We start from the raw sequence: 57671 nt of genomic DNA, 5'->3' as shown, positions 1-57671 counted from the left end.
TTTAGCTGCACCAGTAGAAGAAGGGATGATGTTTTGATAAGCACCACGTCCACCTCTCCAGTCTTTCACTGAAGGTCCATCAACTGTTTTTTGAGTTGCAGTAACAGCGTGTACAGTTGTCATTAAACCTTCAACGATACCAAATTTGTCGTTTAATACTTTAGCAACAGGTGCTAAACAATTTGTTGTACATGAAGCGTTAGAAACGATATGTTGATCAGCTTTTAAGTCTTTATGATTAACACCCATAACGAAAGTAGGAGTATCATCTTTAGCAGGTGCTGACATTACTACTTTTTTCGCACCAGCATCAATGTGTTTCTGTGCTAATTCTTGTGTCAAGAAGAAACCTGTAGATTCAATAATAACTTCTGCACCAACTTCATTCCATTTTAAGTTTGCAGGATCTTTTTCTGCTGTAACACGAATTGTTTTTCCGTTAACCACTAAGTTTCCGTTAACAACCTCTACTGTTCCATCGAATTTACCATGTGTTGAATCATATTTCAACATATACGCCATATAATCTGGCTCCACCAAGTCATTGATACCAACAACTTCAACATCTGGACGATTTACCGCAGCTCTGAATGCTAAACGACCAATACGGCCAAATCCGTTAATTCCAATTTTCATATTATTAATTTTTATTGATATAATATTTTATAAGATTATGAATAGGTTCCTTTATAATTGTCCCTATTGATATATTAAATTCTTCCGTTGCCACCTCTTTTAGCAAATTTTCAAAATTAGCGGCTACGGAACCTGTAAAGTGAATGTCATTATCAGGATGTTCCTTGTACAATGGTTTAATGAAAGTTTTAAGAAACAAACGAAATCCATTTTTTACAATCTGAATAATGAATGGATGATTTTTGTTTTCCAATACAAATTCGGAGAATGAATTGAGAAAAATAGTTGGTTGAGGGGAATTATAAACCTTTTCCAAGATTATTTTTCGATCAATAGCATATTTATTTAATAGTTTATCCTGCAGATCCTGCGGAAGTGTATCTGTTAAATAATGTTTTAACAACATTCTTGATGTCCAATTCGTAGATCCTTCATCGGCTAAAATATAACCGAGGCCATAATTATTTGGGATAACTTTTTTTCCCGTATAAAATGCCGCATTTGAACCACTTCCGATAATGCCAATAATGCCTTTTTCATCGCCAAAAGAAGAAATTGCAGAGGCGATAACATCATGTTCCACCTTTACTTTCGCGTTAATAAAGAATTTTTCAAATACAGTTTTGATTTTGTTCTTGCGTTCCGGAGAAGATGAGCCAGCACCAAAAAAATAAATCCGTTTGATCTTTTCAGCATTATTGATCAAATTGGTATTTTTATTTAAAAGTTGTGCAATATATCGCTCGTCTTGCAAATAAGGGTTAATTCCACTTGTACGAAAGCCCGTGATCACACGACCTTTATCGGCTAATCTCCAATCTGCAAATTTTGAACCACTGTAGACCACTGCAATCATCTGAATTCTCTATTTTTTATTTTAAATAGCCAATACTTGAACAAGTTCTAACATATCAGAACTTAATTTGTATTCTTTATTATTAATAGCCTCCTCTAGTGGAGTCGTAACAACTTCATTCCCTCTAACACCAACAGTCATACGATTGTTTCCTTTTAGTAATTCTTTTACGGCAGCAAAACCTAAACGGCTCGCAAGTACCCGATCAAAGCTTGATGGAGAACCACCGCGTTGTAAGTGCCCTAAGATACTAACTTTTGTGTCATAATAATCAAATTTTTCTTTCACTTTTTTGGCTACATTATAGGCACCTCCGTTTTGATCACCTTCTGCGACAATAACAATTGAAGATGATTTTTTTCCACGGCCATCTGCAGCTGATAAGTGAGCAATTAATTCATCTATCGCTGTTTCCTTTTCTGGCAACAAAATTGCTTCTGCACCACCAGCTATGCCAGCATTCAAGGCAATACAGCCAGAGTCTCTTCCCATAACTTCAATGAAAAATAAACGCTCATGGGATGCAGCTGTATCTCTAATTTTATCTATTGCTTCGATAACTGTATTAGTTGCCGTATCATAACCTAATGTGAAATCAGATCCGTATAAATCGTTATCGATTGTACCAGGGATACAAATAACTGGAATATCATATTCTTTTGAGAAAAAGTCTGCACCTGTAAAAGTTCCATCTCCACCTATAGCAACCAAAGCATCAATACCGGCCGCTTTTACATTTTCGTAAGCTTTTGCTCTTCCTTCTTTTGTTTTAAATTCGAGACATCTCGCTGTTTTAAGAATAGTTCCGCCTAATTGGATAATATTACTAACCGAACGTGATGTCATTTCTGTAAAGTTACCGTCCAACATACCTTGATATCCTTGGTATATACCGGTAACACTTAATTTTTCGTATAATGCTGTACGGACAACCGCTCGAATGCAAGCATTCATGCCTGGAGCGTCTCCGCCTGATGTAAAAACTCCGATTCTTTTAATATTCACCACTGTCAAAAATTTTAGGTTGTACGAATATAGTGTATTTTTTACACTATTGAAATTATTTTTTATTTTTTTGTTTCGATAAAAATTAAGGTAAAGTTATTAACTTTATAGCATAAGCTACATATTCAACTCATTGGTTTAAGTAAAGATAATAAATTAGAAAAGTTTTGTATACTACATTTACAGTCGATTGTGTCATTTTCGGTTTTTATGAGGGGGAACTACATGTTCTACTAACGGAGAGAAATGAATATCCTTTTAAGGATTGGTGGGCGTTGCCTGGTTTTTTTGTTAATAATGATGAAGAAATGGAGGATGCTGTTAAGCGGATATTATATGAAAATACAGGTCTTAAGGATGTGTTTTTGGATCAATTGTATGCCTTTGCAGGTTTAAAAAGACATCCTCAGGGAAGGATCTTGACAGTTGCTTACTATGCTTTACTACAATTGGACAAGACAAAAATTAAGTTAAAGCCAGTTACTTCTTATATGCGACAGGCCAAATGGTTCCCTTTAAATAAAGTGCCAGATTTGGCTTTTGATCATAGTACAATTTTAAAACAAAGTGTTGAAAAATTGAGACGTCGTATCGCTAATACACCCATCGCTTTTGAACTGTTGCCAGACAAATTTACGTTGACACAGTTACAAATGGTCTATGAAAGTATTTTGGGAAGAGAATTGGATAAAAGAAATTTTAGAAAAAAAATGATTAACTACGGTTTTCTTAAAGAATTGGACGAAGTTCAAAAAGGAGTAGCTTATCGTGCGGCAAGGCTTTACAAGTTGGATAAACGCAAGTTTTTAAAGCAATTTCAAAACAGTATAACTTTTTAACAGTTATAAGTTTAAAATAAAAAAAGTGCATATCGTATAGTATGCACTTTTTTTATTTTAAAAATTGACGATCTGTTGACAATTAAATTGTGAGTGTTTTTCACTTTTTGTATATTTGACCAAAGTTTACATAAAGTCAAAAGTTTAGAATCAAGTATGTCAACAAACAATGATAATAAGAAAGAGTTCATTATTGCCGCAGCTATTAGAAGATTTGCGCACTATGGCTTTTCTAAAACAACCATGAATGAGATTGCAGAAGATGTTAAAATTACCAAGGCAAACCTTTATTACTATTATCCTGATAAAACAACATTAGTGCATGATGTGATCTTATCTGTCACAGATGATTTCAGGAAGCAAGAACAAGAACTAATTAAGAAGTCTAAATCTTCCGTCATTAATCTTCTTTTAGATTTGTTGGATTTAAAATCAGCATTTATAGAGCGTCATTATATGTTGCATATGAATGAAAACATGGAATGGATAAAAGGTGCGCCATTGCAAACATTGATGCGTCAAATACATGAAAAGGAAGTTATCGAAGTTGCAAAATTATTTCAAAATGGAGTAGATAATAAAGAACTTGCTATAGAGGATGTACATAAAACAAGTGAAATGTACGTTTACCTAATGAAAAGTATCGGATTAGTAGGAATATTATGTGATGTGTTTACCGGAATTCCAACGCAATGTAATGTGGGCGATGTTTTACAGAAGCAAAAAGATGCAACAATGTTAATATACAATGGTTTAAAGTTTAATACGGTTTCGAATTAATTATAAAAATGAAAAAGATAAAAATAGTAGGAGTGCTATTAGCCGCTTTGTTTTCAGTGAATTTCGCGCATGCGCAGGAAATATTAACATTGAACCAAGCTCTTAAGTATGCGCTGGAAAACAAAGCAGAGGCAAAAAAATCAACACTTGATTTAGAGAACGCCCAGTATAAAATTGACGAAGTCCGAGGGGGAGCTCTTCCGCAGATTAGTGGTGCAGGTACATTGACATATAACCCAATGTTACAGAAGGTGGCACTACCTGGAGAAATTATTGGAAAACCCGGTGAAACAGTAATGGTCGCAATGGGGCAAAAGTGGCAATCAAATGCTTCCCTGCAGGTTAATCAGCAGCTATTTAACCAATCATTATTTACGGGTTTAAAAGCCGCAAAAACTACAAAAGAGTTCTATATCATTAATAAAAGCTTGTCTGATGAGCAATTAATTGAAAAGGTCGCAAATGCGTATTATGATGTTTTTCAGACACAGTTACAACTAGAGACCGTTGATAATAATTTAAATAGCACAACTAAAACAAGAGATGTGATCGCGGGTTTGGTACAGGCGGGTTTGGGAAAGAAAATTGATTTGGACCGTACAAGTGTAGCTGTCAATAATTTAAAAGCAAACCGTCAAATTTTGATTAATGCATTGGAATTGAAAGAAAATGCGTTGAAATTTGCTATTGGTATGCCTATGCAACAGGAAGTTAAACTTCCCAATGAGACTTTTGAAATAAACTTATCAACAGCTGATTTAGCAGCGGCAGAATTAGCATCAAGAACTGAAGTTAGATTGCTGGAAAAGCAAAACCAACTATTGGAGTTGAATAGAAATGCTATGAAAGCTGAACTTTACCCTAAACTTTCTTTTTCTGGTAATTTAGGATATTTAGGAATGGGACCAACTTTCCCAATTTTCGCAAAAAATGAAGGAGTTAAATGGTCGGGTTTTTCTGGTTTAGGCTTAAATCTCTCAGTTCCTATTTTTACTGGAGGAACAACAAAAGCCAAAATTAACCAAGCTACTATTCAGTTGAAACAAGCGCAGGTTGATTTGGAAGATACTAAATTGGCTCTGAGTTTATCCAATGAAAATGCCAAATCGCAGATTACAAATAGTCTATTGACAATTAATAGTAATCGCGAAAATGTACAATTAGCGAAAGAAGTTTTGGATAACACGCAGAATAATTATAAAAATGGATTAGCAACGCTCACAGATTTATTAGATGCTGAAAATGCTTATGCAGATGCACAAAACAATTTAAGTACATCATTATTAAATTACAAAGTAGCTGAGGTTCAATTGATTAAGGCTAAAGGGGAATTAAATACATTATTAAATAGCAAATAGTAACCGATATATGAAAAAGATATTTATAACAGGAATCATAGTTATTGCTGCATTAGCAGGTATTATGTATGTGTTGAAAAAAAATAAAAAGGAGAATGAAGCTCAAACAGCTGTAGTAGCGCAAAAAAATGCAGCAGTTGCTGTTCGTATTGCTGAGGCAGGCATTAAGGATGTCAATACAGTATACGTAACAAATGGAACTTTCCTTCCTAAACAAGAAGTTAAACTTTCTTCAGAAGTTGCTGGACGTGTAGCTCGTGTACTTGTAGATGAAGGTGATTATGTAAAAGTAGGACAGACATTAGCCATTATTGTTGGAGATAAGCAAAATGTAAGTGTAAACAATGCGCAGGCGGTTTACGATAATGCGAAAAATGAGGTAGCTCGATTTGAAAGTGCATTTGCAACAGGTGGTGTTACGAAACAGCAATTAGATCAGATGAAATTGCAATTGGAAAATGCAAAAAACAATTTACGCTCATCACAGATCACGGCCTCAGATGTTAACGTAAAAGCTTCATTTGCTGGTATTGTCAATAAGAGAAGTATTGAGCCGGGTTCATATGTAAGCCCAGGAAATGAAATGTTTGAAATCGTCAATGTGTCTTCATTAAAATTGAAGGTAAACGTAGACGAGAAAAATATAGGATTTGTCAAATTAGGTCAAAACATCAAGGTTCAGTCAGCAGTGTTAGCTAATAAAACCTTCCAAGGTAAAGTCACATTTATTGCGCCCAAAGCAGATGGAAGTCTAAATTTCCCTGTTGAATTGGAAATAAGTAATAATGCTGCTAATGATTTAAAGGCAGGAATGTACGGAACAGCTTATTTTGGTGATGATCAGACTGCTCAAGCATTAGTTGTTCCTAGAGATGCTTTTGTCGGTAGTGTAAGCTCGAATCAGGTATTTGTTGTTAAAGACGGAAAAGCGGTATTAACTAAAGTAACTGCTGGTCGTGTGTTTGGAGATCAGGTTGAAATCATTTCAGGTATTGAAAGTGGTGCACAAGTCATTACGACAGGACAGATCAATTTATTGGATAGTACTGCTGTAGAAATCATTAAATAATTAACGTAAGTTTTAAATGAAAATTTCTGAAATATCTATAAAACGACCGAGTATCATCATTGTCATATTTTTATTATTGACATTAGGTGGTATCGGATCTTATTTGAATTTAGGCTACGAATTAGTTCCTAAATTTGATGTGAATGTTATAACTGTACAGACCGTCTATCCCGGAGCTGCTCCTTCGGAAGTAGAAACATCTGTTTCTAAAGTAATAGAAGATGCCGTTTCATCTTTAGAGAACGTAAAGAAGATTGAAACAAAATCTATGGAAAGTGTTTCGGTCGTCATGATTACGTTAAATACAGGTGCCGATGTCAACTTTCTTTTGACTGATGCACAACGTAAAATCAATGCTGTGATCAATGATTTACCGGAAGATGCCGAAACCCCATCGTTAAGTAAATTTTCACTCGATGATGTGGCGATAATGAACCTTTCAGTAACGTCAAGCTTATCTGAAAAAGAATTATACGACTTATTAGATCAAAAGATTCAACCTGTTTTTGCCCGGATATTAGGTGTTGCAAAAGTAGATTTGACCGGTGGTGAAGAACGCGAAATCCAAGTAAGTGCTAATCCAGAAAAATTAGAAGGATATGGCCTTACGATCAGTGATGTGCAAAAAATAATTGCATCTTCTAACTTAGATTTTCCTACAGGTAGCATTAAATCGAGAGACAATCAGACAACAATCCGTCTATCGGGTAAATTTACCTCATTGGACCAAATGCGTAATCTTCCGATCACTACGCCTTCTGGTGTATCAATTCGTTTAAGTGATGTTGCAGATGTTCAGGATGGTATCAAGGATATTGAAAAGATATCTCGTATTGATCAAAAAAACACCATTTTAATGCAGGTTTTCAAGCAGTCAGATGCCAATGCGGTTGCTGTATCGAAACTTGTTAAAAAGACAATCGAGGTTGTAGAAAAAGATTACAAGGAACAAAAAATCAAAATTGATGTCGCGAGTGATTCGACTGAATACACCATTAATGCCGCAAGTAACGTAATGCACGATTTAATGATCGCTGTTGCTTTGGTAGGTTTTATCATGTTGTTTTTCTTGCATAGTTTACGTGATGCCTTTATCGCTGTTGTAGCTATTCCTTTGTCATTGATTGCAACTTTTATCGGGCTTTATGTAATGGGGTATACGCTTAACTTAATGTCCTTATTAGGTCTTTCCCTAGTGGTTGGTATTTTAGTGGATGATGCGATCGTTGTTATTGAGAATATTCACAGGCACATGCAAATGGGTAAAAGCAAGATTCGTGCAGCTTATGATGGTGCTGCAGAAATTGGTTTTACCGTAACTGCCATTACGTTAGTAATTGTTGTTGTATTCTTACCGATTGCTTTATCATCAGGTTTAGTATCTGACATCTTGCGTCAATTTTGTGTAACGGTTATTTTTGCAACATTAATCTCTTTACTTGTTTCATTTACCGTAGTACCTTGGTTGTATTCACGTTTTGGGAAACTGTCACACATTAGCAATGCGACTTTCTTTGGTAGAATTTTAGAAAAATTTGAAGCAGGATTACAGAAATTAACACATTGGATTTCTGGAATTTTAGAATGGGCATTACGTAATCGCTGGAATAAGGTAATTACCTTAGTCGTAACGATTATGATGTTTGCTGCATCCATTAGTTTATTGGTGATGGGTTACATTGGTACAGATTTCTTTCCGGGTAATGATAAAGGAGAATTCTATTTACAGCTAGAACTTAATAAAGATGCTTCGATTGAACAAACCAACTTTATGACTCAAAAAGCTGAATCATTTTTAGCGGCTAAACCAGAGATCGAAAGAGTGATCACAACTGTGGGACAGGCGTCTGATGGTATGATGGCTGGTACTTCAGGAACGAAGTATAAATCTGAAATGCAGATTTATTTGAAAGATGGTCAAAACAAATTGGTGCCAACAAAAGTGTATGCTGCGAAGTTGAAACGAGAGATGGAAGAGCATTTAGTGGGAGCCAAAGTAAAGACGGTTTCAATCGGTATTATGGGGGCAGAGCAGGCTCCATTGAATCTAACTGTAATTGCATCATCGCAAAAAGATGCTTTAGAATTTGCTGATAAGGCTGCCGCATTATTGCGTAATATTTCAGGAGCAACGGAAGTAAAATTGACATCAGAAGATGGTAATCCGGAGATCAATGTACAATTAGATCGTGACAAGATGAATGCTCTGGGATTAAATGTCGCTTCTGTAGGTATGACGATGCAGACAGCATTCTCTGGTAATACTGATACAAAATACCGTGCTGGTGATACAGAATATGATATCAACATTCGTTATGATCAATCTGGGAGAACGAGTATGGATAATGTGAAAAACTTAAAATTCATTAATGCGAAGGGCGAGTCGATTTCCTTAGAACAATTTGCAGATATCGAATATGGATCTGGGCCAACTTTATTGGAGAGACGTGATAAGTCACCATCTGTTTCAGTACAAGCGCAAGTTGTCGGTAAACCTGCTGGTACGATAGCGAGTGAATGGGAAACTGAATTTAAGAAACTTGAACTTAAACCAGGTGTATCGTTCAAGTGGGGCGGAAATATGGAGAATCAACAAGAAGGTTTCGGTACTTTAGGAATTGCATTATTAGCATCCATTATCTTAGTATACTTCGTGATGGTAGCCTTATATGATAGTTTTGCAACGCCATTTATTGTATTATTCTCGATCCCATTATCGTTCATTGGTGCATTTTTGTTATTAGCATTAACGAACCAGACTTTAAATATCTTTACTATTTTAGGTATTATTATGTTGATTGGTTTAGTTGCGAAAAATGCCATTATGTTGGTTGACTTTGCAAATCATAAGAAAGACGCCGGTTTTACTACATATGAATCATTAATTGCGGCAAACCATGCACGTTTACGTCCTATTTTAATGACAACTATTGCAATGGTTATTGGAATGGTTCCGATTGCAATGGCGCAAGGTGACGGTGCCGACATGAACCGTGGTATTGCAATTGTGATTATTGGTGGTTTATTGTCATCGTTGTTTCTTACGCTGATAATAGTACCAGTTGTTTACTCTCTTTTCGATGGCATTCAAAGAAGATTGGGTAATCATGAAAAGGTAGATTACGAAGCAGAAATGGTTGCAGACTATGTTCCAAGTGATGATTATGTAGATGAAATGTCCAGCAAGCACTAAATATTTTTCATAAGTTTATTTAAAAGAAGAAAGCCTTGCAAAACTGCAAGGCTTTCTTCTTTTGTTACTGTTCGTATTTAATTTATGTTAAATTTTGATAAAATTATTTCAAACAATCGATTGCATTTAAAAAAATGCTAATTTTGATTCAATTGTTTAAATTAATAACGTTAATAATAAATTATGTGTGGAATAGTTGGTTACACGGGTCCGCGTCAGGCATTTTCTATCGTGCTTGATGGACTTAAGAGATTAGAATATCGTGGATATGATAGTGCTGGTATAGCATTAGTTCAAGAAAACAAGCTCAATGTTTTTAAAAAAGCAGGTAAAGTAGCAAATTTGGAAACTGCCGTTTCTGGCCATGATGTTAGTTCACATACCGCTATTGGACATACCAGATGGGCTACACACGGTGAGCCTTCCGACAGAAATGCTCATCCACATTATACACCTGATGGTCAAATTGCCATGATTCATAATGGTATTATTGAAAACTATCTAACTATAAAAAATGAATTAATCAGTAAAGGGTATGAGTTTAAAAGCGATACAGATACCGAAGTTTTACTCTATTTTATTTCTGAAATTAAGAAAAATAATGCCTGTAGTTTAGAGGAAGCAGTACGTATTGCTTTAAAACGGGTTGTTGGTGCTTATGTTATTTTATTGATAGAACCGGAACATCCTGAAACTATCATTGCGGCACGTAAAGGAAGTCCATTGGTTATCGGTATTGGTAAAGGAGAGCATTTTCTTGGTTCCGATGCATCTCCAATGTTAGCATATACCAATGAGGTTGTGTATATCAATGATTACGAATTGGCCATTGTTAAACCTGATGAATTAATATTAAAAAATATAGGAAATGAGCGTGTTACACCTTATGTTCAAAAGTTAGATCTGGAATTGGCGGCGATTGAAAAAGGAGGCTATGATCACTTTATGCTCAAAGAAATTATAGAACAGCCGCAAGCTATTTTTGATTCAATGCGTGGACGTTTGGATTTAGATAAACTGACCATTACATTGAGCGGCATTGAGCAGTACGCAGAGCAGATTTGTAAAGCAAATCGAATAGTCATCGTCTCATGTGGTACAAGCTGGCATGCCGGATTAGTAGCTGAATATTTAATTGAGGAGCTTTGCCGGATCAATGTCGAAGTCGAGTATGCTTCAGAATTTCGATACCGAAATCCTATTGTAAATGAAGGAGATGTTATTTTAGCGATATCACAGAGCGGTGAAACAGCAGATACACTGGTTGCTTTAGAAAATGCGAAAAGCAAAGGAGCAATTATATTGGGTGTTGTGAATGTTGTAGGATCATCTATTGCAAGATTATCACACGCTGGTGCGTACACGCATGCTGGTCCAGAGATTGGAGTAGCAAGTACAAAAGCATTCACTGCGCAGTTAACAGTTCTTGAATTAATCGCAATTAAAATAGCGCATATTAAAAAAACAATTGATGAGCACCAATATGCACATCTTTTAAAAGAACTGAGTGCAGTTCCAGATAAAGTACAAACGATTTTAGATACGCAACTTCCAAAAATCAGAGAAATAGCTCGTAAATATAAGGACGCAAGAGATTTTCTATATTTAGGTAGAGGATATAATTTCCCTATTGCATTAGAAGGAGCCTTAAAACTAAAGGAAATTACGTATATCCATGCAGAAGGGTATCCGGCAGCAGAGATGAAGCACGGACCTATTGCATTAGTAGATGAAAATCTTCCAGTAGTATTTGTGGCTACCAAGGACCGCTATCATGAGAAAATTGTGAGTAATATTCAGGAAGTGAAGGCCAGAAAAGGTCGTATTATAGCGGTTATTACTGAGGGAGATGAAGTATCAAAAGGGTTGGCGGAAGATTATATCGAAATTCCGGATGCTGATGAAATTGTAGCACCTATTTTATCCGTTATTCCATTGCAATTATTATCATACTATATGGGCGTTGAACGTAATCAAGATGTTGACAAACCTCGTAATCTAGCCAAATCTGTGACTGTTGAATAAAAATATGAGTCAAATAAAAAAAGGTAGCATCACTCGATTAGGTTTTGATTTTATTCCACAGGTATTTATACCAAAAGGGAAAGATGAAAATCATCATCGTTTTGAACAAAATCCACGTTCAGATTATAGGAATTTGACAGTAGAAGAAATCGTCATTCTTATCGAAAATGGTAATAGGGCAGATAATTGGGAGAATATCTTGGTAAGTGAATCATTTATCCCTTATCAAATTAGACAGAGTAATTTCTTTGGGCTGGTTCGAATTGGTCATATGGCACCAACCTATTTAGAATATCGTAATCTTAAACTGGAATCAGGTATTTATAATAGCACTATTGTAAGTTCTGATTTGGGTGATTACGTGGCTATACACCATGTCCGTTATATGTCTCATTTCATTATTGGTAACGATGTTATATTAAGTAACATCAGCGAAATGGAGACGAGTAGTACTGCTAAATTTGGAAATGGAGTTTTACGAGAAGGGGAGGCCGAAGATCTACGGATAGCATTGGAGCTATGTAACGAAAATGGGGTGCGCTCTATTCTTCCTTTTGATGGGATGCAAGCAGCGGATGCTTATTTGTGGACACGAAATAGGCAAGATACTGTTTTGCAGCATAGATTTAAGGAGCTGACTGAAAAGAGATTTTCCACAGTACGAGGCACCTATAGTATGATTGGCGATCGCTGTATCATTAAAAATTCGCAGAATATAAAAAATGTGCAAATTGGTTCAGATGCATATATTAAAGGAATCAATAAACTGAAAAATCTTACCATTAATTCTTCGCCCGAAGCATTTACACAAATCGGTGAAGGTTGTGAATTGGTCAATGGAATTGTCGGATATGGATGCCGTATATTCTACGGAGTTAAAGCTGTAAGGTTTATTTTGTCGTCTTTTTCACAATTGAAATATGGCGCTCGTCTTATAAATTCTTTTTTAGGAGATAACTCAACTATTTCGTGTTGCGAAGTTCTAAATTCTTTAATCTTTCCTGCACATGAGCAACATCATAACAATTCTTTCTTATGCGCGGCAACGATCATGGGGCAGAGCAATATGGCTGCAGGTGCGACAGTTGGTTCGAATCATAATTCTAGAGCTGCAGATGGCGAAATTATTGCAGGAAGAGGATTCTGGCCAGGCCTATGTGTTAGTTTAAAGCATAATTCAAGATTTGCATCTTATACACTTCTAGTTAAGGGTGATTTTCCATATGAAATGGATATTCCGATTCCATTTTCTTTAGTCAACAATGATGTTAAAAACGATAAATTAATGATCATACCTGGTTATTGGTTTATGTATAATATGTATGCGCTTGTTCGTAATGCAAATAAATATGAAAGTAGAGATAAACGTTTATTGAAAAATCAATATTTAGAGTATGATATGCTTGCTCCAGATACGATCAATGAGCTTTTCAATTCCTTGCGCATTATTGAATTGGCAGTTGGTTCTAAAATTGATGCAGATAGCAATTTGCTCACCAAAGAAGAAATTATTCGAGCAGGTAGAGCAAAATTGACTGGACCGCTAGATCAGATACCTACATCAGTTCTTGTAAAAGGATTTGAACATTCGAAAAGGAAAGTGGAATTGGTCAAAATTGGCACTGCTTATCCACTTTTTAAGCGTTTTATCCAATACTACGGAACCATTCATATGATTGACTTTTTAGAAACTCATAGCTTTGAAGAGTTGAAAAATGAGATGACAAATAGTCAACGCCTAGAGTGGGAAAATATCGGTGGGCAATTGATAGAAAAAAATGCTATTGATCAATTGCTTCGTGAAATTAAATCAGGCAAGATTGATGATTGGGAAGATATCCATAAATATTATCATGAATTGAGTCGATCTTACTTAGAAACAAAAAGGGCGCATGCATTTGCATCGTTACTCGAAATTACAGACGTAACATCGGAATCTATATCGGTTGAAATTGTGCAAGCTTGGCTGAAAGAAGCGATCTCGCATCGAACATGGATGGTTGATGAAATTTACGCAAGTAGGGCGAAAGATTACGAGAATCCTTTTCGAAATATGGTATACAACAGTGAAGAGGAACGTGATTTGGTTGTTGGCAAGTTATCTGAGAATAGTTTTATTTTGCAGCAACGTGACGAGCTCAATGGCTTTATAAAATGTGCCCATAAATTAATTTCAAAACTGTCGAATTAGACGATAATATAAAAACAAAAAATAAATCTTTCAAAATAGAACAATAGATGGTTGATAAATATTTTATGTAGTTATATTATTCATATTTTCAGGAAACAATTTAAGTTTAAAACGATATTTAATAGCTATTAAATATCGTTTTATTATTTATATTTGCATGACCAATTATAAATAAAATGCCATATAAAAAAGTATTATTAGTTTTTCTGATGTTATTTACCATCAGTCACTATCAGGTTTATGCACAAAAAAAAGAAAAAATCGAATATAAGTTTGGCAAAATTCAACCTGAAGAATTTTCAATTATGCCATCAGGTGCAGACTCTGCCGCTTCAGCCATTAAATTGTTTGACATCGGTAACTGTTATTTTGAATTAAGTCCTGCTTCAAAATCATTTGTCTATGTATATGAAAGACACGTGCGTTATAAAATCATTAATAAAAATGGGTATGATTACGCAAATCATACTATTGGATTGTATAAAAGTAATTCACAGTCCAAGGAAACGTTAGATAATATGAGCGCAGCTACCTATAATATGGTGGATGGTGTCATGAAAACAGACAAAATTGATAAAGATTCAAAATTTACGGAAGAAGTAAATAAGAATGTTATCCAGAAAAAATTTACACTACCTAATGTAAAAGAAGGATCTATAATTGAATATAAGTATAAGATTAAATCGGATTTCATTTTTAATCTTCGCGGATGGAGTTTCCAAAGTGAAATTCCGACCCGTTGGTCCGAATTTACAGTAACTATTCCAGAGTATTTTGATTATAAATTCAGTAGAAATGGATATTATGATATTGCACATCCTATGCACGAAACCGTTAATGCAAGTTACGTTTCCGGTGTTCAATCTGCTGCGATTCGTGATCGCTTTGTGGCAGAAAATATGCCCGCTTTGAAGGACGAACCTTTTATTTCAAGCCTAGATGATTATCGACCTTCTATAGATTTTGAACTTCGATCCACCAATTTCCCTGGACAGTTTTTTGTTGATTATACAGGATCATGGCCAAAGATTATCAGTTCTTTGCTAGAAGATGAAAATTTTGGACGTTATATAGAGAAAACAAGCTTCGCTAAAAATAATTTGAAATCTATCATTAAAGCTGAAAACGATTCTTTGGCAAATGCGAAATCAATTTTTAAATATGTTAAGGATAATCTTAAGTGGAATGAGAAGTACAATTTTTATAGTACGGAAACAAATCCCAAAACAATTTTTGAGAAAAAAACAGGAAATTCAGCCGATTTAAATTTGGTGCTGATCAACTTTCTGAAAGAAGCGAATTACAGTGTTTATCCAGTGTTAATTAGTACACGTTCCAATGGGAAACATCCTGGATACCCAATCATAAGTAAATTTGATAATGTTGTGGCTGCGGTAGAAATTGGAGGCAAATCATACTTTCTCGATGCAACGGTTAAGGACATGCCATTTGGAATGATGAATTATCAAAATTTAAATCATGAGGGTTTTTTGATCAATGTTGGTGAAAAAAGTGGTGGGTGGATCAGCACTGAAACGCTTTTCGGAGATGAGAGCATGCATGTGTATAATCTCGTGTTAGATAAAGAAAACCGATTAAAAGGTAGTGTAACCAATTATTTCAATGGATATGCCGGTTTAAGTGCTCGCAACAGCTACAGGACTGCCATCAATGAAGAAGATTATATCAAGAACCTGAAAAAAAATAAAACGGGATTAGAGCTTAATAACTTCAAGATCTTAAATCTGGATAGTCTAGATGATCGATTGATTGAAACGATGGATGTTGAGATAGAAGATAATGTGGAAGAAGCTGGAGATCTGGTTTATTTCACACCTTTACTTTTCGAACGAACAAAGGAAAACCCATTGAAACATGAGGAAAGACTTTTTCCTGTAGATTTCGCTCATCCGATACTTGAAAATTGCCGGGTAGTCATTAATTTTCCTGAAGATTATCAGATTGATAAACTTCCTAAGGGCGGCATTTTTAAACTTCCTGAAGATGTCGGCTCCTTTTCGATATCGTATTTAATCGATGGCCAGACACTTCTAATAAAAAGTGCTATTCATATCAATAAGTCGATGTACAGTTCAGAAGAGTATTTCTATCTTAAAGAACTTTTCGCCGCTATTGTAGAGAAGCAAGCAGAAAAAATTGTATTTAAAAAGAAGGTATAATGAAGTATACATTGGGTTTAATGGCATTGCTGTTTTTTTCTCACGGTAATGCACAGACAAATTGGGATGTGGCAAATATCCACGAAGCGCTTAAAAAAGATGCCACTATTGTTATTAGAAATGAAGAACAGTTCCTCGATATTAAAGGCATCAATGCTGCAAAGTATGATTATAAAATAACTGCAACCATTTTTAGCAAAGCAGGTGATGACTTTGCTGCAATGGAAGAAGTTTACGATAAGTTTTCTACTATTTATAATATAAAAGCGGTTTTGTATGATGCCACCGGTAAGAAGATTAAGGAATATAAATCCTCTGATATAAAAGATCAAAGCTTGATATCTGGTTTTTCAATATTTGAGGACAATAGGCTAAAGAGTCTGAAATTTGTAAGTAATAGTTATCCGTATACCATTGAATATAGTTTTAGCCAAGATTTTAAAGGATTACTTTATTTTCCCCAGTGGCGCGATCTAAAAGATTTTGGTGTTTCCGTAGAAAAATCAAGTTATTGTATTCAAAAAGATAAAAATTATCAAATGAAATACCTCTCGAGTACAGGGTTAAAAGTTGATTCGACCAGTATTGGAGGTAAAATACGTTATAAATGGGAGAGTAGTCAAGTACCTGCTTTAGCTAAAGAACCGATGGCTATAGGGATTGATAATCTAAGTTCCTGGGTTAAAGCCTCTCCGAACTTATTTGAATATGATGGCTCTACCGGTAATTTTGATAACTGGAATAATTTTGGACAATGGATTTATAAGCTTAATGAGGGTGGAAATCAATTACCTGAAGCATTTAAAATCAAGATTCGGGATTTAACACAAGCAGCACGGACTCCAGAAGAAAAGATGCGCATCCTGTATCAATATCTGCAACAGAATACACGTTATGTCAGTGTGCAATTGGGTATTGGCGGATTTAGACCTGTATTGGCCGAGAAAGTAGCTACAGTTAATTATGGTGATTGTAAGGGGCTGTCCAATTTTATGAAAGCGATGCTGAATGAAGTGGGAATTAATTCACATTTAGTGATGATTGGAAATGGCAAACCTAGTTTAAACCCTCAATACTCAAGTATCGGGCAGGCTAATCATATGATATTAGCTGTACCGATAGGGAAGGACACTACCTTTCTGGAGTGCACGAGCCCTTATTATCCCATGGGATTTATTGGTTACGGAAACTCAAATAGAAACGTACTGTTAGTGACAGAAGCTGGTGGAAAACTTGTAAAGACGCCGGCTTATAATGCCTCACAAAACTATCAGGTGAGTAAAACAAAAATTAAATTTAACAATGAAAATGATATTGATGTATTGATCAACACATCATATGGTAATTCTCAATTTGAAGATAATTTACGAAAAACAGTTTTAGAACCAAGTGAACAGAAAAAAAGAGCATTAGAAAATAGCAATATTCCTATTGAAACATTTGGTTATTATAAATGTGATCAAAAAGATAAAACTAAACCGGAGTTAGTAGAGGAGTTATCATTTAAATCAAAACCATTATTAAGTAAGGGTGGTGATAAATATTTTCTGTTACTGAATCAAATGAATAGAAGGGAAGCTGTACCTATTAAGATTGCAGATCGAAAAACATTTTTTTCCGTTCCTTATGCGTATGAAGATAAAGATGAGATCGTTTTCGAATTGCCACAAGGCTATCAGATAGACTTTATTCCAAAAGATATTCTGATCGAATCAGATTTCGGTATTTACACGGCGACATTTGAAAAAAAAGATGGTCTTCTTATCTACAGCCGAACTCAGAAAATGAATGATAAAATATATCCACCAGAAAAATACAGTGAGTATGTTGATTTTTATAAAAAAATAGTTCAGGCAGATAAGCAGAAAGCTGTTATTACAAAAACGTTATAATTCATTTAAACTGATGTAATAAATTAAAAAGCTGTAAGGAAACTTTGATATCCTTACAGCTTTTTTGATATAAATACCTGGTTTTATATGTGATCAATAAATAATCTGAGCCCGTGTTGTCTGTGATTATCAATCAATTTTGATGCACGATAATTAATCATCCAAATCCGCCATGTAGATGTCATGTACGACAAATTTAACTTGTGCATTAGGTAATAGCATATCCATGACATCTTCCGAATCTATTGGATACAAAGTTTCACTATCTGCATCAAGCATTTCAGAATCAGGTATGAGCTCAAAGAATGTAATTCCATTGCTCTGTGATAATTCCTCCACTTTTATGCAGACAACATCTTGATTTTTCCAATTTGACCAGATGGTTTTATTGAACAGTTGATATGGATTTTTTTCTGAATTAGACATGTATGCAAACATAGTCAATCACATCTCTACAACAAAATTTATTCTTAAGTAAGAGTCCTGGTCACCTTGGTACAGATGTAAATTATACAAAAACAAGACCTGTGCAGCACTTTAAGTACAATTCTTTTTTAGAATGGTACCTCTGCTGGGTTGAGTCCTGAAAAACCTAAATCCCCCATATTTTTAATTAATGCTATATCTTCAGCAGTCAATTCAAAATTTGATAGGTCAAGATTTGCCTTGATATTGATCGGATTAGTAGATTTTGGTAACGGATTAATATCCTCCTGTAGTGCAAATTTAATGCAGATCTGGCCGACACTAACGTTATACTTTTGCGCTAACGAAAGCAATACTTCATTGTCAAGAATTCGACCTGATCCAAGAGGTGACCAAGCTTGTACCAAAATGTTGTTTTCTTTACAGTACGAAACTGTTTCTTCCTGTAAATACCCAGGGTGAAATTCCAGTTGATTGACAGCTGGTTTAATTTGTACTGTTTTCAAAAGGGTTTCAACATATTTCTTAGGAAAATTACTTAGACCAATAGCTTTGACTCTTTCATCAACATATAATTTTTCAAAAGCTCTCCAGGTATCAGCATTAATTTCTGCCCAATTTTCAAATTGTGCTTCATTAGCCGGCCAATGAATAAGGTATAAATCAACATAAGTTAAATTGAGTAAAGCTAGTGATTTTTCAAATGCAGTTAATGTGTTTTCATATCCACGGTCCGCGTTCCATAATTTTGTCGTAATAAAAAGATCATCACGATCAATTCCACTATCTTGAATGGCCTTTCCAACACTTTTTTCGTTACCATAAACGGCAGCAGTATCGATATGAATATAACCCGCATTTAATGCCTCAGCTACCGCATTATAGGCAGGCGCACCATCTTCGATTTGCCAGGTTCCGAAACCGATAGCAGGAATCTTAATCCCGTTGTTTAATGTATATGTAGTCATGTATTAAAGTTATTTGTAAATAATAAAACTAAAATTAACGATTCTAACAGGCAATCTCAGTTCCTCCGTTTATTTTAGTGAGAATTTGACAACATAATGAAATATGGAAACGAATCATTATATTTAATACATGGAAGCAATTGTTATTGGAGGAAGTGGAGCTACAGGAAGAGAACTGGTTAGGCTATTATTAGAAGATGTACGCTTCACTAAAGTCCGTGTATTAGTACGTAAAGCTTATTTTGAACAACATGATAAGTTAGAAGAGATTATTGTCGATTTTGACAAATTATCATCTTATCACCAAGTTATAAAAGGAGAAGTTGCATTTTCATGTCTCGGCACAACTTTAAAAGATGCAGGAAGTAAAGATGCACAATGGCATATAGATTACGATTATCCACTGGATTTTGCACAGCTAGCTTTCAACAATGGAGTATCCCATTTTGTTCTATTATCAGCAATAGGAGCAGATGCAAAATCCAGTATTTTCTATAATCGTATGAAAGGAAGTTTAGAAGAAGCAATCAAAAAAATTGGATTTAAACACCTTATGATATTGCAACCAGGCTTTATAGAAAGACCTAATTCAAATCGATTTGGAGAAAAGGTCGGACTGAAAGCAATTACTTTTTTTAATTCATTAGGTTTTTTTCGGCATTATGCGCCTATTAAAACGCATCAGCTCGCTCAAGCAATGATAGAAAGTGTTTTTTCATATGGATCAACCGTTCAAGTAATTTCATTAAAAGAAATGAGGGCACTAACTAAGTAATTAGATGTAGGCTGTAGCGCATATAGAATATAAGTGCACATGCATCTGAAAAGAAAGGTAATAGACAAATATAATTGTGTTTAATCCAGTCATGCCAACATTTTACTTTTAACCGTCATAATTCAACCTTTTGTAGCGATTTAAATTTCAATTTCCTATCTTTAGGCGAATTTTGAATCAGCCTCAGCGTTCGTTTTGAATTTCAATTTTGTTTAAGCAAATTAAAAGATTTCAATAAAAAAATTATGTCATCTAAAATCATTTACACCAAGACAGATGAAGCGCCATTGTTGGCGACTTACTCATTCTTACCTATTGTACAAGCATTCGCCAAAACAGCTGATATCGATGTTGAATTAAGAGATATTTCTCTTGCAGGTCGTATTTTAGCAAACTTTTCAGATGTATTAAGCGCAGATCAGAAAGTAGCTGATGCTTTAGCTGAATTAGGTCAGTTGGCAACAACTCCAGAGGCTAATATCATCAAATTACCAAATATTTCAGCTTCTATTCCGCAATTAAAAGGAGCAATTGCTGAATTGCAGGCAGCAGGTTATGCGATACCAAATTTCCCTGACAACCCAGAAACTGCAACAGAAACTGAAATTAAGGCAAAATATGCTAAAGTATTAGGTTCAGCTGTAAATCCAGTTTTACGTGAAGGAAACTCTGACCGTCGTGCTCCAAAAGCTGTTAAGAATTATGCTAAAGCAAACCCGCATTCAATGGGTGCTTGGTCGCCCGATTCTAAAACACGCGTAGCTTCAATGTCTCACGGTGATTTTTATGAGACTGAGCAATCAGTAACAGTAGAAAATGCAGGACAGTTCAAAATTGAATTTGTTAATGCAACGGGTGCTGCAACTGAATTAAAAGGCTTATCTCCATTAAAAGCAGGTGAAGTAATCGATTCATCAGTAATGAGCTTAAATGCATTGAAAGCTTTTGTTGCAGACACAATTGCAGCGGCTAAAGCGGAAGATGTTTTATTATCTGCTCATTTAAAAGCAACGATGATGAAGGTGTCAGATCCTATTATTTTTGGTGCTATCGTAGAGGTTTATTTTAAAGATGTATTTGCTAAATATGGTGAATTATTCAACTCTTTAGGTATCAATAAAAATAATGGTTTAGGTGAAGTATTTGCTAAAATCTCCGGCACTCCGCAAGAGGCAGAAGTTAAAGCAGCGATCGAATCAGCTATTGCTAATGGTCCAGATTTAGCAATGGTAAACTCTGATAAAGGTATTACAAACTTACATGTACCTTCAGATGTTATCGTTGATGCATCTATGCCAGCGATGATCCGTACTTCAGGACAGATGTGGAATAAAGAAGGAAAATCTCAAGATACCATCGCTATTATTCCAGATCGTTCTTATGCAGGAGTGTATGAAGCAACTATTGAAGATTGTAAAGAAAATGGGGCATTAGATCCTACAACGATGGGTTCAGTTCCCAATGTTGGTTTAATGGCTCAAAAAGCTGAAGAATATGGTTCACATGATAAAACTTTCCAAGCATCAGAAAACGGTTCGATCCGTGTTGTAGATGCAAATGGAAATGTTTTGATGGAACAAACCGTTGAAACTGGTGATATCTTCCGCATGTGTCAAACTAAAGACGCACCTATTCAAGACTGGGTAAAATTGGCGGTTAACCGCGCGCGTTTATCGGCTACACCTGCAGTATTCTGGTTAGATGAAAACCGTGCTCACGATAGAGAAATCATCAAAAAAGTTGAGAAATATTTAGGTGATTTTGATACAAATGGATTAGACATCTTTGTTATGAATCCTGTTGAGGCGACTAAATTTTCTTTAGACCGTATCCGCGAAGGATTAGATACAATTTCTGTAACGGGTAACGTATTACGTGATTATTTAACAGATTTATTTCCTATTTTAGAAGTTGGTACATCTGCAAAAATGCTTTCTATCGTTCCTTTAATGAATGGTGGAGGTTTATTTGAAACAGGTGCTGGTGGTTCTGCTCCAAAACATGTTGAACAATTCTTACAAGAAGGTTATTTACGTTGGGATTCTCTAGGTGAGTTTTTAGCTTTAGGAGCATCTTTAGAGCATTTGTCACAAACACAGAATAATGCGCAGGCATTAGTTTTGGCAGAAGCATTGGATGCTGCAACAGAAAAATTCTTAGCGAATGATAAATCTCCAGCACGTAAAGTAGGTCAAATCGATAACCGTGGTTCTCACTACTATTTGACAGCTTATTGGGCTGAAGCTTTAGCTGCACAAACAAAGGATAGCGTACTAGCAGCGAAGTTTGCACCTTTAGCTAAGTCATTAGCTGAAAATGAGGCTAAGATCAACGAAGAGTTGATTGGTGCTCAAGGTAAAGCACAAAACATTGGTGGTTATTATTTCCCTAATGATGATTTGGCTACAGCCGCTATGCGTCCTTCGCAAACATTAAATAATGCAATCGCTTCTTTATAGTAGTGATTTTATAAATAAAAGGGCTCCATTCATCGTGAATGGAGCCCTTTTATTTATAAAAATTATAAAGTATTATGGAATACTAATTTTTGTTCTTCATTAAATTCATTTCGAGTATAACCTGTTCTAAGGTCTCTTCATTAACAATAGGTATATGTTGTATTTTTACCATACTTTGCAGTTTTGTATCATTGTCGAGTAAATGAAAATTAGATCTCACAAAAGGATGAGCATTTGGTTTTTTAGAATCCTTATTTTCATTCATAATGGAATGATTTCTATTTTTATTTCGAAATGGATGCATAATGATTCGATTATGTCTGTAATTGGTATTTACAATTTACATAAAATAAATGAAAAGTACAATAGATTGGAATCTTGAAAATAATTTTTTAAAATTACCCCATCATAAGGTTAATAGTTGTTTAGCTTTTTTTAAGTCAACTTCTTCACCTGCAAGAATCTCTATAAAGTATAATTTTTGCCAAAGTTGTGTTTGTTTAGCCTGTTTATTCTCGGCGATATCCCAATTTGGATAGACTCTAAAACCTCGTTTACCAGCTTTACATTCACCTCTCAAGATACCATGTTTTAACAGAATGCTTCTAGGGAATATAAACAATCCAAAATCATTATCTTTTCGGGTAGCTATTATATAAAAATCAATAGGGTTACTGCCTGCATACGGAGTCGTAATTCCAGCTGCATCCCTATACCATAAGGTAACGAATTGACCAATCTTTTTAGGTGTTATCTTGGCTTTCCTATACTTAATTTTCAAATGGTCTAGATCAAAATTTTGAGCATCATATTCTTGACTTTCTCGTTCATATTTTCTATGTGCCATTGTTAATCCACAGGGCTGAAAAATAAATGTATTGATGAGCTGAATCTCCGTAGGGGTAAGGGTAATATCTTGCAATGTGATGTATATAATAATTTAAAAAGCTTATTTATATGAAACGGATTATGCATTTGAAGAATTGCTTGAACATGGTAAGCAGTTTCAAACTTTGTTAAAACTTGTATTGTTGCAAATATAAAGAGACTTGTGCAGATCTTTTTAAAGCGAGTGATATTAGCATAGTATATAACCTTAGATATAACAAAAAACAGACAGTATTTTTAAGTACTGTCTGTTTTCATGAAACCAAATATGACTATTAGTATTAGTAGGTGATTTCTCCCTTTATAGCAAGTTTATTTTTATCCATAAGAGTAGTTGTCATTGTAGCGCTGACTTTGCTCTGTTTTAATTTACTAAACGGATATATTGTCCACTTTTCTGGCCATGCATTAAAATCAATAAAGAAGTAAAAAGGGTGTTGAGTTCTTTCATTTTGAATCCGATCAGGAGATCGTTCAGAAGTTGTATTTAACAAGTATGAATCGATATGTGCTTTATGAAATTGATAAAACATTTTTCCAGGAAGGGACGCAGCTAATGGCTCGTTATATTTCCAGGTATGTACAATATAAGGAACAGCAATCTCTGTTACTTTTATTTCTTCTATAGCATTAAAATCATCATCATATGCATATGCAATCGAGGTATCTTTTTGGATGACACTATCGGTTTTAATCTCTAAATCCAAATAATTAGCATAATTCTTCTTTAACTGTTCCTGATTGAATCCTGTATACTTGCTCATAATCTGGGATAACAAAGGAAGATCATTTAGCGACAATAAACTCCATAAGGTAACAATTTGATTAGCTGTATCTATCTTTCTTACCTGAAGGTTCTGTTCTATACTTTCAGATAACAACCACTGTCCAGTAATGTCTGTCTTATGTTTCGTAACAGTAGCTTCAGCCATTAAACTTCTGTCTTTTAGGGCATAACCAATATGTTTTTTGGTCAAAGCATGTTCAAAGCCTTTAAAAGAACCGATCTGTACCCATGCATCCTGATTTTTTAACAGTGCATGGAGCTCACTAAAATCCGAATTAGGATCAAGTCCAATCGAATAAACAAGATGATTATGATCAAACAGTACTTTAATATGTTTTGCTATATTAACACTGACAATACCTTGTTTTTTATCTACAAAATTAATTGCCTTCGGATATTGGTTTGCAAAAAAAGAAAAACAATCATCATAGTTCGATACAGCTAATATTCCGCAGAATTGATTTTTCTGTGTATCATTACTAAATAAAAACAGACGGGCTGGAATAGATATTCCTGAATTCCATACGATTTTTTTTATCAAGTCTTCACCACCTTCTATTCCTGTAGAACGGGTATCAAAGCTCAAGAGCTGAGATACATTATCCAACACTAAGTCATCAACAGCAATGGAGAGAATACTGGTACTTGATTGACTGACATATTGTTTTTCAATCCTATTTTTACGGACAGTATAAGTCACCCATAGGAACGATATAAGTATAAGTAATAGCGAGCAGATGATAATTGTAATCCTTTTCATGTACAATTAATTAGCGATTTTACTATCCATGTTCTGCATGATATGTTTTAAAATATACTGTAATGCATTTTTATCCTCTTTTGGCAATTCTATAGAAAGTTCACCAGAGAATTGACGATTTTTTAACGTACTTCCTTTTAATTGAATATCGCCGTAAGTCGATAGGTCTTTCATTGTTTGTTGCAATGAAGCAGTTACTGGTACTTCTAGTTTATGGACTACTTCAGGAATAGCATTTGCGTGAACAACCAAATTGAATGGGTTAGCAAGTAAATCCTTTTTCACTTTTGCATTTTTAGTACCTTTAAAACGGTTTTGTTCAATAGAAGTTAATTGTTGTACATCACTACCCACAAATACAAGATCTTCCTTGAAAAGGATATAGATTGGTTTTATATTTTTCTGCTCAGCAATTTTGTAAATACCATTTTCCAAAGTTACTTCTTGTTTTTTTACAGCGAAGTCAAGTGTACGTTTATACAATCTTTGATCTTGAGAAGTAAACATCCATAAGAAATTAGGTACATACTCATCTTTCATTTTCGTAATTTCTTTGTAATTGTAATCATCATCATACTCATAGGTTACATACTCTTTATTAACCTTTTGAAGATCATTTAAGAAAAAAGCATGGTCACCTTTCATCACTTTACCGATTGCTTTCTCATCTAGTGCAATTTCTAAAGCTGTAGCGCCAATGGTGACAACGTCACTATATTCGCCTGCAATGGGAGCATACCAACGATTCACAAGGGCTGGCAGTTGTTTTAGATAAGCTTCCGTATTAATATTTACGGCCGCATATGCCAAATGGTTTTCAGGGATATATTTTGCAAATTTCTTGTTGATTTTACCATTGTACAACGGTTTGAAAATCTTTGCCATTTCAGCATCGACTCCCAAAGTTCCAGTAAACTTAATCGTATGCTGATCCTGGATTAAATCAAATGTACCTTCCTCATATCCATATTTAAATTTATCCATATCAATACCATAGGCCAATTTTAACACATCATAAGGCAATGCACCTTGATATAATTTATCTACATTGGGCACCCAGAGACGAATCAGATGTTTGTTATCTGTTAATTTGATCGCTTTATTGTTTGCCATGTTGCTCTTAGGATCTAAGTAGCCATTAAAGTCATTTGCAAGCCATGTTCCAAATAATTTATTTTTAATAGAATCATTTTTAGCTTCTCGAGCTTGATTTAGAAGATAAAGTGAGTCCGACTCCAAATCGTAAGCCTCTACTGTGTCTACTGAATCATCCCATTGATCTGCGGATATGGCTATAGTCGAATCAACAACAGCTTCAACGGCCTCCATTTCAGCTTCGCTTATTTCTTCTAATACGTTCACGGTATCAGGTAAAATTTCCTCTTCACTCTCAAAAGTTTCTTCTTCCATAGCCTCCACAGCTTCTTCAGCAGCAGCTGTAGCTGCGGTTGCCGCATCACCTAATGCTTCATTATAGGTCCAGGTGTCCGTCGCATAAGAGCCAAGATCTAAGCCGTAACGGTCTGCTACATCTTTCATTTGAAAATACTGACTGTGTACATCACCTGTGAGAATAAACATTGTTTCTGAATTCCAGGCAACCTGTGTTTTACCATCTTTGGAAACTCTTCTTTCATATCCATTATATATTGGAAGAACTTCATATTGTGAAAACATATGTTGTTTGACCTGATGGTTTGCTTTCAGGGGAAGTAAAATTCCAATGTAGTGTAAACTATCGGTATTTGCACGGTAAACATAAGCCTGTTTATCTAGATTAAAGTCCAGCTCTTTTAGGTTTTTGATTGGAAAATCCATGTTTTTGGCCTGTTCAAATGCACCTAGTTTAGTTAGTGTTTCGTTTAGCAGTTCCATAGAACTTTGTTCTACGATAGCTTTATTATTAATAGAAACAACAAAGTCGGCATGAGCCGGTATTTTGCTGGTCAGTTCTTGAGCTGTAGCCTCCATTCCTGCAAAAGCAGATAATGCTAACAAGGGTAAGAATTTAATATTCATGTAGTTATTTGTTATTTAAAGTGATGGTATTGGCTAATGAAACTTTGCCACTAGCAAGATCTGTAGCCTTTAACTTAAGTAGAACAGCTTTTGCAGAACTGGATATTTTTGCTGAAGCATGTTTTTGTGATTTGACCGTTTTATCAAAACGTATAATCTGTGTGTAAAAGGCATCATTAAAATATTTGCGGTCAGTTTCAGATATACGGGCATACTCTTTACTTAAAGTAGGAGAGTGTGTATATGTTCTGGTAAAGGTTCCAGTTTTAGCATCGTAGGAATAATTATTATTATTACCTAGGGCACTTTTAAAATGAGTTCCAAGCGCTTTACTAAAATTATTCAGAGCATTTACGGAAGCGAAATTGCAGGAGACAGTTGCAATATAATTGTTAAAATCTAAATTATATTGCACCTGACTTATACCTGGGGTGTTTTTTAAAATACGGATCATGTCCTCGGTTTCACTCTTTATCTTCTCTTTTGTCGGAATTTGAATGCCATTTACACTTTTTAATTTCATCAGAGAGGCCACTTTAGTACTACTTTTACTAAGGTTGAGTGTAGCTTTAATACTGCCAGAACCATTGGCATTTAGATTGATATCTTCGATAAAGTCAAAGCAACTTGTCAATAAACTGCAACAGCAGATTAAGATTATTAATCGCGAAAACGACTTAAGTTTTATCATTTTTTATTGTTTTAAAGGATTTGCTATTATTCCTGCTAATTACCGTGCCATCATCGTACGGCATCAGATTTTCTTTCTAGGTTCTTAGCAATTTTACGTCTACTCAAAGCTAGAGATTAGAAGCAATTTCTACAATCCCCGAAACTAGTGGTTTTACCAATCAAAGTTCTACTATTGACGAATCAATCCATATTCTAACGCTAATTTAATTGCAGAACTAAGATTTTTTGCGTCAAATTTCTCAATCAAATTTTTACGGTGACTTTCCACAGTATGCGGACTAATAAATAGTTTTTCTGCGATTTGCCCCGTTGTTAATCCCAAAGATGCCTCAGTTAGTACTTCCCTTTCCCTACGGGTCAATTTTGGAACACTTTTGAGTTCATCTTTTGATTTTCTTTCAACAATATTTTTGGTTTGAGAACATAGAAATTTGTTTCCTTTTATAACCTGTTCAACTCCGGCAACAATCTCTTCCACAGAAGCATTTTTTTGAATATAACCTTGGGCCCCCTCTTGCAGTACACTATTGATAACAGCATATTCGTTATGTACACTGATTACTATAATACGCATTTGAGGATACTTGGACCGTAACGGTTTGATCAGCTCAATACTATTGGCATCAGGAAGATTAATATCCAGTAAAAGCACATCAACAGGCCCATCCGAAAGCGCTTTATGCATGGTTGATGCATCAGGATAACAACCCACTACTTCTAACATATCTTCCTTAGAAAGGATATTTTTCAATCCTTCCGAAAGCAAAGGATGATCATCTGTAATTGCTATTTTAATCATTTATTTTATTTTTTTGGAAATATAATTTCAACACTTGTCCCCACATCTTTTTCCGACTGTATAGTAAATTTCCCTTTAAGGAAATCGATCCGCGATTGTATATTATGAAGGCCTGCTGAGTGATTACCCTTAACCTGATCAATATCAAATCCTTTTCCATCATCTTCAACAGTGATGGTGTAATAATCAGCTTCTTCTACAATTTGAATGATAATTTGTTTGGGGGCAGCATGTTTTATTGCGTTATTAACCAACTCCTGGATTACCCGATAAACAAGTAATTGTTCATCTTTTGTAAGTTGATTCGAATAATGTAAAAATTGTACATCAATATCCAATTCTACATTGGACATACGAACAGCGTAATCTTGTAATGCTTCCTCAAGACCATATCTATTTAGCAAATCGGGCATCAGATTATGAGCTACGCGTCTTAGCTCTTCTACAGCAGTATCCAATTGCAGAAGAGATTTTTGCATATCATTTTTCATTGGGCTATCCACTTTATTTGTCAATTGAGATAAACTGATTTTTGTGGTGGATAAGAGGCCTCCTAGTCCATCATGAAGGTCCCTGGCCAATCGTCCTCGTTCCTGTTCCTGACCATCAAGCATAGCAGTTAATATTGATATTTTTGAATTCTGACGTTCCTTATCTAAAGAGAAATTGTACAGTTCCTTATTTTGACGCATACTTTTGGATCGCTGTTTATATGCGTATAGCATTAATAGTAGAACCAGTAAAAAAAACAAGATCAAAGCCACATAATATTTATTTATTTTCTCTTTATAAGAAATCTCATTTTTGAAACTGAGGATGTCCTGAGCACGATTTTGTGTCTCTAAACGAGATAGCTTAAGTTCCTGGGTTCTTTTTTCAGATTCAAGCTGTGTGAGCTCAAGTTCTTTTCGCTGATTTTCTTCATGCAACTTCAAATTCTCATATTGCTGTTTTTGCTGCAGACTGACGGTATGCAGCAAACGGAGCTGCTGTTCTTTTTTATCCGTTTCCAGTTGCATTCTGATAAGTTGTTGTTGCTGTCTTTCTTTATCAAACTGTGCTTCTAGTCGTTTACCCAATTCCAATTGTTCTTGATTGTATATGGATTTAAATGTTTCCATATACACTTTATGGTAACGTATGGCTTCAGCAAGATTATTCTCCTGTTCCGCAATTTCAGAGAGATTCTCGTAAATACTGAGGATGATGTTCTGATCCGGAACACTGCTTTTAGTAATCTCCATAAGTGCCGACAACAAATAGGCTTTAGCACGCTCAGGTTTTTTGTTTTTCAGTGCGATCTCCGCCATTATACCGTAAGCAGACGCAACATGCGTGTATTGTTGAGTCGCTGCTCCCTGCTTTAGGGCGAGCTCAGCATATTGAATTGCCTGATCTTGATAAGAATCAGGAAAAAAACTAAAGTAGAGGTAAGCTAGATTATTAGCAACAAAAGATAGATTAGATGGGAAGGGGATTGTAGCCTTATTTTTGTTATACGTATTAATAGCTAAGAGGTAATACTTTTCTGCCTGATCTCGTAATTTGTGGTTAGTATCGTTCTTTATGTACTGTTGTTCATACATATACCCCATGAGCATATAAGCGTCAAATATAGCAATGGGATCATTTTGTTGAATAGCAAGATCTAAAGCAAGTAGACTATATTTCTCCTGTAGCTGATGCTCATTCCAATTCGCATAAATTGAAGTTAGCTCCTTGTAAGTTGTAGATTTACGGCTATTAAGTGTACGGGATGGGGGAGCCTGATCAAAATAGCGGATCGCACGTAGAAAACTTCTAACAGCTTCACCTTCTTTATTATTTCTGGTATATAGCCATCCTTCACAATAACTTATATAACCCTTGATCTCTACATCTTTAGATTTGCTAGCAAACTCTTTTGCCTTATCAAAACTACTTTTAGATTCTTTTATACGCTCGCTGATTCTATAATTCATAGCCTCAATCGCATAAAGATTAGCCGCATATTTTCCATCTGGTAAGCGACTTGCTATCTGGATATTATCTTTAAGGATTTGACCGGCCTTAACTTCTTGTTGATTGAAAAATAAGGCAGTTGCATATTTGCCGGCAACTATTAATCTTTCTGGATTCGTAACAGATACTTTATCATATTGTTCCTTTAGTTTATCTAGCACTTCCTGAGCAGAAGAAAAGTTAAATAAAAAACACAAGATTAATAGAAGCAGAGTTTCTCTCGATTTATTGGTAAAATATAGTGCACTCTTCTTCATTTGCATTCATTCTGGACCTGTTATATAGGAGACTAAGATATCATTTTTTATAAACAATGTATAGATCGAAACATTAAAATAGTTGTTTAAACTCCATAAATGCAAGAAAACTCCCATATTTAGTAAAATAAATATGGGAGTTTTCTCATATTATTCAGCCTCTACAGCAGCAACCTCTAGACCTTTAGTATCAATATAATATATGTTTTCACCAGCTTCATCTTCCGAGACAATGGCTACACCATTATCAAACGCAAGTGCTGTTGAAAATTTAAAAGGAATAATTGTTTTACCTTTTTCATCAATGTATCCATACTTACCATTTTTCATCGCTAAGAAAATATTTCCTTCATCAGGTAAAGCCATATATTCATATCCTCCGGCTATTTTTTTATTATCTTTAATAGAGAGTAAAGAATAAGAAGTATCCTCGAACGTAATAAAATAGTCTTTATTTCTCATGAAAATGTGTTCATGTACTGCTGGTATGATCACCTGCTCCTTCTCATTCATAAAACCGCTTTTATCATTTTTCATGAATTGGATCAGCCCATTTTCCGGAAAACTCACCATCTCATATGTTGCGTTAATCAAAACGCTTCCATCAGCACGTAATAAACCGTATTTATCTTGTGCACCGTACATGAATGTTTTGGAGTCGTCAGAATAGTTTAGAAAATCGTGTTGTAGCGTAATAATTTCTTGACCGGCTAAGTTGATCGCTCCAAATTTATCCTCTGCATTGTTTACTATAGATATGTCTCCATCAAAAGGTGCTATAAAAGTATACTTAGGTTGAAAAAAAACTTGATCATTCTCATCTTTTAGTCCATATAAATCTCCGGTTTCATTAGTGAAAATATAGCGATTATCAGCAACTTGAAGATCACCATATCCTATTGCACTATCAGCTTGCATTTCCGTATAACTTTCTGGAATTTCGAATAGCTCTTGAGTCAATTCCTCAGAGTCGATCTTTTTTGCAATGTAGCCATCTCCCGATACCGTAATTGACAATGGTGCCCCAGGTAAAGTTTCTAAGAAATTGAATTCCGCCCAAGATAAATTAGGGATCTGCTCAGTATAATAAACCGCAAGTTTTACATCCTCGCCAGACTCCTCATCAGTTCCTATATTAATTATTGCTAGTTTACATGTATATCCCGCTATTTTTTTCTCTTGGCCTTTTATGTATTCGATCTGGATATCACTGTAATCATTTTTGGTACCGTCTTGTAGCATCAAGTACTCTTGAGAGTTAGGAACTAAAATAAATGATTTTAATTTTTTCTTATCTTTTATCTCGATGTGACTTTCATCCTGCGTATAAGCGATGCGCATATAATCCTGATTCACCCAAGCTCTTAATTGCGTATCATCCAGCTGTCCATTGTTTTCTCCCGATTTTATTCCGTAATCGATACGAAAAAACTTGTTGGATTGAGCTAGGGCACTTAAGCTCATTAAGCACACTGTTGCTAGTGTTAGTGTTATTCTCTTCATGATATTAATGTAATTCTAACACAAAAGTCATGATAGTTTTTTACCATTTTTATCCCTGATAACAGCCATTTGCAAAACATGAATAGGGATTATTTTCGTTATCATAAACAGCTCTTGACCATCTCCTCATGTATTGATCACCTAAGCATGAAGTTTATTTGTTTATTTTGGAGCGCTTTAATTTTTTCGATTTCTAAATATAAATGGTTGTTTTTTAACTTGAAATAGAGAAAATCTAAACAATAAGAGGATGTAATTTGTTTAAAAGTTGTACAGATTATTTCAAGCGACCAGATGTGAGACATATGCGCATACCTTTACTACTTTTTTTCATTGCAACTTTTGTAAATGCCAACCCCCAGCAGTTAAAGCAGGTATCGCAGGAAGAAGCGATTCTGACGAACATTGTTTTCATGCGTACCGAGGGATTACTTATGACCCAACTGATAGAGCAAAAGTCAAAGAATAAAAAAGTGCTTTCCGCATGTAAGCGAGCCAAACGTTACTACACAGAGACCCAGCCTATGCTACTAGAAGTTATAAAAGGTAAAGCACTTGCCCTAGATCAAAAACAGTTCGATTACATTTCTCAAGAAGCTGAAAAAAAATTCCAAAATTACGACATCAAAAATGAAGGTCATTGGATTAAACTCTATCAAAATCACATTCAAAACTGTATACGCTCCTATAGCCTACTTTTGCAAGATAGAGAATGGGCAAGTGTTACCTATTTTTCATTTTATGCACTCCCAGAATTGATTAATCTCGATCAGGAATTTATAAAATTAAACATTAAATAAATACAAGTATATTTAGCGTATATCTGGATCAAATGAAAATTCTTACCGCAAAACAAATGATGAACGCAGATGTACTGACCTGCAACGAACAACAAATTACAAGCTTAGATTTAATGGAAAGAGCTTCCCAAACGGTCTTTGCTGCATTAAAGATCAAGTACCCAGATCTCCCAAAACAACATTTCACCATCATCTGCGGAAAAGGAAATAACGGCGGAGATGGATTGGTATTAGCACGTTTATTAGATGCACATTTAGCCAATGTGATGGTATATGTCCTAAAATCCGAAATTTACGCGCCTGATAATAGCCGCAATCAGGCAAGATTATCCGCGGCGCAAATTCATTTTTTTAACGAAACAGATCAGTTACAAATCCCGGATAATACCATTGTTATAGATTGTCTGTTCGGATATGGACTGCGAGAAGAATTAGACGGAAAATGGGCTTATATCTGCAAGCAGATCAATGAAGCTGATGTTCCTGTATATGCCATTGATATGCCTTCAGGCTTATTGGCAGATAGACCAACATCGATTACTGCTCCTGTGATTCATGCAGATTTGGTATATACTTTCCAAATGCCTAAGCTCGCATTATTAATGCCTCAGAACCAAGTTTTTTATGATGATTTTCAAATACTGGACATTCAATTGAGTAAAAATGCTATTGAAAAAGAAAATTCCGATTTGATTTATGTGGAAAAAGGGTTAATACTCAAATACTATAGAAAAAGGAAAAAATTTGAACATAAAGGCAATTTTGGACATAGCATGATCATAGGGGGAAGCAAGGGAAAAATGGGGTCTGTCCAGCTGGCACTAAAAGCAGCTTTGCGAAGTGGCTGTGGTTTAGCTACCGCCTTTGTACCTGCTTGCGGGCATATCATTATCCAGACTGCTGTGCCCGAAGCTATGGTCTTATTAGATGACCATAATGATGTGATAACCACCATGCCCGACTTAGCAAATTATCAGGCTGTTGGCATTGGAGTAGGAATGGGAACCGCAGCAGAAACAAGTGTAGCCTGGATAGATTACATAAGTAGAGGAATCCAAACGCCATTGATTATAGATGCTGACGGTTTAAATATGATGTCAAAAAATCCCGAATTATGGAGCTTTATACCGAAAAACACCATTCTGACTCCACATCCAAAAGAACTGAATCGGATTATAGGATCGTGGATGGACGATTGGGATAAATTAGAAAAAGTAAAAGAATTTGCAAGTAAATATCAGGTCAATATATTGATAAAAGGAGCAAATAGTGCAATGGTGATGAGCGACGGTAAGATCTACTTGAATAGTACAGGAAATGTAGGAATGGCAACAGGGGGTAGCGGCGATGTATTAACAGGGATTATAACCGCATTGCTTGGACAGGGATATCCTGCAAACGAAGCGTTAATCATGGGTGTATATTTACATGGAAAGGCAGCAGATTTGGCAGTTAAGACCATCGGTACTTATAGTCTTCTTCCCTCAGATATTATTCAGTATTTACCACAAGCGTTTCTTGAATTAGAACTTGCGACACTATAAACCAGTCCAAGACTTAAATGGCAGACGATAGTTTGTTTTCTTGTCATAGGGCAAGGGGACTTTATGATCTATTGTTTATTTTTGATTAAACAGATGGTAGTTAACCATCACTAAATCAATAAACAATGGATAAGCCAAAATCAACAAAACTAGAAGTGATTATTCCCGCTTATAGAATGCATACACAGACTTTTTTAAGTGTGTTATCTGGGATATCTGAAGTGGATGCCAAGAAGCGGATCGATGGACGAACGAATCATATTATTTGGATGGCCGGCAACTTTGTCAATGTACGTTACGGAATAGCAAACATTTTAGGTTTGGAAGAAACAGATCCCTATAACGATTTGTTTTATATGGGAAAGACATTAGATGAACAATTTCAATACCCGACTCTAGCCGATCTCATTGCTAGTTTTCATAAAATCTCTCCTAAAGTTTACCGGAGTTTATTGGCCGTCAATGATGAACAATTGTCTGAATTATTTCCGATTGGAATGAATATCCCCTTTGTTACAGAAGATAAACTCAATTTTATCGGAATGTGTATAGGTAGGCAGGATTATATTGGCGGGCAGATGGCATTGATGAGACGTATCCTTAATTATTCGAGTATGAGTTACGGTGTAGATGACAAGATCACATATTAGCATGGAAGCACATGTAACAGGATACCTAGAGGTAAACGGAATTCGCCTGTATCATGAAATTTATGGAACAGGTGAACCTTTGGTTTTGATTCATGGAGGGGCGGGTTCTATACAGTTTGATTTTAGAGAAACGATTATCCGGTTACAAGAACGCTTTTTGCTGATCGGCATTGATCTGCAAAATCACGGACGCTCAGATCATAGGGAAGAACCAGAAACTTTTGAACAGGATGCAAAAGATATTGTCGCATTATTGGATCTGTTGGAAATACCTAAAGCCTCTTTTTTTGGATTTAGCAATGGTGCTACGACTGCCTTAGAGATAGCAAAGATTTACCCAGATCGCGTCGTGAAGATCGTAGCAGCCTCTGGAGTTTATAAAAGAAATGGCCTGATACCAGGCTTCTTTCAAGTAATGGAACAGGCCACAATTGATAATATGCCGACCTATCTGAAAGAGAACTTTCTGAAACTAAATTCGAATATAGATGAGTTGCATAATATGTTTCAAAAAGACAGTCAGCGGATGATCCATTTTGAAGACTGGAAAGATCGTGATATGCAGCATATTAAAAATCCTGTTCTGCTCATTTATGGAGATCGAGATGTTGTTACAGTCACACATGCCGCAACCATCAGTCAGTTGCTCCCTGATGCAAGATTATGCATACTTCCTGCCACCCACGGCGGGTATATGATGGCCGATGAATCAGGGATAGTAGATGAAGAATTAATCACATTTACGGTATCACAGATCGCACGATTTTTAGAATAATTTACATGTTCCTTGGTCAATTTAAATACAACGTTTACAGCTTGTTAGGGTCATTAGGTAATTAATAAAGTGAAATATAGGTTATAGGGCTACTTTATTTTTAAATATTTGTAATATCTTAGGGTATCACAGACGAAACTTTCAAAGTTTATCGCGCTAAGAACTCATTACTAAATTAACCAATATTGAAAATGAAGATGTACAAATCATTTATTCCGCTCTGCACTGCTTTATTCTTGTCAGCTTGTTCTTCAAATTACCTGATGACTGTTAACACCACCAATACGATTAAAGAAAAAGACCAAGGAACTTTCTTATACACAAATGACACTGTGGCTGTTCAATACTCTTTTGCGGGGAAGGATGGTAAAGTATATGTTAAGGTTGAAAATAAGTTAGATTATCCAATCATGTGGAACTTGAAAAATTCTGCACTAGTAATCAACGGAAAGGCCCTTAGTTACGCTAACAACCAGATAGATTTAAAAGGTAAAGTGAATCAGAATGTTTCCGCTTTTAGTGAGGATATTATTCATGGATATTTTAACGGCACGGCAACATTACCTAAAGATATGTTATTAATACCACCTCATGCGTTTGTCGATGGAAGGTTTTTTGATCTTCGCGATGATGTAAAGAAATCGGTATCCCAAGCAAAAAAAGAAAAAGTTGTGCGGTATGGCATGAACGGTGGAACATATAATGTTCAACAAGCCAAGTTTAACATACAGGATTCGCCTTATATCCTGAGCAGTTTTTTGAGCTATTCTGTGTTGAATAATGGCGAGGTTACTTTCAGAACTACAGAACAAAAATTTTATGCTGAAACATTATTTCAGACTGGTACATCATTAAATAATGTACTTGAGTATTATACAAAACAAGGTGATCTAATGGCTTATAAGAAAGTAAAAGGTGAAAATGCTTTGCTGTTAGGAGGGGTGGTGGCTTTAGGTGCAGCAGCAGGAGCACTTGACAATAGTAGAACCGATTAAGCTGTAATTGAACTATAAAAAGCCTTGATCACTTCGACAAGGCTTTTTTATTTTTTATCGTTTTTTAATAAGGTTTACTGACATACTGTTGTCATTAACAGACTTATTTTTGTGTTAGCTAAAACATAGTAAGACGACGAACTTGTCTATTTCCAGTAATCTGATACAACGTCAAATTGATATAGCGAAAATAGAAAAGGTAAAATTTTGAAGAAACAAAACAGTTAAAAATGATCAAATTTAAATATACTATCTTATATGTGTCCGATGTGACACGGGCCATTCAGTTTTATGAACAAGTATTTGGCTTTGTACGAAAATTTATAACACCTGAAAAAGACTACGGCGAATTAATAACAGGAGAAACCACCATTTCATTTGCCAAACACAGTTTAGCACAGACTAATTTGAGTGCAGGATATCAGGAAAGTTCTCGTTTAGCGAAACCTTTTGGAATAGAATTGGGCGTTATCACGGATAATGTTGAAGATCTAGTAGACAAAGTATGGGAGTATAATGGAATTATTGTTGAACAGCCTACAGTCAAGCCTTGGGGACAGACCGTTTCATATGTGAGAGATTTAGATGGTTTTCTAATTGAATTATGTACTCCGTTACCTTAACCAGAAACTTTTTTGTAAAAATATATATCCGTTTATTATCGAGTAGCGATGCCTTTTTAGTGCATTTTTCTTTCCATAAAGCACACATTAAGATCGATTAAGTATTTTTAAATAGCGCATTTATACATTTTTTTTTATAGTTTTAGCGATTTAGCATATTAAACAGAGAAATGGCGTTAACAAACTTGTCAAGACGAGTCGCTCTCGGAATCGATATTGGTGGAACCAATACGAAATTCGGAGTGGTAAATCATCGCGGGGAAGTTCTAGAAAAAGGATCCCTAAGAACAGATGAATATAAGAAAATAGAAGATTTTATTGATGCATTATATCTTCAGGTTTCTCCACTTATCGAGAAATACGGTACAGTGAAAAACTTTGATGGAATTGGTCTCGGTGTACCTAACGGTAATTACTATACAGGTACGGTAGAATTAGCTCCTAATTTACCTTGGAAAGGTGTAATTCCTTTTGCCGAACTTATGGAAAATAAATTTGGTATGGAGTGTACCATTACCAACGATGCGAATGCGGCAGCTTTGGGAGAGATGCTTTTCGGAGCAGCACGTGGTATGAAAGATTTTATCATGATTACTTTAGGAACAGGTGTAGGAAGCGGAATCGTTGCCAATGGAAATGTAATTTATGGACATGATGGTTTTGCGGGAGAGTTAGGACATACCATTGTAAAACCAGGAGGTAGAAAACACTGGAGTACAGGTTCGGAAGGAAGTCTGGAAGCATATGCATCTGCTACCGGCATAGCCATTACAGCAAAGAAAATGAGAGCAGAATTTCCAAGTTCTATGCTCAATCAATATCCAGAAGAATCAATCAATTCTAAAACAGTTTACGAGTGTGCCATAAAAGAAGATCCAATTGCTATTGAAGTATTCCGCTATACAGGACAGAAGCTGGGTGAAGCATTAGCTAATTTTGTGATGTTTTCATCTCCTGAGGCGATCTTATTGTTTGGCGGAGTTATTCAAGCCGGAGACTTTATTCTCAAGCCTGCAAAATTACATATGGAAAGAAACCTACTTCCCATCTTTAGAGATAAAGTGAGATTGGTATTTAGTGAACTTCCTGAAGCAGATGCCGCAATTTTAGGTGCAAGTGCACTCGTTTGGGAACAATAAAAGAAAATAAAACTCGTCTTTTAAGATGATCTTTTCATAAACAGTGTCCGGTTGATGGATTTTAATGTAAATTAAATTTTAACAGCCGGACACTCCTATAAAGCCACATCGTCACGAGTTTTAGCACGGCAGACCCTTCTAAAGGTCAGATTTATTCTGGGCAGGATTTGTCGAGCTGTTTTAGGTACCTGGTGCTGCCAGCAACTGTTTGTCGTACCAGCCATCAGCAGGAAAGATCCATGATGCAGAGGAATTTCGATCTGCTTTATATCCTTTAGAAATTTATGACGCAATCGGAATAAACGTGTTTCCCCAAAACTGACCGATGCAATCACAGGATTAGGTTCAGACTTATCAGTATGATCACTATGCCACGCAACACCATCTTTCCCGTTACGGTAGAGGTTGAGCAAAACAGCATTAAAGCTTAAACCAGTTTCTTCTTCCACTCGTTTTCGGACGGCTAATAGTGCTGTGGTCCAGTCAGGACCTGCGGGATCAGCACCCAAATTGCTTTTATCTTCATACCAAGCGATCATGCGTGGCGCTTTAACTGTTTTATCAAAGATCTCCATTTCATATTCGCGCCATTTCGTAGTATGGAGCAAAGTATTGTAGTAATGGTCCGATTCTTCCTTTGAAAAAAAAGAATCAATTAGCATGAGTTCCGTATCAGGTAGATCGAATACAACCTTACCTCCATGGCCAGGTGCGAATATTTCAGTGTCATTAAATAAATTCATCGTATATGTTTTAGTAAAGTGGTAACAGTCAATAGGTGTTTTCTTCATTTACTATAAACTTTAGAGTCTCCAATTGTACGTTTTTTGGTTATCAAAAACAGCAGCTGGCTCTTCGGATTTATATATAGTAACGTTCCTATTATGCTTATTAAAATATGATACAACAAAAATACTAATTATATTAGTATTTTTTTGCTAAATTTGAAGCTATAAATATTAGCAGTATGATGTTGTCAAAAAACTTGAAGTATTTAAGAGCACAAAAAGGGATATCACAGCGCGAGATAGCAGCAGACTTAACCATTACACGCGCTAGGTACGCGAAGTACGAGGAAGCCCTCTCAGAGCCTCCGATAGAAGTTTTATTGAAATTATGTCAATATCATCAGATCAGTATCGATACACTGATTACGGTAGATTTGAAGAATTTGAATCAAAAAACAGAGCTAATTGAAAATAGTTAGAATAATTTATATCGCAAAAAAGCCGTACTATTTTTTAGGTAGTACAGCTTTTTGGCTTAAAATGTATCATTAGAGTTCCAGTACAGTAAGTAGAGGGAAATGGTCTGAAGGAAATTTACCGGAATAAGTATCTGTCAAAATTCCCCATTTATGACCTTTGAAGTGTTTGGATACAAAAATATGATCAATGATTGTATTATGAACAGGGAATTTTTCACCTGTCCGAAAACCATTGGAGCTTCCATTTAAAGCATAGGGCATGCTTACCATATGATAAGTATCTTTCAATAAATCAGATGTCGCTAAACTCTTATACCATTCAGAATTGCTATCGCCATTAAAATCACCCATAAGTATAACTGGCTGTTCTTTTGCGATTTCAGTAATCTTTTTTAATATTAACAAGCTCGATTCTTTGCGGGCTAATATTCCGCGATGGTCGTAATGAGCATTGAAGAGGAAGAACGACTTTTTAGAATCTTTATCTTTTAGCTGTATCCAAGTACATATTCTGATGTTGGATGGCGCGTCCCATCCTAGACTCGGTCTATCTGGAGTTTCAGATAACCAAAAGTCGCCTTTACTGACCAGCTCAAAACGGTCCTTTTTATAATAAATTGCCGCATGCTCGCCCGCAGCTTTACCGTCATCTCGTCCTAGTCCATAACGTTCAAATTGAGGGAGTTGCTTACTAAGATCATCCAATTGATTCTTTAATGCTTCTTGTGTCCCAAAGATATCAAATTCATGAAATTGGATTAATTGCGCGATCGGAGTCACTCTGTTTTGCCAGCGGTCCAGACTATCATTAGGCGTATCATAGCGAAGATTATACGTCGCCACGCGCATTTTTTGAGCCTGAGCAGTTAATGTAACTGCCGAAATCATGAGGCAGAGCATGGTTTTGATATAGCCTGTTTTCATATTTTTTCTAAATATTCATATTACTAGGTTAAGTAGCAGACCTACTATTGCCAGAAAGGATAATTTTTCAAATTTTTGTTTAAAACAATCGCATTGCTTGGTATTGGATAGTAGTACTGTCTGCCGTCATCATACCAGGTACGTGTTTGCGCTTTAAACCACTCCAGATGTTTATCTGCAGTTAACGTCTGGTAGTTAGTCGCTGGTCCACCAATAGCTATTTTTGCAACTTTGGCGCCAACCGTTACCGAAGGACCTTTATTATTGCCGTCATAGAAGATAACATCTACAGTGCCGTCGCGATCCAGATCCATCGGTTTGTCCAATTCCGGAATATAGATACCGGACCATTCTAAAGAAGCCATGATATGACCCGCATTCCATCTTTTTAGATCATTAAATCTAAAACCTTCAAGCGCCAGTTCAACTTGTCTTTCACGTCTTATTTCTAGCAGTACAGGGTTGTCGATATCTTTAAAGAATTTTTCTTTGATGTAAGTATCAATCACTGTCGGTAATTGCGAGGTACCTCCTGTAATACCTGCACGCGAACGTAGTGCACCAATAGTTTTTTGCCAGTCGCCATCTGTAATTTCACCCAATTCAGCACGTGCCTCAGCATAATTAAGCAGTACTTCTGCATAGCGCATCAATGGAATAGCATTCGTATTTAGCTGTCCATTATCATATTTACTTTCATCAAGTGTATATTTTATTGGCTGATAACCTGTGTACGAATAACCATTAAAATTTGGTGCTGCTGGTTTTCCATCTATTTTATAGCCTGGGGTACGGATCAGCTGAGATAAGCGGTAATCTCTATTTTGACACTCATCATAAAACTCTTGTGTATTGTACCCCGTTCTATTCGTATACGGTGTACCATCTCGGTTTAATATCGTATTGATAAACGGTCTTACAAAACTATAACGTGGGCCATAAGTCGGAGAAGTCCAATACCAGTTCGCAGAACTTAGGATGGCCAGGTTCTTATTAAAAGCAATAGCTAGCATGACCTCTTGAGTAACTGCAGCATCACTGACAAAAAGCTGACGTTGCGATAGTTCGGGACCTCTAGCTGTATAGATACTGTGCGGTCCCTTTGTCATCAGTTCCTGAGCGGCATCCACCACCTGTTTATAATATTTGTTTGCAGTTGATGCTAAGCCCAGCTCAGTATGGTATTTACGAAATGAAGCTTCAAAAAGTGCAATTCTTGTTTTCAGTCCCAGAGCAGTCCATTTCGTGATCTCCGAACCGTCTGTAGAGGAGCTGGTCTGTATATTCGCGTAGGCATAATCCAGATCTGCCAAGATATGATCCATCACTACAGTACGGTCTCCGCGGTCCCCATATAAGATATCGTTGTCAGTAATTGAAAGAGCCTTATCCACCCAGGGTACATCGCCGAAACGAGTGACCATTTTATAGTAAAAGTATGCTCTAAAAAAGCGAGCAACACCATTGTAATGGTTACGACTTGTTTCCGATACGTTTGACCGGTTATTGCTTGCTAAAAAATGATTGATATTTCTAAGGTTCTTCCAATCCCATCCAGAACTTGTCTGTGCCGTATAGGCATTCAATTTTAAAAAATTGTCGAGGTTATTGACAGCGCCATAATCAGACATCTGGTCCAATCTGTAGGCATCAGAAGAAGAAGGCAGATCATTGTAAAATGAGATCGAATAGCGACGGAGTCCTCCCTCGGTTCCAAATACGTCTTCTTCTAAGGCTGACGATTCCGGAAATTCATTTAGCTCACAGCTGTTGCATAAAGCCAGTATACTTAATAAATAGAATATCTTTTTCATGTGTGTTTTTTCTTAATCGTTGCATAATGCTTCTGGTTATCTAGAAGCATCTTTCTAATCATAAATGTTAAAAAGTGACTGATATACCTAAGCTGATTGATTTCATGGTCGGATAGTTGAAGCCATCACCAGCATTGCTGTCGCTGATATCCGGGTCGGATGAACCGATATTGCTTACATCCAGATCGCGTGTATGCTTATAGAACGGTGACCAGCTCCATAGGTTTTCACCCGATAGCGAAGCTTTTATATCCTGAAAGCCCCATCGTGATACGATAGATTTAGGAAGACTATATCCAACTTGGATATTTTTCAGTCTAATGTAACCCACATTTTGTAAGTAACGTGTTTGAGGCGTTTCTTTGATAGACTGGTTATAGCCAGCGTAGCGGGGTAGGTAAGCACCTTTGTTGTCCTCAGTCCAGTAGTTATTTAAGTGCCATTCCGGCAGATTATTGTACGGTCTATTATATTGTCCCCAGAAAATTGATTCATTGCTTGGATACCAGTTTTGACGGCCTACTCCCTGAAAAAATGTGGACAATGATATGCCGTTCCAGTCCGCATTAAAGTTAAATCCATAGATATACCGGGGATCCTTATTACCGATGATTTTTTTATCACCATGATTGTCTAATGTATTGGTGCCGTAATCGATCTTCCCGTCACCGTTTAAATCTGCAAAACGGACATCGCCTGGATACACAATACCAGCACTAGACGATTTGATTAAAATCTGCTTTGCGGCATTGTCAATCTCCGCTTGCGATTGGAACAGACCTTGAGTTTCGTATCCCCAGATTTCACCGACTGTTTGACCGGCATAGTAATCGCCTAACGTACCCGTTAGATTATTGTATTTATCGATTTTAGATTTATAGTCAGCTAAGGTTCCTCTAATACTATAGCGCAATGATTTACCCGCCACATCAAATCGATTGTTGTAAGAAAGTGTAAGTTCATAACCATTTGTGGTCATATCAGCATAGTTACCTTTAGGAGATGTAGCACCAAATATATCCGGCAATGTCATGCCTACAGTAAACATATCAGTTGTTTTACGTGTATACATATCGGCTACCAATTGCAGTTTACCATTTAAGAAACTCATATCCACCCCAAAATTGGCAGTGGTCGCCGTTTCCCAGGTTAGCTGATCGGGCAGTACTACCGGTTGCTGCGTATAGCGTGGCCGTTCACCGTTTATGATACGGTCAGAAGTACTGATGTTATAAATCTGTAAAAAGGAATAGGATTTAATATTACCATTCCCTAAAGAGCCGTAGGAACCTCGAAATTTTAAATCTGAGATAATTTCAGGATTTACAGACCAAAAATCTTCCTGTGATGCTCTCCAGCCCAAAGAAGCAGAAGGAAAGAACGCCCATTGCGAACCTATCGGGAATTTGGAAGAGCCATCATAACGACCGTTCACTTCAAACAGATAGCGGTCTTTGTAAGCATAGTTAGCTCTAAAAAATAATCCTGCGATCCGGTATTTTTCATAATTACCAGAAGCAGTAATGGCATCCCCAAGAGCAAGATTAATATTGCTGACATCATTGGTTAATAGTCCATTTTTAGAAACATCAACACTTTCTCTTACCTTTTGCTCATAGTTATACCCAATTAACCCTTTAAAGTAGTGATTCTGTTTAAACGTATTCTCATACTCCGCATAGATATTTGTAAATAAGTTACGTTCTTGAAGCACATACTTTGATATATCATTATACTGGGTTGCCAGCTGAAGGATTTCACCTTCCTTTATACTATAAGGAATAGGAATACGTATTCTTGTTGCCACATCATCCTTATTCATAAAAGTGAAATCTCCCTTTACTCTGAACGTGTTGTTGAAAAATTTAGTTTCAAAACTTGTTGTATTACGCAATAGACCATCATCGGTATCTTTACCATTTTTACTCATAATAAAATCTCCTACAGAATACGCCGCAGAATATGAAAGCGTTCCATCAGGATTGAAGATAGGAGAGGTGGGATGCCCTTCATCGGCGATGTTACGCAGAATATTTCCTCCTTCACCAACAGTCATCGGGATATGGTACTTTTTGGCCGAATAGTCTAAATTATTAGCGATACGTAACCAGTTGGTCACCTGTATGCCTCCCTTTGCTCTTAAATTAAGACTTCTAAATTTATCGGTATTATAGCGATATAGACCATCGTAGCCATAGTATCTTCCCGAAAGGTAAAAATCTGTTTTTCCAGAAGATCCATTGATCGCGATATTATGGTTCTGAGCCATCGTATTATCCTTGATCAAAGCTTTATAATAATCTTCATTGCCATAATACACGTAATTTCCATTACCATCGACAGTCACCTGTTCCTGAATACCGGCATCATTACGCCTTTTGAATTCTTCCAGCCAGGCCAGTGAAAAAGGTTGTGTCTTGTTCATCTTACTCGGAATTGATGAATAATTATTCCAGGAATTGTAAGCCTCCGAAAAATGAGATGCATAGGTATAGCCGTCCGTTACAAATTGAGGCGTTGCGGTCGGCTTCTGGCTTGCCAGGGAACCCGAATAATTGACAGAAGTGCGACCCTGTTTTGCTTTTTTTGTACTGATAAGTACTACGCCAAAAGTACCCCTCGATCCATATATCGCAGCCGATGAAGCATCTTTTAAAACAGATACAGACTCAATGTCATCTGGGTTTAAATTTGCAGGATCACCTTCCACTCCATCAATCAGAACAAGAGCAGCTCCACCCTGACCAATGGAAGTCGTGCCGCGTATGTTAAAACTCGCTGAACGGCTCGGTTTGCCATCGGCCAGATTGATATTTAAATTTGGAACAGCACCTTGTAGCATTTGCGTTGCATTAGCAGCCATGCGTCCTTCAAACACTTCTTTGCCGACCATATCGACAGCTCCAGTAAGATTAGCTTTTTTTTGCGTACCGTAACCCACAACAACAACCTCGTCCAGTTGAGAAGAACCTTCTTCCATTCGGATCAAAATGGAGTTATTGTCCGCAGGTTTAACAATAAAATTATTTTCCTCTTTGTTTCCATAACCGACGATTGAAAATCGAATGTTATACGATTTACCAGCTTCAAGGGATTCAAATAGAAATAGTCCTTTAGCATCTGTGGCGGTATTGGTGATCACTTTGTTCAGAGAATCGGTGACCGTAACAGTTACACCAGACAGGAGCGAACCTGTTTGGCTGACGACAGTTCCTTTTACACGACCTTTTTGTTGCCCGTACAGCGGAGATGTAAGCACAATGCTCCCCAGTGCGAAAATCAATGCTCGTTTTTTTAGGTGTTCGTTAATTTTCATGTTTATTTTAAAAAATTAGTCAATATGATTTCACGTAATACATTAATTATACTTTGTCTATCCAAGGAAATTTCAGTGGATCAGCTCATTAATTGGAAGATTCAGCCTTTTTGCTCACATAGTAAGTAGATTGCTCTTTTCTATATTCAAGCTCGTTTAGACCACATAAAATATGTAGGATATTTTCGATGCTTTCAGATGCCTCAAAAGCACCGGTAAAGGTCAGTTGATTGACGTTCACACCGTCATATATAATTGCAACCTGCTTTGCTTTTGCGATTGAAGCAAATACCGTTTTTAGATTTTCTTTTTCAAAATTCAGGCTTGAAGAAGTTGCTGCTAACGATACAGCAACGCTATGCTGCGGAATAGGATCCGTATTCTTGATAGGACTTTTCGCTTTTTTTGATATTTTCCATTCCAATAGCTGGGTCATATTATTGATGACGATCTGTTCGCCGGCACGCAAGACCGTTTCATGAAATCTGTGCAAACTTTGGGCTGTAGGAGCTACTCGGATAGATCCTTCTACCAGATGAATATTGGTCTCTTTATTATTTTGCCCATCAATGGTAAAGACTGTACCCAGAGCAGTAGTTGCTATTCCATTTGAGATAACCGTAAAAGGTCGGTGTTTATCTTTTGTAACATCAAACTTTCCTTTTCCGGTTAGAGAAAGCATACGGGAGGTATCCGTAAACTGAGGGTTATAAGTCAGGGAACTATGAGGAGATAAAGTGACGCTTGTACCATCTGGCAATATATGTCTCACAAATACACTCGTGCTGCTCACAATCCGCTTTTGAAGGGGTAGTACTGTGACCGAAGTATGAACAAAATCCTGTTGATTTTCCCAAATAATCGAGACTCCACCTGTAACGAGAAGTAAACTTGCCGCTATTTTGACAATAATACGGGATAACGATTGTTTTTTACGAGCAGACTGGTCTCCGATAGTCTTGATGAGACGGTCATAAACTTTCTTTTTTTGTTCTGGGCTTAGTCTCTCCGATAAAAGAGTCGGCTGCTGATCAAATTCCTCTTGCAGTTCCGCTTTGAGTTTATGATCTGTTATTTCGAGTTGGTCGAGTAATTGCTGTTTCTCCTTTGGAGAAGCATAACCGGACCAAAATTTCTGTATAAGTTGCTTCGTATTCATATCGTTGGTATAAATACTAGCAATGATGGTTTAGGGGATGAAATTTTGGATTAACAAATGATTAAGATTATGTAAATTCTAAAGATGCTCGGTATAAAAGATCACCAATAGTCCCAGTGCAGTATATGGAGCCTCATTTTGGATATAATCTTTGATTGCACGGTTAGACTGTTTCAGATAATCTTTAACAGAATGACTGCTTATCCCCATTATTTTTGCGACCTCATCCGCAGATCTCCCTTCAAATCGGCAAAGTTTAAAAACCTCCCGTTTCTTTTTTGGTAATTTTTCAACCGCCTGATGGATCATCCTGATTTGCTGTTCATACAGATCTTCATCAATCACATCTTCATTTTCAAGTTGTAGGTACTGATCATAAGTATCCACACTTTCAATAGCTTCTTTCACCTTTTTCTTAAGGAAAGTAATGGATTTATTATAGCTCACCACAAATAGCCACCCAGGAATTGATTTTTCATCCACCAGCTTTAGTCTATTTTGCCAAAGTGCAGTAAATACCTCTTGCAATAAATCCTCAGCACATTCAGGTCGCTTAACCAAACGCAGAATATTAGCGTATACCGCATTTGCATATGTTTCATACAACTGTGCAAACTTATGCATGTCGATAGCAATAGGTTGTTGTGAGGTATCTGTAATTCGAAAGTTATCCATAGCAGTACATGTATTTGGCAGATTGTTTCAGGATTTGCAATCGCAATCCATTTTATGGAAGACAAAGCTATCCAATCAATGCTATCAAGATGTAAAGTTGTCATTAAGGAAATGTTAATCTATAAAATTGAACGCCAAAGGAAAAGAAATACCCGTATCCTAAAAAAAATAACTATGTTTATTCCATTGAATACAAAATAAACGAATGAAACGAACAGCATTACTAACCTTACTTTCTATTTCTACCTTTACCACTGCAGTTTTTGCACAGCAGGATTCCATGATGTTAGATAAAATCTATCATGAATCTTTCTATCAAGGACAGGCTTACGACAATTTGCACTACCTCACAAAACAGATCGGCCATCGTATTGCCGGATCACCTGCGGCTGATAAAGCTGTAGTCTGGTCCAAAAGCCTGATGGAAAAACTTGATTTCGACAAGGTATACCTACAGGATGTAAAACTCCCTTATTGGGATCGCGGTCCAAAAGAAAAAGCCTACATAGTAGGTTCAAAGGAGTCTCTAAATATCCTCGCGTTAGGAGGTTCAGTAGCCACTCCATCCAAAGGGATAACAGCCGAGGTTATTGAAGTCCAATTGTTAAGTGATCTGAAGAAATTTGGTGACCAGGTACGTGGAAAAATTGTTTTCGTCAATAAACCATGGGACGAGTCTATCGTAGAAACTGGTGTTGCATATGGACTCAACTCAAGTCAGCGAAGCCGCGGTCCAGCTGAGGCTGCTAAATTAGGAGCAGTTGCTTACTTATTTCGATCTTTATCATCATCCACAACTGATGACTATCCCCATACAGGAGGAACAGGTTATGTCAAAGGAATCGATAGTATTCCTGCTATGGCAATATCTGCGACTTCAGCCATTAAGTTGAGCGAAGCATTAAAAACCAATCCTCACACAAAAGTTTATCTGGAACAGCATTCCGCTTGGAAAGGAATGGTGCAGACACACAACGTTATTGCAGAATGGAAAGGTGCAGAATTTCCTGATAAGATTATTACGATCGGTGGACATATTGATTCTTGGGATGTAGGAGAAGGGGCACACGATAATGGAACCGGTACTATGGGGACTCTAGATGCGATACGTACCTTGATGGCATTAGGATATAAGCCTAAGCACACCATCCGTTTAGTATTTTATATGAACGAGGAAAATGGAGTGCATGGTGCATCAACCTATGGACAGGTCGCTAAAGATAAGCGGGAACAGATTGTTGCGGCAATAGAAAGTGATGCTGGTGGGTTTGCACCTAGGGGTTTTGACATTAAAGCCTCTGCCGAAAGAGTTGTGTGGATGCAACAACATTGGAAGCCTTTATTTGAACAGAAATTCTGGGTATCACGTTTTTTACAGGGAAGTCCGGGAGTAGATTCAGGAGTCTGGGGACAGCATTTTCCAAATACCGTAATGTTCAACTTTAGACCAGATCCGCATCGTTATTTTGATCTGCACCATACGGCAAAAGATGTCTTTGAAGCCGTCGATAAACGAGAACTGCAATCAGGAGTAGCGGCTATTGCCTCTTTGCTGTATTTAGTTGATCAACAGATAGAACAGCTGTAAGAGCTAAACAATAAATAGAAAGGGGGCCAAACTGTAATATGGCTCCTTTTTTTAGTTGATCGTTTGGTGTAAAGCAATTCTATTCCCCTCGCTATCTTCAAACTCAGCAACAATAAAACCAAGTAAATCATTTATAGTTTTTGGATATAATATTTTTCCACCTTCCGAAATAACTTTTTCAAGTGTTGCATCCATATCTTGCGTCTTAAAATAAATAATAACACCCTGTTTGGTAGGTGTATAGGCATCACCTTTGGCCAGTGCTCCAGAAATACCACCACTAGCTTCCTCAAAAGGAAAAAGGGACATTTCATAACCATCGATGATTTCTTTTTCGAATTTAAAATTGAATATTGCAGTGTAAAATTTCTACGCACGATTTAGATCATTGACTGGAATTTCAAAGTAGATCACTGGGTTTGTTTGGGACATAAGGGTATTTTGTTTGGTAATATATTATTGTTTTTACTGATTTGAAGAAGGGGCAAGTAGCACTGTTTTAATTTACCTGTAGCAAAATTAAATGCTTTAGTAGAGATTTCATCCAATTGGTCAGTAAAAGAACTGTGCAAAGCCAACATTAACATGATTTGTATTGAAATGTATTTTTTTTTTATAAAGATTCTGCATGGATGTTTTCTAAATTTTTAATGACCAATTTAAAATAGCGTCCATAACATCGATCCAATGCGGCTTATCATAATCCACATCTCCATTTTTATTTATTTCAAAGTAATTATGTTCAAGATTAAGGTATCGCTTATACGATAGATTGGTTTTATTTTCTCTAATGAAATATAATGGAACCAAATCGCAGAGATCCGATGCGACATCGGCTGTGCCATATGCCATATAAATTGGAATGTTGAGGGTCAACCAATCATTAATCAACGGTTTGGAGAATGACTGCCAAGATCTTAAATTAGGATTATTCTTGTTTTTCAATGGGTTATTGACATTTTGATAGAATTGGTATTGTTGTTCCATTTCTTTATCAGCCTGCTCCCAGGATACTTTGTTTTGTTCTGCATTTTTTCGAGACTGTCTGATGTTCTGGTCTATACGACCGAATGGGTTTGTTCCTGTTAAAGCAAGTTTGGTAACACCCTTGTGTTTAACAGCAATTTTAGTAGCCACTTGACCACCCTGCGAATGTCCAACTACGATCAATTTTGTATTGTCTACCCATTCTTTTCTCTTTAAAAATTTCAAAACAGTTAGAGCTCTATTTGTGTAATTATCCAAATTATCTGCATTTTGATAAGCCAAGCTTGGAATGTTTTTATCTTTAGAATCCCCATAGTACCAATAAGAATCATTTAATTGTACTTCATCAACGATAAGTGGTGTTTCAGGCATTGAAATAACAACAAGGTGATAATGTTTTTTGATTTCATTGTATTCAAAATTTGTTATCCCTCCGCCATATAGATGCAGCCCTACGGATTTATAGTTGATATATAATGGAATAGGGAGAGAACCTTGGCACCATAAAAATATTGGTTTCTTTGTATTCATTGCCGTATCTAATACCATAAATTCAATTTTGCCTTGCTTATTGTTGATCTCAAAAACTGTAGATTCATTATTCACGATTTTGTTTTTTTGAGCAATAGTTACTTGAAATAAAAAAGCAGATAAAAGAAGAAGAATAATTTTCATTTAAACATATATTGGATTATCTCCCTAAGATAATAATTTTTCCAATTTTTTAATTCAATTTATTCCTGTTTTCTCATTCTGGGGAGGAGAGCTTCTTTTAAAAGAGTATTTTTATTGAAAAAGATCAGTGAAAAATAAGACATCATTAAATTCGTTATTATACAGATTTTTACGATCCAACAATAAAACAAAGATAATTAAATGTTGATTTATTTTAAAATATTAAGAGCCTATTTAGATTTAAATAGGCTCTTAAGCTCAGTAGCGAAAAAGTAAGGTAATCATCCTATGGAAGAGTTTTTAATTTCCTCTGTATGTTGAATAACCAAAAGGAGATAGCGTAATAGGTACATGGTAATGTTCATTGTCCACAAGTTCAAAAACAACCTCTATAAATGGGTAGAATGATTTATTTCCTAGAGACTTAAAGTACGGGCTGGTGTGAAATGTTAACTTATAAATGCCTGTATTATCTTTTCCGTCATGTTTTAAAAAGTCTTTTATTCGACCATTACTATCCGTATTTTTTTCTTCTACCATAGTCCAGGTGTCATTCTTGTTCATTTTCGACAATGTAATTTTAACATTCGTAGCAGGTTTACCAGTCGTGATGTCTAGAATATGACTTGAAAGTTGAAACTTAGTTTCTTGAGCTAGACTCACTTGCATTATGCCGATGAAGACTAAAATTATAAGTGTTATTTTTTTCATTTTGAATGATGTTTCGTTATTTATATTAAAATTGAGATTTTGCATTTATTGTGCTGAAAGAAGATGATTCTTATCACTCCAAACGAGCATCTAAAGGTAGATTCATATGTAACAAAAAACTGAAAATTTAGTTTTTTTGGATAAAGGGACTATCCGTTCGGTCATGCTTCACCCATACTAATTTAGATGTGTCATAACCAATTTCTGTTGCAATTTTTAGAAACTTCGTTTTAACCGATTCAGGAATCTCTTTTGTTCTTGATAAAATCCAGAGATAATTTAAGTCTTTACCTGCTACCAATGCATATTTATAGCCATCATCCATTGAAACCACATTATACCCCGAATAAAAAGGACCAAAAAAACTTACTTTTAATGCCGCTATATCTTTATTTCCTCTAAATTTTGCAATTCCTTCGGCTTTTTTCCATTCTTTCTTTACAAAATTATATCCACTGTTCAATACCTTTACATTTCCTTTTTCGTTCAAACTGTACTGAGCCGAAACGTTGTCTAGATCTTTTTCAAAACGAAAATCAAAACGTGCTATTTCGTACCAAGTTCCTAAATATTTATTGACATCAAAGTTTTCAATTGCCTTTGTATTTTTTGGAATTGAAGCACAGGAATTAAAAAGTATAGCTGTTAAAGAAAAGATAAAAATTAGAGTCTTAGTATTCATTTTCATTTTTTTTAAATTTTGTGAAAAAATAAATAACCAATAGAAACTGGGTGTAGCCATATACAGCATCTTCGATTGGTATTGTTAATATGCGTATGCCTAAAAAATCACCGGGGTTGTAATTCACAATAGGAGATTCCAATCCAAATCCAGTCAGTACTCCATTGACAGGAAGAAAGCCAAGCATCAAAACGCTGAATACTAAAGAAGCTTTGGTAATCCAATCTGCTCGCGCAATAAAATGTAGATAAATCAAGGTTATAATTGTCGCTATTGCGGTTACTAAAGTATAGATCTTATCATAATGCCGCAAAGCGATCACCGAACAGACAATAATGCTTACAAAAACAATTATATTATTAAAACCTGCAAGTCTGTCTAGATTGAAAAATTTATCAAAACAGAAATAGGTAAATGCACAAGAAAACGGAATACAGATAAAGAATAACCACTCTTCGATAGGTAAACCGGCGACGACAATTCCAAGTGTATAATCCGTGTTGAACCACCAAACACCTTTTGAAGTAAACCAAACATCCCAAGCGATAAATGGAATAGCAACCAATAGAGCAGCCTTTAAAAATGCTCCAAAGTGGCGGTTGAACAGAATTCGTTTATCAAAAGAAGCGATCAGACAAATGATGATTGTAAAAAATAAAATTAAAGAATATGTATATATTATCATTTTTTATCCGGATTAAAATACATTTGAAAATATTTGAAGGGCACATATAAAAAACCAAAACATTCCCCATGATGTTTCGTCGTATGCTTGTGATGTTGCTTGTGCGCTCTACGGAGAGCCAAGAAATAAGCATTTTGAGTTTTGGTCAAGAATTTAATCCGCTGATGGATAAAAATATCATGAATAAAAAAATAAGCCATACCGTACAGCATGATGCCCAATCCGATATAGAACAGATAATTAAGCTCTTTTAGCGAACCAAAGTACATTAAAATAATCGTAGGAATCGCGAATATGACAAAGAAGTAATCATTTTTTTCGAGTGGACCATCATTGCTGTGATCGTGATGATCCTTATGTAGCACCCACAAAAAACCATGCATGATGTATTTATGGATAATCCAGGTTGCACCCTCCATCAGTACAAAAACGATCATTGTTATTAAAAAATTCATGCTATTATTTTTTGGCGTTAAACATTTTTTCTAATACAACATATCGGAAATTAAAAATATCAGTTAATTTCTTTCTTACGAAAATCCGATGTGCGATATTACCCAATATACCAAATGGTAATTCATAATCTATAGTATCCTTTACCAGAATCCCATTGCTATTTGGGATAAATTCATGAAAATGGCTCCAATATTTATAAGGACCTCTTTCTTGAAAATCAGTAAAGCTCTTATTTAATTCAACTTGACTGATTCTGGTTCGCCATTTTAATGGAATTTTAAACATAGGCGAAACAATATAATTTATGATCATTCCTTCAAAAATATCTTGATGATCATCCGTAGAAATGATTTCAAATCGCATATCTTCTGGTGTTATTTTCGACAAGTTGACCGGAGAAGAAAAAAAATGCCAAGCAGTTTCGATATCACAATTTAATTGTTGTTCTCTATATAATTGATGTCTCATCTTCTAGTTTTTTAAAAGCGTATCTATATTTTTTATCAAAATCTCTGAGCTAATCATTTTTCTATGCTCCATTATTAATATTGTATCTTCCTTTATGTTTGATTTATACCCTAAAAAAGACGGTGTATTTTTTTGAATAGAGAGACGGATAAATCTTAATTCTATATTATTCGGTTCAAGAAATATTGCACGCTCAATATTTTTTTTTCCTTTGTTAAATGTTCTAAGCTTATCTATTGGATTAAAAACATGATTTGCCCATATCGCTTGAAGCCCACTAAGGTACGCCAATTGAGTAGGAGACATGTTTTTTAATGTCCTTAATTCCCTTATAGTATTTTCACATAACTTTTTATCCGCTACAGTCTTATTATAATTTTCACGTAATCCTGTCATAACAGGATTCTTAAAGCCTGTCAGAAAACATAGCGAGAGTAGAAGTAAGGAAATAGTTCTCATCATAAATAAGCAGTTTTATATCTCACATAGCTTTTAAATGCTACATAAGCTTTTTCAGAATTGGCAATTCGCACCCTACTGTTCAATATGTCTTCAGAAGATTTTCGCTTGATCTTTTTAAATAAAGATAGATAATATTTATAGGCCAGATAAACACCAAACATAGCAGAGTTTGGAAGTTTTTTTATTCCCATCAATGCTTCATTAAATTCTTGTTCAATTTCATTTTCAATCTCAATTTTCGCTTGATTATCAAATATTTCCATGTCAATGTTGGGGAAATAAGTACGGCCTAAAATCTGATAATCATCTTTTAAATCCCGTAAGAAATTAATTTTCTGAAAAGCAGAACCCAATTTCATCGCATAAGGTTTCAGTTTTTCATAATATTCTCGATCACCATTTGTAAATACCTGCAGACACATTAATCCCACGACTTCAGCTGAGCCAAAAATGTATTCCTTATAACGTTCAGAATTATAATCAATTTTGTGAAGATCCATTTCCATACTATGTAAAAATTGGCTGATTAGTTTTCTGTCAATTGAATATTGATGAACTACCTGTTGAAAAGATTGTAAAATCGGATTTAGTGAAATTCTTTCCTCCAGTGCATGATCAGTTTCTTCTTTTAATCTATTCAAAAGTTTCGCTTTATCGTATCCATGAAAACTATCTACAATTTCATCAGCTAGCCTTACGTATCCATATATGGCATAAATCGCATTGCGAATAGATGGACAGAGCGCTAAAATGCCTAGCGAAAAACTTGTACTATACTTTTGTGTTGTAATTTTACTTACGGTGAAAGAAAGTTCGTCGAATAGTTGTTTCATACAGGTTAGTTTTTAGCGTTAATAATTTCATTAGATACAATTTTACCGGAAATAATAGATGGAGGTACTCCAGGACCGGGAACGGTCAATTGACCAGTATAGAATAAATTTTTAATTTTTTTGTTTCTTATTTTAGGTTTTAAAACAGCGGTTTGCCCCATTGTATTTGCCAACCCATAAGCATTACCATCATAGGCATTATAGTCTGAAATAAAATCTTGCACACAATAACTTCTTTTATATTCAATCATTGACATGAGATTACGAATGCCCAGATGATTTTCAAGTCTTGTCATCATTTCTGCTAAGTATTTTTCTCTTACTGATTCTTCATCATTAATTCCAGTAGCCAAAGGCATCAGCAGAAATACATTCTCTTTACCATTAGGAGCTACGCCTTCGTCAGTTTTGGATGGACAGCACACATAGAATAGCGGTTTCTCTGGCCATTTTTTATCTTCGTATATACAATCAATGTGTTCGTCCAGGTCATGCTCAAAGAAAAGCGTATGATGCTTCAGATTAGGAAGAGTCTGGTTAATACCCAAATAGTAGATTAAGCTTGAAGGAGCAAATACTCTATTTTTCCAGTACTCTTCAGTATAATTTCTATCCTCTTTATTAAGGAGTGTCTCCGTATGATGATAATCTGAAGAGGCAACTACCGTGTCAAAATCGAGCATATTTCCATTGACAGTTAGAGAAATAACACTTCCGTTTTCAGTATTTATGCTTTCAACAATATTACTGAAATGAAAAGTTGCACCTTGTTTTTCAGCTAATTGCTTCATCCCTAATACCAACTGGTAAAAACCACCTAACGGATAATGTGTCCCCAGGGCATAACCACCATAATTCATCAAACTATATAGAGCCGGAATATTTTTTGGTGAAGCACCCAAAAATATGACCGGAAATTCCATTAAAGTCCTTAGCTTTTCGTTTTTAAAATATTTTGCAACGTAGTTTCTGAAATTTGATAGCAGATCTAATTTTAAGGCGCTTCGGGCTATTTTAGGAGAGATAAATTCTGCCCAGCTGTGGCAAGGCTTATTGACAAAATCCTGCATCCCAACCTCATACTTAAATTTAGCAGATTTCATAAATTTTTCCAATTGCAATCCGGCACCTTCTTCGATTTTTTCAAACAACATTTTTAATTCATCTAAATTTTCAGGTACAGCAATTTTATCATCGGCGAAGATCATTTCGAACTGTGGATTCAATGAAATTAACTCAAAAAAATCAGTAGTTTTAGATCCGAAATCAGTAAAAAAATTATCGATAATATCAGGCATCCAATACCAACTTGGTCCCATATCAAAGACATAACCTTCCTCAGTTTTAAATTGTCGGGCCCTTCCTCCCGGCTGATCATGTTTTTCAAAAACATGAACTTCATTTCCAGCTTTTGCCAAATAAGCAGCAGCAGATAAACCTGAAAAACCAGAACCTATAACAGCAATTTTTTTCTTCATTACTTTTTTTCTTTTAAGACTTCAGTCAATAAATATTCAGATTCGATATTTTTATCGTAGATCGGCATATGAAATTCAGTGAGCTTATTGAGCAATCTTATTAATTCCATTTTTTCGTTATCTGTTAAGTCACCTGTCACAATCTCACTAGCTTGTCTTATCTTTTCCATTTGCTGTTCTAAAACAGCTAAGCCTTTATCGTTTATTTTTAAATATTTACTTCTTTTATCAATCTCAGAATTTGTTTGATCTACCCAACCTTTTGTAATTAAACGGTTTATTATTTGCATGCCCGCAGGTTTATCATGAACATTTTTTTTAATTAAATCCATTTTGATCATTTCTCCGAAATCTTTCAAGTTAATCAGATAGATAAAATCTTCTTGAGTAGAAAACTCGGAACCGAAAATGGCAGATTTCGAGTAACTTTTAGCGTACCTATTTAAATGCACTATCAAAGTATTAATGACACTTGATGCACTACGGCCATTTTCTTTTCCCTCCCAATAAAGATCATTTTGTTTATCGCCATGATTATGATTAACAGCTATCCACTCCTTAAAACCTTCAATATTAGATTGGTATTTTATGTATAAAGCGTTTTCTAGCTCAAATTGTTCTAGAAGTGTAAAAACATTTTTGACCATATCGTATTTCATATGTATA

General features: G+C 35.7%; 49 protein-coding genes and 1 pseudogene (1 of these 50 cut by a window edge). 20 read left to right on the top strand and 30 right to left on the bottom strand.

From position 1 onward, the window contains the following. The 3 genes in view from gap to pfkA are tightly spaced (at most 21 nt apart) and all read right to left on the bottom strand, a layout consistent with a single transcriptional unit that may run on beyond the window. Nucleotides 1-636, bottom strand: the 5' portion of a protein-coding gene (gene gap, locus HCX49_RS09125; RefSeq protein ID WP_132773545.1) for a type I glyceraldehyde-3-phosphate dehydrogenase. It extends 363 nt beyond the left edge of the window; the window shows 636 of its 999 coding nt (coding positions 1-636); it begins with the start codon at nucleotides 634-636; its stop codon lies beyond the left edge, outside the window. A 4-nt stretch (nucleotides 637-640) separates the two neighbouring features. Next, nucleotides 641-1492, bottom strand: coding sequence for a hypothetical protein (locus HCX49_RS09120; RefSeq protein WP_021190387.1), 852 nt, complete (start codon nucleotides 1490-1492; stop codon nucleotides 641-643). A gap of 21 nt (nucleotides 1493-1513) precedes the next feature. Then, nucleotides 1514-2500, bottom strand: coding sequence for a 6-phosphofructokinase (gene pfkA / locus HCX49_RS09115; protein ID WP_021190386.1), 987 nt, complete (start codon nucleotides 2498-2500; stop codon nucleotides 1514-1516). A 164-nt stretch (nucleotides 2501-2664) separates the two neighbouring features. Here pfkA and HCX49_RS09110 point away from each other — a divergent pair, with 164 nt between their 5' ends. The 9 genes from HCX49_RS09110 to HCX49_RS09070 all read left to right on the top strand — a co-directional run bounded on the left by HCX49_RS09110 (nucleotide 2665) and on the right by HCX49_RS09070 (nucleotide 18024). Continuing rightward, nucleotides 2665-3336, top strand: coding sequence for an NUDIX hydrolase (locus HCX49_RS09110; protein ID WP_021190385.1), 672 nt, complete (start codon nucleotides 2665-2667; stop codon nucleotides 3334-3336). Between the two features lie 156 nt (nucleotides 3337-3492). Beyond that, a complete protein-coding gene (locus HCX49_RS09105) occupies nucleotides 3493-4116 on the top strand; it encodes a TetR/AcrR family transcriptional regulator (protein ID WP_021190384.1) in 624 nt (207 codons plus the stop codon). Nucleotides 4117-4124: 8 nt separating this feature from the next. Continuing rightward, nucleotides 4125-5474: a TolC family protein gene (locus tag HCX49_RS09100; RefSeq protein WP_132773547.1), complete on the top strand. Its 1350-nt coding sequence runs from the start codon at nucleotides 4125-4127 to the stop codon at nucleotides 5472-5474. Nucleotides 5475-5484: 10 nt separating this feature from the next. Next, nucleotides 5485-6543, top strand: a complete 1059-nt coding sequence (locus tag HCX49_RS09095; protein WP_168126869.1) for an efflux RND transporter periplasmic adaptor subunit — start codon at nucleotides 5485-5487, stop codon at nucleotides 6541-6543. 16 nt (nucleotides 6544-6559) lie between these two features. Then, nucleotides 6560-9736 (top strand): efflux RND transporter permease subunit, encoded by a 3177-nt coding sequence (locus HCX49_RS09090; RefSeq protein ID WP_132773551.1) that lies wholly within the window; start codon nucleotides 6560-6562, stop codon nucleotides 9734-9736. A 183-nt stretch (nucleotides 9737-9919) separates the two neighbouring features. After that, on the top strand, nucleotides 9920-11761 hold the full coding sequence (glmS, locus tag HCX49_RS09085; protein WP_132773553.1) for a glutamine--fructose-6-phosphate transaminase (isomerizing): 1842 nt from the start codon (nucleotides 9920-9922) through the stop codon (nucleotides 11759-11761). Nucleotides 11762-11765: 4 nt separating this feature from the next. Then, nucleotides 11766-13952, top strand: coding sequence for a DUF4954 family protein (locus HCX49_RS09080; protein WP_132773555.1), 2187 nt, complete (start codon nucleotides 11766-11768; stop codon nucleotides 13950-13952). A gap of 176 nt (nucleotides 13953-14128) precedes the next feature. Next, nucleotides 14129-16132, top strand: a complete 2004-nt coding sequence (locus tag HCX49_RS09075) for a DUF3857 domain-containing protein (RefSeq protein WP_168126868.1) — start codon at nucleotides 14129-14131, stop codon at nucleotides 16130-16132. After that, on the top strand, nucleotides 16132-18024 hold the full coding sequence (locus HCX49_RS09070) for a DUF3857 domain-containing protein (protein ID WP_132773559.1): 1893 nt from the start codon (nucleotides 16132-16134) through the stop codon (nucleotides 18022-18024). Before HCX49_RS09075 ends, HCX49_RS09070 begins: the two co-directional genes overlap by 1 nt. A gap of 153 nt (nucleotides 18025-18177) precedes the next feature. Here HCX49_RS09070 and HCX49_RS09065 read toward each other — a convergent pair whose 3' ends face one another. Both HCX49_RS09065 and HCX49_RS09060 read right to left on the bottom strand, forming a co-directional pair. Continuing rightward, nucleotides 18178-18450, bottom strand: coding sequence for a hypothetical protein (locus HCX49_RS09065; protein ID WP_132773561.1), 273 nt, complete (start codon nucleotides 18448-18450; stop codon nucleotides 18178-18180). Between the two features lie 128 nt (nucleotides 18451-18578). Next, the gene (locus tag HCX49_RS09060) at nucleotides 18579-19418 is read right to left on the bottom strand and encodes an aldo/keto reductase (RefSeq protein ID WP_168126867.1); all 840 of its coding nucleotides are present in this window, start codon (nucleotides 19416-19418) and stop codon (nucleotides 18579-18581) included. Between the two features lie 130 nt (nucleotides 19419-19548). On the opposite strand from HCX49_RS09060, the gene HCX49_RS09055 reads away from it, so the two are divergent. Together HCX49_RS09055 and HCX49_RS09050 are read left to right on the top strand one after the other, a co-directional pair. Continuing rightward, nucleotides 19549-20193: an NAD(P)H-binding protein gene (locus HCX49_RS09055; protein WP_132773565.1), complete on the top strand. Its 645-nt coding sequence runs from the start codon at nucleotides 19549-19551 to the stop codon at nucleotides 20191-20193. Between the two features lie 245 nt (nucleotides 20194-20438). Then, nucleotides 20439-22652, top strand: coding sequence for an NADP-dependent isocitrate dehydrogenase (locus HCX49_RS09050; protein WP_168126866.1), 2214 nt, complete (start codon nucleotides 20439-20441; stop codon nucleotides 22650-22652). Nucleotides 22653-22734: 82 nt separating this feature from the next. On the opposite strand, the gene HCX49_RS09045 is transcribed toward HCX49_RS09050, so the two are convergent. From HCX49_RS09045 to HCX49_RS09010, 8 genes are all read right to left on the bottom strand, one after another. Beyond that, entirely contained in the window at nucleotides 22735-22956 is a 222-nt protein-coding gene (locus tag HCX49_RS09045; protein ID WP_132773569.1) for a hypothetical protein, read from the bottom strand. A gap of 102 nt (nucleotides 22957-23058) precedes the next feature. Further along, entirely contained in the window at nucleotides 23059-23499 is a 441-nt protein-coding gene (locus HCX49_RS09040; RefSeq protein WP_168126865.1) for a MepB family protein, read from the bottom strand. Between the two features lie 322 nt (nucleotides 23500-23821). Continuing rightward, a complete protein-coding gene (locus HCX49_RS09035) occupies nucleotides 23822-25087 on the bottom strand; it encodes a hypothetical protein (protein ID WP_168126864.1) in 1266 nt (421 codons plus the stop codon). Between the two features lie 6 nt (nucleotides 25088-25093). Next, nucleotides 25094-27106, bottom strand: a complete 2013-nt coding sequence (locus tag HCX49_RS09030) for a hypothetical protein (RefSeq protein ID WP_132773574.1) — start codon at nucleotides 27104-27106, stop codon at nucleotides 25094-25096. 4 nt (nucleotides 27107-27110) lie between these two features. Continuing rightward, nucleotides 27111-27797, bottom strand: a complete 687-nt coding sequence (locus tag HCX49_RS09025) for a hypothetical protein (protein WP_031288690.1) — start codon at nucleotides 27795-27797, stop codon at nucleotides 27111-27113. Between the two features lie 171 nt (nucleotides 27798-27968). Next, nucleotides 27969-28598, bottom strand: a complete 630-nt coding sequence (locus HCX49_RS09020; RefSeq protein ID WP_168126863.1) for a response regulator — start codon at nucleotides 28596-28598, stop codon at nucleotides 27969-27971. 5 nt (nucleotides 28599-28603) lie between these two features. After that, nucleotides 28604-30856 carry a sensor histidine kinase gene (locus HCX49_RS09015; RefSeq protein WP_168126862.1) on the bottom strand — a complete coding sequence of 751 codons (2253 nt, stop codon included), beginning with the start codon at nucleotides 30854-30856 and terminating at the stop codon, nucleotides 28604-28606. A 150-nt stretch (nucleotides 30857-31006) separates the two neighbouring features. After that, a complete protein-coding gene (locus HCX49_RS09010) occupies nucleotides 31007-32359 on the bottom strand; it encodes a WG repeat-containing protein (protein WP_132773578.1) in 1353 nt (450 codons plus the stop codon). Nucleotides 32360-32664: 305 nt separating this feature from the next. Between HCX49_RS09010 and HCX49_RS09005 the strand changes: the two genes are divergently transcribed. The 7 genes from HCX49_RS09005 to HCX49_RS08975 all read left to right on the top strand — a co-directional run bounded on the left by HCX49_RS09005 (nucleotide 32665) and on the right by HCX49_RS08975 (nucleotide 38885). Continuing rightward, entirely contained in the window at nucleotides 32665-33159 is a 495-nt protein-coding gene (locus tag HCX49_RS09005) for a hypothetical protein (RefSeq protein ID WP_168126861.1), read from the top strand. Nucleotides 33160-33191: 32 nt separating this feature from the next. Beyond that, nucleotides 33192-34703, top strand: coding sequence for an NAD(P)H-hydrate dehydratase (locus tag HCX49_RS09000; RefSeq protein ID WP_206368333.1), 1512 nt, complete (start codon nucleotides 33192-33194; stop codon nucleotides 34701-34703). Between the two features lie 125 nt (nucleotides 34704-34828). Beyond that, nucleotides 34829-35353, top strand: coding sequence for a DinB family protein (locus tag HCX49_RS08995; protein ID WP_132773583.1), 525 nt, complete (start codon nucleotides 34829-34831; stop codon nucleotides 35351-35353). A 1-nt stretch (nucleotide 35354) separates the two neighbouring features. After that, a complete protein-coding gene (locus HCX49_RS08990; RefSeq protein ID WP_168126859.1) occupies nucleotides 35355-36128 on the top strand; it encodes an alpha/beta fold hydrolase in 774 nt (257 codons plus the stop codon). A 191-nt stretch (nucleotides 36129-36319) separates the two neighbouring features. Further along, nucleotides 36320-37123: a hypothetical protein gene (locus HCX49_RS08985; protein WP_206368331.1), complete on the top strand. Its 804-nt coding sequence runs from the start codon at nucleotides 36320-36322 to the stop codon at nucleotides 37121-37123. A gap of 230 nt (nucleotides 37124-37353) precedes the next feature. Further along, nucleotides 37354-37746, top strand: a complete 393-nt coding sequence (locus HCX49_RS08980; RefSeq protein ID WP_132842562.1) for a VOC family protein — start codon at nucleotides 37354-37356, stop codon at nucleotides 37744-37746. Between the two features lie 170 nt (nucleotides 37747-37916). Continuing rightward, nucleotides 37917-38885 carry an ROK family protein gene (locus HCX49_RS08975; protein ID WP_132773587.1) on the top strand — a complete coding sequence of 323 codons (969 nt, stop codon included), beginning with the start codon at nucleotides 37917-37919 and terminating at the stop codon, nucleotides 38883-38885. Nucleotides 38886-38980: 95 nt separating this feature from the next. Here the strand turns inward: HCX49_RS08975 and HCX49_RS08970 are convergent, their stop codons facing one another. Then, on the bottom strand, nucleotides 38981-39676 hold the full coding sequence (locus tag HCX49_RS08970) for an alpha-ketoglutarate-dependent dioxygenase AlkB family protein (RefSeq protein WP_206368329.1): 696 nt from the start codon (nucleotides 39674-39676) through the stop codon (nucleotides 38981-38983). Between the two features lie 176 nt (nucleotides 39677-39852). Here HCX49_RS08970 and HCX49_RS08965 point away from each other — a divergent pair, with 176 nt between their 5' ends. Continuing rightward, nucleotides 39853-40092, top strand: a complete 240-nt coding sequence (locus tag HCX49_RS08965) for a helix-turn-helix domain-containing protein (protein ID WP_132773589.1) — start codon at nucleotides 39853-39855, stop codon at nucleotides 40090-40092. Between the two features lie 69 nt (nucleotides 40093-40161). On the opposite strand, the gene HCX49_RS08960 is transcribed toward HCX49_RS08965, so the two are convergent. The 5 genes from HCX49_RS08960 to HCX49_RS08940 form a co-directional block, all read right to left on the bottom strand. Next, complete coding sequence (locus tag HCX49_RS08960) at nucleotides 40162-41016, bottom strand: endonuclease/exonuclease/phosphatase family protein (protein ID WP_132773591.1); 855 nt, start codon at nucleotides 41014-41016, stop codon at nucleotides 40162-40164. Between the two features lie 44 nt (nucleotides 41017-41060). Further along, nucleotides 41061-42830, bottom strand: a complete 1770-nt coding sequence (locus HCX49_RS08955; protein ID WP_168126857.1) for a RagB/SusD family nutrient uptake outer membrane protein — start codon at nucleotides 42828-42830, stop codon at nucleotides 41061-41063. A 67-nt stretch (nucleotides 42831-42897) separates the two neighbouring features. Beyond that, nucleotides 42898-46146, bottom strand: coding sequence for a SusC/RagA family TonB-linked outer membrane protein (locus HCX49_RS08950; protein WP_132773594.1), 3249 nt, complete (start codon nucleotides 46144-46146; stop codon nucleotides 42898-42900). Between the two features lie 88 nt (nucleotides 46147-46234). Further along, a complete protein-coding gene (locus HCX49_RS08945) occupies nucleotides 46235-47305 on the bottom strand; it encodes a FecR family protein (protein WP_132773596.1) in 1071 nt (356 codons plus the stop codon). 78 nt (nucleotides 47306-47383) lie between these two features. Next, nucleotides 47384-47980 (bottom strand): RNA polymerase sigma factor, encoded by a 597-nt coding sequence (locus HCX49_RS08940; RefSeq protein ID WP_132773597.1) that lies wholly within the window; start codon nucleotides 47978-47980, stop codon nucleotides 47384-47386. Between the two features lie 205 nt (nucleotides 47981-48185). Between HCX49_RS08940 and HCX49_RS08935 the strand changes: the two genes are divergently transcribed. Next, the gene (locus tag HCX49_RS08935) at nucleotides 48186-49568 is read left to right on the top strand and encodes a M20/M25/M40 family metallo-hydrolase (protein WP_132773598.1); all 1383 of its coding nucleotides are present in this window, start codon (nucleotides 48186-48188) and stop codon (nucleotides 49566-49568) included. Between the two features lie 51 nt (nucleotides 49569-49619). On the opposite strand, the pseudogene HCX49_RS08930 reads toward HCX49_RS08935, so the two are convergent. From HCX49_RS08930 to HCX49_RS08880, 11 genes and pseudogenes are all read right to left on the bottom strand, one after another. Then, nucleotides 49620-49925 (bottom strand): annotated as a pseudogene (locus HCX49_RS08930) (VOC family protein); the annotation flags it as partial. Between the two features lie 282 nt (nucleotides 49926-50207). Further along, nucleotides 50208-51230 carry an alpha/beta hydrolase gene (locus HCX49_RS08925; RefSeq protein WP_168126856.1) on the bottom strand — a complete coding sequence of 341 codons (1023 nt, stop codon included), beginning with the start codon at nucleotides 51228-51230 and terminating at the stop codon, nucleotides 50208-50210. Between the two features lie 300 nt (nucleotides 51231-51530). Next, complete coding sequence (gene uraH, locus HCX49_RS08920) at nucleotides 51531-51899, bottom strand: hydroxyisourate hydrolase (protein WP_237682744.1); 369 nt, start codon at nucleotides 51897-51899, stop codon at nucleotides 51531-51533. Nucleotides 51900-52068: 169 nt separating this feature from the next. Continuing rightward, on the bottom strand, nucleotides 52069-52623 hold the full coding sequence (locus tag HCX49_RS08915) for a lipocalin family protein (protein WP_206368327.1): 555 nt from the start codon (nucleotides 52621-52623) through the stop codon (nucleotides 52069-52071). Beyond that, nucleotides 52613-53308 carry a lycopene cyclase domain-containing protein gene (locus tag HCX49_RS08910; RefSeq protein ID WP_132773605.1) on the bottom strand — a complete coding sequence of 232 codons (696 nt, stop codon included), beginning with the start codon at nucleotides 53306-53308 and terminating at the stop codon, nucleotides 52613-52615. Before HCX49_RS08910 ends, HCX49_RS08915 begins: the two co-directional genes overlap by 11 nt. Then, complete coding sequence (locus tag HCX49_RS08905; RefSeq protein WP_132773606.1) at nucleotides 53305-53763, bottom strand: sterol desaturase family protein; 459 nt, start codon at nucleotides 53761-53763, stop codon at nucleotides 53305-53307. The genes HCX49_RS08910 and HCX49_RS08905 overlap by 4 nt, the downstream gene beginning before the upstream one ends. 4 nt (nucleotides 53764-53767) lie before the next feature. Then, nucleotides 53768-54232, bottom strand: a complete 465-nt coding sequence (locus HCX49_RS08900) for an SRPBCC family protein (RefSeq protein ID WP_132773608.1) — start codon at nucleotides 54230-54232, stop codon at nucleotides 53768-53770. 3 nt (nucleotides 54233-54235) lie between these two features. Beyond that, entirely contained in the window at nucleotides 54236-54694 is a 459-nt protein-coding gene (locus HCX49_RS08895) for a hypothetical protein (protein WP_168126855.1), read from the bottom strand. Further along, a complete protein-coding gene (locus tag HCX49_RS08890; RefSeq protein ID WP_132773611.1) occupies nucleotides 54691-55527 on the bottom strand; it encodes a phytoene/squalene synthase family protein in 837 nt (278 codons plus the stop codon). Before HCX49_RS08890 ends, HCX49_RS08895 begins: the two co-directional genes overlap by 4 nt. Nucleotides 55528-55532: 5 nt before the next feature. Beyond that, nucleotides 55533-57005, bottom strand: coding sequence for a phytoene desaturase family protein (locus HCX49_RS08885; RefSeq protein ID WP_132773612.1), 1473 nt, complete (start codon nucleotides 57003-57005; stop codon nucleotides 55533-55535). Then, complete coding sequence (locus HCX49_RS08880) at nucleotides 57005-57664, bottom strand: MarR family winged helix-turn-helix transcriptional regulator (protein WP_132773614.1); 660 nt, start codon at nucleotides 57662-57664, stop codon at nucleotides 57005-57007. Before HCX49_RS08880 ends, HCX49_RS08885 begins: the two co-directional genes overlap by 1 nt. Between the last annotated feature and the right edge of the window lie 7 nt (nucleotides 57665-57671).

Origin of the sequence: Sphingobacterium sp. B16(2022), assembly GCF_012030425.1 — a bacterium.
Lineage (GTDB): Bacteria > Bacteroidota > Bacteroidia > Sphingobacteriales > Sphingobacteriaceae > Sphingobacterium > Sphingobacterium anhuiense.
This window is presented reverse-complemented; position numbering and strand designations above follow the sequence as displayed.

Bases quoted from the DNA above. Each gene is read 5' to 3' on its own strand.
- HCX49_RS08985 (WP_206368331.1), top strand. From the start codon at position 36,320: ATGAAGATGTACAAATCATTTATTCCGCTCTGCACTGCTTTATTCTTG.
- HCX49_RS08900 (WP_132773608.1), bottom strand. From the start codon at position 54,232: ATGAGACATCAATTATATAGAGAACAACAATTAAATTGTGATATCGAA.
- HCX49_RS09105 (WP_021190384.1), top strand. From the start codon at position 3,493: ATGTCAACAAACAATGATAATAAGAAAGAGTTCATTATTGCCGCAGCT.
- HCX49_RS08975 (WP_132773587.1), top strand. From the start codon at position 37,917: ATGGCGTTAACAAACTTGTCAAGACGAGTCGCTCTCGGAATCGATATT.
- HCX49_RS09120 (WP_021190387.1), bottom strand. From the start codon at position 1,492: ATGATTGCAGTGGTCTACAGTGGTTCAAAATTTGCAGATTGGAGATTA.
- HCX49_RS09040 (WP_168126865.1), bottom strand. From the start codon at position 23,499: ATGGCACATAGAAAATATGAACGAGAAAGTCAAGAATATGATGCTCAA.
- HCX49_RS09060 (WP_168126867.1), bottom strand. From the start codon at position 19,418: ATGACTACATATACATTAAACAACGGGATTAAGATTCCTGCTATCGGT.
- HCX49_RS08915 (WP_206368327.1), bottom strand. From the start codon at position 52,623: ATGAATACTAAGACTCTAATTTTTATCTTTTCTTTAACAGCTATACTT.
- HCX49_RS09095 (WP_168126869.1), top strand. From the start codon at position 5,485: ATGAAAAAGATATTTATAACAGGAATCATAGTTATTGCTGCATTAGCA.
- HCX49_RS08980 (WP_132842562.1), top strand. From the start codon at position 37,354: ATGATCAAATTTAAATATACTATCTTATATGTGTCCGATGTGACACGG.
- HCX49_RS08935 (WP_132773598.1), top strand. From the start codon at position 48,186: ATGAAACGAACAGCATTACTAACCTTACTTTCTATTTCTACCTTTACC.
- HCX49_RS08925 (WP_168126856.1), bottom strand. From the start codon at position 51,230: ATGAAAATTATTCTTCTTCTTTTATCTGCTTTTTTATTTCAAGTAACT.
- HCX49_RS08950 (WP_132773594.1), bottom strand. From the start codon at position 46,146: ATGAAAATTAACGAACACCTAAAAAAACGAGCATTGATTTTCGCACTG.
- HCX49_RS09005 (WP_168126861.1), top strand. From the start codon at position 32,665: ATGCGCATACCTTTACTACTTTTTTTCATTGCAACTTTTGTAAATGCC.
- HCX49_RS09050 (WP_168126866.1), top strand. From the start codon at position 20,439: ATGTCATCTAAAATCATTTACACCAAGACAGATGAAGCGCCATTGTTG.
- HCX49_RS08965 (WP_132773589.1), top strand. From the start codon at position 39,853: ATGATGTTGTCAAAAAACTTGAAGTATTTAAGAGCACAAAAAGGGATA.
- HCX49_RS09000 (WP_206368333.1), top strand. From the start codon at position 33,192: ATGAAAATTCTTACCGCAAAACAAATGATGAACGCAGATGTACTGACC.
- HCX49_RS08890 (WP_132773611.1), bottom strand. From the start codon at position 55,527: ATGAAACAACTATTCGACGAACTTTCTTTCACCGTAAGTAAAATTACA.
- HCX49_RS08885 (WP_132773612.1), bottom strand. From the start codon at position 57,005: ATGAAGAAAAAAATTGCTGTTATAGGTTCTGGTTTTTCAGGTTTATCT.
- HCX49_RS08970 (WP_206368329.1), bottom strand. From the start codon at position 39,676: ATGAAGAAAACACCTATTGACTGTTACCACTTTACTAAAACATATACG.
- HCX49_RS09080 (WP_132773555.1), top strand. From the start codon at position 11,766: ATGAGTCAAATAAAAAAAGGTAGCATCACTCGATTAGGTTTTGATTTT.
- HCX49_RS08990 (WP_168126859.1), top strand. From the start codon at position 35,355: ATGGAAGCACATGTAACAGGATACCTAGAGGTAAACGGAATTCGCCTG.
- HCX49_RS08940 (WP_132773597.1), bottom strand. From the start codon at position 47,980: ATGGATAACTTTCGAATTACAGATACCTCACAACAACCTATTGCTATC.
- HCX49_RS09065 (WP_132773561.1), bottom strand. From the start codon at position 18,450: ATGTCTAATTCAGAAAAAAATCCATATCAACTGTTCAATAAAACCATC.
- HCX49_RS08945 (WP_132773596.1), bottom strand. From the start codon at position 47,305: ATGAATACGAAGCAACTTATACAGAAATTTTGGTCCGGTTATGCTTCT.
- HCX49_RS08895 (WP_168126855.1), bottom strand. From the start codon at position 54,694: ATGATGAGAACTATTTCCTTACTTCTACTCTCGCTATGTTTTCTGACA.
- HCX49_RS08905 (WP_132773606.1), bottom strand. From the start codon at position 53,763: ATGAATTTTTTAATAACAATGATCGTTTTTGTACTGATGGAGGGTGCA.
- HCX49_RS08910 (WP_132773605.1), bottom strand. From the start codon at position 53,308: ATGATAATATATACATATTCTTTAATTTTATTTTTTACAATCATCATT.
- HCX49_RS09070 (WP_132773559.1), top strand. From the start codon at position 16,132: ATGAAGTATACATTGGGTTTAATGGCATTGCTGTTTTTTTCTCACGGT.
- glmS (WP_132773553.1), top strand. From the start codon at position 9,920: ATGTGTGGAATAGTTGGTTACACGGGTCCGCGTCAGGCATTTTCTATC.
- HCX49_RS09020 (WP_168126863.1), bottom strand. From the start codon at position 28,598: ATGATTAAAATAGCAATTACAGATGATCATCCTTTGCTTTCGGAAGGA.
- HCX49_RS08955 (WP_168126857.1), bottom strand. From the start codon at position 42,830: ATGAAAAAGATATTCTATTTATTAAGTATACTGGCTTTATGCAACAGC.
- HCX49_RS09075 (WP_168126868.1), top strand. From the start codon at position 14,129: ATGCCATATAAAAAAGTATTATTAGTTTTTCTGATGTTATTTACCATC.
- HCX49_RS09045 (WP_132773569.1), bottom strand. From the start codon at position 22,956: ATGCATCCATTTCGAAATAAAAATAGAAATCATTCCATTATGAATGAA.
- HCX49_RS09030 (WP_132773574.1), bottom strand. From the start codon at position 27,106: ATGAATATTAAATTCTTACCCTTGTTAGCATTATCTGCTTTTGCAGGA.
- HCX49_RS09015 (WP_168126862.1), bottom strand. From the start codon at position 30,856: ATGAAGAAGAGTGCACTATATTTTACCAATAAATCGAGAGAAACTCTG.
- HCX49_RS08960 (WP_132773591.1), bottom strand. From the start codon at position 41,016: ATGAAAACAGGCTATATCAAAACCATGCTCTGCCTCATGATTTCGGCA.
- HCX49_RS09010 (WP_132773578.1), bottom strand. From the start codon at position 32,359: ATGAAGAGAATAACACTAACACTAGCAACAGTGTGCTTAATGAGCTTA.
- HCX49_RS09090 (WP_132773551.1), top strand. From the start codon at position 6,560: ATGAAAATTTCTGAAATATCTATAAAACGACCGAGTATCATCATTGTC.
- HCX49_RS09025 (WP_031288690.1), bottom strand. From the start codon at position 27,797: ATGATAAAACTTAAGTCGTTTTCGCGATTAATAATCTTAATCTGCTGT.
- HCX49_RS09100 (WP_132773547.1), top strand. From the start codon at position 4,125: ATGAAAAAGATAAAAATAGTAGGAGTGCTATTAGCCGCTTTGTTTTCA.
- HCX49_RS08995 (WP_132773583.1), top strand. From the start codon at position 34,829: ATGGATAAGCCAAAATCAACAAAACTAGAAGTGATTATTCCCGCTTAT.
- HCX49_RS09055 (WP_132773565.1), top strand. From the start codon at position 19,549: ATGGAAGCAATTGTTATTGGAGGAAGTGGAGCTACAGGAAGAGAACTG.
- HCX49_RS08880 (WP_132773614.1), bottom strand. From the start codon at position 57,664: ATGAAATACGATATGGTCAAAAATGTTTTTACACTTCTAGAACAATTT.
- uraH (WP_237682744.1), bottom strand. From the start codon at position 51,899: ATGCAAGTGAGTCTAGCTCAAGAAACTAAGTTTCAACTTTCAAGTCAT.
- HCX49_RS09035 (WP_168126864.1), bottom strand. From the start codon at position 25,087: ATGAAAAGGATTACAATTATCATCTGCTCGCTATTACTTATACTTATA.